Raw genomic sequence first — 51,685 nt, 5'->3', positions numbered from 1 at the left:
CCAGCCTGCTTAGGCACGAAGTAGTACATCATTCCCAGGAAGCCTGCCGTCAGGAAGAAGCCCACAGCGTTGTGCCCGTACCACCACTGGATCATGGCGTCGACAGCACCGGAGTAGGCCGAATAAGACTTGGACATGCTCACTGGAATCGCGGCGCTATTGACAATGTGAAGCACCGCAATGGTCACGATAAACGCGCCGTAGAACCAGTTCGCCACATAAATATGCGACATCTTCCGACGCATGATCGTGCCGAAAAAGAGTACCGCATAGGCCACCCAAACTACGGCGATAAGCACATCTATTGGCCATTCAAGCTCGGCATACTCCTTAGCGGAGGTAAGCCCCATGGGAAGCGTAATCGCTGCCAGCAAGATGACCAGCTGCCACCCCCAGAAGACGAATGCCGCGAGGCGGTCCGACAGTAGCGCCGTTTGACAGGTGCGCTGCACCACAAACAGCGAAGACCCCATCAGCGCACAGCCACCAAACGCAAATATAACCGCGTTAGTATGCAGGGGTCGCAATCGCCCAAAACTGAGCCAGGGCGTGTCGAAGTTGAGTTGCGGCCAAACCAATTGCGCTGCGATGAGAACGCCGACGGTCATTCCGACGATGCCCCATATCACAGTCATAATGGTGAATTGCCGCACCACTTTGTAGTTGTAAGTTGGATGTTCTTGCGAAGATGTCATGACAGTTCACGAACCTCAGGTGGACTATGCGCGAACCGGCAACAAGCGCCGTTCGGGCAGACATGATGGAGGTGGGTATTGTCCCAGCAGGTGGGGGCCGCAATGCTGACCCAGATCAACAGAAAGCTAAACAGGCCTGCGACACTATGCCGCAGAAAATTTACCTTCCTACCGACTAATTTATGCCGCTAATCAGTGAACACCGGTGTCATTCCCATATCCCAGAGAATAACCACCGCGCCCATTAGCGCCATAAATATCACCATACAGATTGCGACTACCGCCGAGGCGTACAAAAAGCCGCGCTCTTCAGGAATTCCCATCGCCAGCGGAATACCTAAATACAGCAGGTATACAGACCAACCCAAGGCCAGAATACCCAGGGTCAGATCAAACCAGAAAAGAGGAAAGAAACCGCAAAGCCCCGCAATGAACAGCGGAGTTGCCGTGTATCCAGATAAGACGATGCCCTTGAGCACCGACGAGGAAGCGCCATAGGTCTCGGACATCCAGTGAACGAAATAACCGATCACCGCCAACGAGCCCAACATCGCAAAATAGAAGGCAATGACAATCTGCAGAGCACTCGCCTGCGTCAGGCGCACCACCTCGCCATCGCCCACCGTCCAACCCACTTGGCTGGCACCGTAGTACCACGCAACGCATGGCCCGATGGCAAGAATGATGGGGTACAGCAGCTTGGCAGCCAAACCCTCATCGCCGGCATCGGCAACCATACGCCACTGCTTACGGGGACTGAACAAAAAACCTAGGGGATTGCTAATTATTGCACTCACGGCCTACTCACTCTTTCCGGGGAGATTTATTGAAAGTTTACCGCCCAACGGACGGATCCGGTTGATCTGAGTCAAGCCTGTGCCACTACGGCACAATGACAGCCACAATTACGGCTGAAGGTTTGCAGCTGCCTTAAGGCCTTCGACATCGAGATCGCTAATTTCCTTATTGTCGATTCGAATTAAGTCTTGTTTTGCAAAACGGCTGAGAACGCGGCTTACGGTCTCGACGGTGAGCCCCAGAAAGCTGGCAATATCCGCACGCGACATCGGCAATCTAAAAGCGGATGCCGACAATTTACGGCGCGCCTGGCGAGCAGAGATGCTCACTAACAGCGATGCAACACGCTCGTCAGCCGTATTTTTGCTGAGCAAGGTAATGTGTCGCTGATCATCAACGATCTCGCTACTCAACAGCTTAAAAAAGTGTCGTTGAAGATTGGGCAACTGGCCGCTGAGATCTTCGATCTGCGAAAAAGGAATTTCACAAATCGCCGACACCTCTAATGAAACAGCGGAACTCGCGTAGCGGTTTTGACCAATACCATCCAAGCCAACAACTTCACCCGGAAAATAAAAACCGGTGACCTGCTCCTCTCCAGCATCGGTAATGCTATATGTTTTTACAGCACCAGAGCGCACGGCAAATACAGACGTAAACGCATCACCTTCTCTGAAAATATGACGGCTCTTTGGCAGGGGGCGACCGCGCTGCACAATATTGTCCAGCTTTACAATTTCATCGCTTTCCAAAGCCAGCGGCAAGCAGATGCCACTCAGTCGACAATTGTTACAGCTAACAGCAGGGTTGTGTGGGCAGGCTTTGGGGGCTTCCGCGCGTCGCATGTGGTCTCCTTACACATGTCGGGGGGTGATTACTGCCGCCATTGAACGCCTTATCTCCGGGTGGGTCAAGTCTACTTTCGGCGTAGTCGCGATAAAGTTACTACACAATAAAATAGCGCGCCAAAAGCCTGTAAACCGCTACAAGGTTTTGGAATACGCTCCGCGGTGCAGAGACAAACTTTCATCAAATAACATGCAAACATTTCGCAAAACCGCCCGCCCAGCTTCCGTTATTTTTATCCCCTCACCACTGAGTAACAACACGCCTGAATTGTGAGATTCTTCTAGCGACGGCAGGACGTCAGCAAACTTTTCTCTAAAGCTGACCTGATAGCGACCGTGCAACTCCTTAAAGTCCAGCTTTAAGTTACAGGCCAACTGCATAATAACGTAGCGACGAAGCATATCTTCTGCTGAAAGCTCTAACCCGCGAGTCACCGGCAATCGCCCGGCTTCAATCTCGGCGTAGTAGGCTTCGAGATCCTTCTCATTCTGCGCATAGCAGCGTCCCAAAGAGCTTATCGCCGACACCCCCATTCCGAGTACATCGGGTGAATGGCAGGTCGAATAGCCCTGGAAATTTCGCTGCAGACGACCCTGCTGCTGATAAATGGCCAGCTCGTCATTGGGCTTAACAAAATGATCCATACCAATATGCAAATACCCCGCAGCTTGCAATCGCTGACTCGCCAGAGCAAAAATTTTCAGTTTCTCTTCGCTATCCGGCATTGGGTATCTATCCATCGACTTTTGCCATTTAAAACGCTGTGGCATATGGGCATAATGGTAGATGGCAATTCTATCTGGCGACATCGCAATTAACGCGTCCAGCGTCGCTTTAAAACTTTCCTCGGTCTGTAGTGGCAGGCCGTATATTAAATCTGCACTCACCGATCTAAATTTAAAACGCCGCGCCAATGACACCAGCTCGGCGATCATATCTTCACTCTGTACGCGATTAATGGCCTGCTGCACATCGGGGTTCGTATCTTGCACACCAAAGCTGACACGGTTAAAACCCAAGCCTTTAAGCAAGGCCAAATAATCCTCATCGACGCAACGCGGATCCAACTCGATGGAAAATTCCCGGTCGTCACTGTCATCGAGATTGAAGTGACTGGCAAGTTGATGCACGAGCTCGGTCATTTCCGCTTTGTCTAGGTAATTGGGTGTTCCACCCCCGAGGTGAAGCTGACTTACACGGCGGGACACACCCACATGCCGCGACAGGAGCTGTAGCTCTCTGTTTAAGTGGTCCAGATAACGACGACTTGCTCGCGGGTCTTTGGTAATAATTTTATTGCATGCACAGTAGTAGCAGAGGCTTCGACAAAACGGAATGTGCACATATAAGGACAGCGGCGATGGGCTATTTCTTGCATCGTCAAGAAAGCGCACATAATCGCGATCGGTAAACGCTTCGCTAAAGTTCAGTGCCGTAGGGTACGACGTGTAGCGCGGCCCCTGTACTGCATAGCGGCGCACCATATCAGTGGCGTTATCAAATTCTCTTGCGATCGCAGTCGGCATGTATATTCCCTTCAATACTACTGTTTGAATGCACCAGAGTAAGACGCGTGCTCAGGCTTAAATGTCGATAGATAATCATCTCGCTCGTGCTGACCAACCGGCCCGATGACGGCATCTATCTCGCGCTCAATCGCCTGCCAATCAGCGTCGCCAAACAACTCTCCAGCCATCTGAAAGATGCCTCGCTCTTCATGAATGTGCGATATCTGACGACTGTGATAATGCTTACTTAAGCGAATAATTGCCGGCCGCACGGGCTTTTCACTCAGCCGTAATTCAGAAAATATCAACGACAGCTGATCACTAAGGGCCTCCAGCATGCCGTGGTCTCGCAACACATTTTCCACGGCATAGTGATTCACTCCGGGCTTGGTGAGTAGCTGCCTGAAAATGATATCTTCAACAGGGTGGTGCCATACTTCGGGGTAAATCTGGATGTAATCCAGGCAACGCATCATTGCGTCGACATCAGCCGGCGCATCATGTAAGCCAAAGTAGCTCTCAATCTGATGATTGAGGTCATACAGCATTCGCTGCATGCGCTGATGATCCGTTTCCAACTGCAAAAAAATGGGATGCATGGCCCGCTCCATATTATTCTAGCCAAGGCATCATAATATGCGGCAACGCCATTCCCATTGACCTGAATCAACAGCAATGAGGGAGATCAGCTTATCGGCGCGACAAGCTCACAGAAAAGCGGAAAAAAGCCGGGCGGTGATACCCGGCGAGGGTGATTCTAGGACTGTTTGGGGCCACCATTTTCACCGGGCCAGCGAGAGCCACCGATGGTGTCGGCAAAGGGCATAAAGCCCTCGGGGTCCAGCGGGCCTTCGAGCGTGATGCGGCGGTCGAGGAAAATCGGCGTCCACAGCCATGTCTCTGCTTCCGTTCGCATAGGCAGTTTGCTGGCCAGAGGGTCCCAAGGGCTGTCATTTAGCGTGACCTGGCCCTGCAATTTCTCGATATGCGCCGTGCCGTATTTTGCGTAAACACGCACAACGTGAGGTGGGAAGTCCCAGCTGGGGTTTTCCATATCCACACCGCGCAGGTGCTTTATCCACCACTCATTCGTTTCGTGCTCCGGGGGAATCTCGCCCTCACCGGTCACCTGCCCCTTAAACTCCAGAAAGGTATATCCGCGGTGGCTCACCTTTGCTGATACATAGTCCATCAAGCGGAAGTACTGGGTCTCTCCGTAATACTTCGGCTGCCCCCAGCGCTCGTGACTACCGTAAATTGCCGCCTCCTGATCAATGGCAATACCCAGAGTGTACTCACCTTCAATGCCATTGTAGTTAGCGTCAACATTCACCACGCAACCATACTCGGGCTCATTTAATACCGGGAAGTTATAAATGGTAATGGTCACGCCCGGTTCTTTACCTGGCTCAATACCGGGCGGTAAAAGTTTCGCTATCGCCTCAGCGTCCGTTTTATAGCGAATTTTTAGCATCGGCCAGTTGAGAATATCGCCGGGCTTACCCATAGGGGCGTTGGAGTCAGTCATGGTAGTTATTCCTCGTTATTATGGTTTTGGGACGGGTTGAGCACCGCGATCTACGCCGCGTAAAATTGCTCAAACCACTTACGGTATTTTGCGATCGGGCCGTCGCCATCACACAGCGTGGGGTGCTCCAGATACACTTTGTTTTCCCAGATAGGGATATCCTGACCGACTTGGCGAACGATCTCGTCGCGGAAGGCATTGGCGTATAGGGTGTGCTCACCACTCTGCTGTTTAGGCATAGAGAAGTTAAAGCGCATGTGAATGTTCTGGTCGTCGATAGGTGTGATGGTGCCCATCATGACAATATCGAACATGCGAGAGAATTTTTGGTAGGTTTGTCCCGGGCCAAATGAATAGGTTTCCAGGCGCCCCTGGTCATAGTTCTCGCCACTCAGGTCTACATTACCCTCTTCATCGATGGCGTGCTGTAGACTGTCCATCAGCGTGCTGCGTTTGTAACCGTCGATGGTGACGTGACCATCCGGCATTTCCGGAGACTCATGAACGGTCACAAAATGCGCGATGTCCACGGCATTTTCACCGGTCTCCTGAATGATCGAGTTAATCTGCCAATCGAAGACATCCATCTCCGTCCACTCGTCGGAGTGCAGCTCGGCGTGGCGCTCAACTTCCCACAGCGGCGCCACCCCTTGGGGGTGATACCAGGCCCAAATCATTTGATTCAGCTCCACCACAGGGTAGTTGCCAATTGCCTGCTTGCCGTCGACTTTAGGCGGCATATTTTTCGCGTAGGGCACCTTGGTACAAAAGCCCTCGCCATTAAATTCCCAGGCGTGGAAGGGACAAGCGATGCTCTCCCCCTTTACCTGACCACCGTGCCCCAGGTGGGCACCCAAGTGCGGGCAGTGGGCGTCTAGCAATACTGCCTCACCCGATTCCGTGCGAAACAGCACCAGGTCCCGGCCGAAATACTTCAGCGGCTTCACATCCTTAGGGGCGAGCTCTTTGCTGTACTCAATGGCAAACCAGCCGCATGGGATGGGCTTCTTATATCTATTATTCATTCTCCCTCCTGACCCTTCTCTCAAAAAGGTAACCGTGATGTAAAAAAAGTATACGGTTTCCCTATTTCGGTCAAGCGAGAGCAGCGGAGAAATGATTACTGATTGGTAAGGCGGGAAAAGAAAAGTGCTGACATCGGTCTACCGATGCCAGCACAGCGGCGCTTTCAGGCAAGCATGCTGCTTTTTATAAAGGCGAGTAATTGACGATAACGGGTTTCTGAATCGTAATTTTCATCGTGCACCCAGTTCAGCGTGATGGCATTGAACATGCCCACGGTCATTTCCGCACAGAAAGCCGGACTCAGCTCCGGCTTTAAGGCCTGGCGATTGTGCTCATACAAACGCAGGAAGCTACTGTTAATAAAGGCCAGCTGCCCCGCGCCCTGGCTAATATTCGCCGACATTGCGCCGACTGAATAGGCGATCAGCTCACGTTCGATACCGCCCGCCAACTGCTCGCGATTGATAAACACCTCAATGATGTGACCGAGCTGTTGCTCAAAAGATTTACCGCTGGCCAGCACATCGTCAATCAATTGATCGGTGCGTTGCAGCAACTCCTCCTGACACAGCTCCACCATTAAGTCGTGTTTGGTCGCGTAGTAGTTGTAAAAGGTTTTCTTGGCGATATCCACGCAATCACAGATCGCATCGATGGTCAGCCCGTCTACCCCATGGCGGCCGATCAAGCGCAATGTCTCTTTACGAATGGTCTCGCGCACGGCCTTTTTTTTGCGCTCTCGCCGACCAAGCTGACTCGCTGGCACCGATGATTCTCCCATCTCTGTCAAAGCGTCGAATGGTAGCGTAAGCCGGTCCGTCAAGCGAATGCCTCCTACAGTACGTTGGGCGGCGTTGGCGTTACGCCATTGAGAATGCCCTGGGTGCGCTCAATAAAGGCAGCCCGGGACTTCTCCGACATTGGGGTAATCCAAAACTTGTCTTCGCGCAGCCCGTTGAGCGCAAACGCAGCAACTTCTTCCGGCTCGGTGGTTTTCAACTCCATATCGTATTGCGCCATGATCGCCTTCATATCATCGACCGAGTGAATACCAGAATCGGGTTTATTCGGGTCGACGGGCAAATCCTCAGGACGATTGCGTTCAGAGTTAAAGATGCCGGTATTCACCACATGTGGGCCGGGAAACAGGGCATTGACCTTCACCGGCGATTGCTGGGCCTGCAACTGAAAATGCAGGTTTTCCGTAATCGCCTGCGCCGCTGCCTTGGTCGCGGTGTAGATCGGCGTATCCGGTAACATTAAGAACGCGCCATTCCCCGAGCCAGTCACCACAAAGTGTGCCTCTTCGCCCTGCTCCACCAAGCGGGGAACAAAGGCGTTAATGGTGTTAATCAAGCCCCAGGTATTTACCCGGAAGCCCCACTCCCAATCATTGGCACTGTACTCCCACATATTGCCGCCTTCGCCCGTCCCCACACCGGCGTTGGCAAAAACGAGGTGCACCCCGGAAAAGTGGGTAAACGCCGCCTCGGCAAGAGCAGCCATCGACTCTGGCTGCGTAACATCGGCGCGTTGCGCCAAACACTGGGCTCCGCGCTCCTCCAATTCCGCTTTGCAGCGCTGCAAGGCATTTTCTTCGATGTCGGCAATCACCAACTTGGCTCCCTCATCGGCAAGCGCGAGCGCCAATGCGCGCCCCACACCACTGGCCCCGCCGGTGATTACCGCTACCTTGTCTGTAAAGTTTTGCATTACCACTCCTTATTGTTATCGCCGCGACGCGCGGTAAATTAAAAATAATGTCACTTGAGAATAAAAATACACGGTAGTATATTTTTTCGCAAACACCGATATTTTTGCGAGCCGTTGCGGCGGTGCAAAACAATAAAGATAAGGAGTGTACGCAATGCAAACCACAGAACAGCGCGAGCTGCCCCCGATCGAATCTGTCTTCAATCCCAATTCCATGGAATATGCCTTGGACCCCGGCCCCCAGTGCAAGGCACTTTCCGAGCGCGGTCGCTTGGTGTGGTATGCCCCCTGGATGTGCTGGATTATGACCCGCATGCCCGACATTATGGATTGCTGGAAGAATGAGTACCTGAGCTCAGACTTTTACGACTGGGAGTTTGCGCCGCCACGGCCACTGGAAGAAAACTGGAATAACTTCGAGCGCGCCCTGGTGGGCCACAGCCTGCTGGCTGACCCGGACCACCACCGCCTTATTCGCAAAATCACTTCCCCGGCGTTCTCTCGCAATGTTGTTGATAACATCAACCGACGCATCGAGCCCGATATCGTCCGCCTTTTCGAGGGCTTAAAAGACGCCGATGAATTCGACTACATTGAAGATGTCGCGCGGCACATCCCCTTTATCTCCATCACTCGCATGGTGGGTATTCCTGAAAAATACTGGCCCCAGATTAAGCAAACGGTGCTGACCTTTACCGAGACCTGGAACCCGACTATTTCCGACGAGCGCCGGGAAAAAGCCCAGCAAGACAGCAACCTGGCCATCGATATCTTGCTGGAAGTGATCGCCGAGCGCCGCCTGTCACCCGTAGGCGAAGAGGACTTCCTCAGCGCGCTGCTGCAAGTGGAAGCGGAAAACGAAGACTTCGACGAGTGGGATATCGTTACCCTGATCCTGGCATTGATTGGTGCCGGCGCCGACACTACGTTGATGGCGCAGCAGTGGTCGGCCTATGCCTTTCTGAAGAACCCAGAACAGATCCCCCTGGCATTGGAGTCTACCGCCACCTTCTCTAACGCCTTTAGCGAAATTATGCGCTGGGCAGGCAACTCGAAAATGGGCTTTGCCCGCTACGTTCCGGAAGACCGTGAACTGCTTGGACAACAGGTGAAGAAAGGGCAAATGGTGTTAATGATGCCCCACCTAAAAGATCACGACCCCGATTTTTTCGACGACCCCTACCGCCTGGATGTACGCCGCGAGTTCAATCCAGACGTACTCTTTGGTTATGGCCCTCGCTATTGCATCGGTGCCGCGCTGGCAAAACATCAGCTGTACTTGAGTATGCGCGAGTTTTTCCGCCAGTTCCCCAACGCCACACTGGCAGAGGAGCCCGAGCGCGACCTGGAGGACCACAACTCCATTAGCTTTAAATCCCTGCGGGTAAAAACCAACCGCTAAGCCTCTGCGGTGGTGCCAAAGTGGCGCCACCGCAACGCGCCCGCTATTCTGGCCACTACAAACAAAAAACAGCAATGTGTGGTAGCCAAAACCAATGACCCCAGTCCGCGCTAATCATGTCGGCATAGCCCTCCTCCCGCTATGCCTGGTAATCGGCCTGCTTGGTCTCAATGTCTATCTCTATGGCGATGCCGGCATAGAAGGCCCCAACCAACTGGCACTGCTGCTGGGGGGCGGTGTCGCGGCCGTTATCGGCCTGCACCGCGGCCGCTCCTGGCAAACCCTGCAAGACGGCATGCTAAAAGTGATCGGCGTTGCGATCATCCCCATCTTAATGCTGTTTATGATTGGCGCGCTGTCCAGCACCTGGACGGTCGCCGGTATTGTACCGACGCTTATCTACTATGGATTGCAGCTGGCCGACCCCAGCTGGTTTTATGCTGCCGCGGCAATTGTCTGCGCCATTGTGTCAACGGCCATTGGCAGTTCCTGGACCACGGCGGCCACCATCGGCATTGCCATGATGGCAACCGGGGTGGGACTCGGCATGAGTGAAGCCATCACCGCAGGCGCCGTCATCTCTGGCGCCTATTTTGGCGACAAGCTCTCTCCCCTTTCCGATACCACCAACCTGGCCGCAGGTGTGTGCAATGTCGAGTTGTTCAGTCACGTGCGCTACCTTGCGCTCACCACACTGCCGTCGTTTGCCATTGCCCTGCTCATTTTTGTTGGGCTGGGTATACACCACAGCAGTGGAAGGGAGGTTGCCGAAACGCAAGCGATTCTGAATGCCTTGAACACCAGCATGACCCTGTCGGGCTGGCTATTGCTTGCGCCACTGCTCGTCGTTGTCATGATCGTAAAACGCGTTCCGGCGCTGCCCGTGATGTTTATTGCAACGCTCATCGGCACAGTGATCTCCGCCTATGTGCAGCCGGAATTGGTCTATCAAATTGGTGGCGAGCGTTCGGCAAGCGGGCTGTACAAGGGGCTGGTGCAAACCATTGTAGGTAGTAGCGAGATCATCACCGGTCACAGCTTTAGCGATACCTTGCTGGCCAGCAGCGGCATGGCAGGCATGCTCAATACAATATGGCTTATTTTAAGCGCTGTGGTTTTCGGTGGCATGATGGAAGCCTCGGGCTTACTCGGCGACATTACAAGCGGACTAAAAAGACTGGCGCGCAGCCGGACGTCGCTCGTGGCAACGACGGCTGGCAGCTGTGGGGTGCTCAATCTCACGGCGGCCGAGCAGTATCTGACCATTCTTATTGGCGGGCGAATGTACGGCGACATGTACGCCCAGCAGGGGCTGAGTCAGCGCAACCTCAGCCGCACGCTGGAAGATGCCGGAACCGCGACCTCAGTACTGGTTCCCTGGAACACCTGCGGCGCATTTCATGCCACCGCCCTCGGCGTTGCAACGCTCAGCTACCTGCCCTTCTGCTTTTTTAATTTGATCAGCCCCTTTATGTCGATGCTGTATATGCGCTTCAATATTGCCATAGAAGAGACTTAGTCGCAGCGCGTGTAACTTAGGCAGCGCTCTCCCAGCCACTGCCAATACACGGTAAATATACAGCCCCTTGGCAAGGCCAAGCCCAGCGCGGAGCGCGGCTTGAACTGGAGCGTGCGCCGCTCCGGATCGACTGCGATAACACGCACTTCGGAAAAGTCGATGTAGCGCTGCAAGCGAGGGAACAGCGCTTTGTACAAGCTCTCTTTGGCAGAAAACAGCAGCGTTAACGCGCGATCGCGAGGCAACATAGAGAGCCGCTGCCATTCCTTGTCATCACCCACCAAGCGCCACAATTCGTCAATAGCATCGCTGGCGACTAATGGCTCAATATCGATCCCCAAATGCCCTCCACGTCCGACCACGCACAGCGCGCTGTCGTCGCAGTGGCTGATGGAGCCGGTAATCCCCTGCGGCCATATGACCTCGCCGGTATCTCGCCTTGCCGGGCTGTGATTCTCTACGTTTTCTATACCCAGCGCATAACAAGCAGCATAACGACCGGCAAGGAATTGCGCCTGGCGCGCGGCGGACACCCGCGCCAAAGAGGCTGGCAAAGCAATGCCCCAAGACGCCAACAGGTCCGGGGTATAACGGCTTTGTTTAAAACGACAATGCACCGCGTTAACTGCCAATTCGGGCATTGGCAGCAGCGAAACCTGCTCGATAAATCCACCTTCGGGCAGGGGTGATGACAAGCTCAGCGTGTCCGCGCCACTATTGCGCAAGGCTGGGCTCGGCAAGGTCGCGATCAACAGCGGGGCTTGGCTCACTGACGGGGGTCAGGTAGCCCCATTTGGACAACTGCGCGATGGCCGCCGCCACGCCATCCTCGGCGCGAATTTGCGCGCCCACCGTGGCTGCGCGCTGACGCAGCGCCGCGTCGGTTGCCGACTCAATGGCCTGCTCAACATCCGCGACATCCAAGCTCTTGCGATCCAGTGAACAGGTGGCTACCCCAAGTTGCTGCAAGCGCCACGACCAAAATGGCTGATCGCCAAAAAACGGCATAATTATCGACGGAATCCCCGCCCTTGCCGCTGCCGCCGTCGTACCCGCCCCGCCGTGGTGAATGGCCGCCGCCACTCGCGGAAACAGCCAGTCGTGCGGCGCCGATGTCAGGCAGTACACATTGTCGTCGTCGACATCTGCCAAGCCTCCCCAACCGGTGGCAAAAATGGCGCGACGGCCACTATTTCGCAACGCCTGTAAAAACACCTCACTGAGCGCCGCACTGTCATCACCGAGCATACTGCCAAAGCCGACATAAATGGGTTTGTCCCCGGCGGCTAAAAAGGCTTCCAGTGATTCCGGCGCCTGCCACGTCTGAGCTTCGTCGAGAAACCAATTACCCGCTACCCGCACCGACTCCGGCCAATAACGCGATGGCGGAATAATGCTCGGGCTAAACCCATACAACACATGGTGAGTCCGACGCCGCCGGTAAAACGGCCCATACCAGGGTAGCGGCGCCAAATCGAGTTTTTGACGAACCTGACGGTAGGCCGGGCTGAGCATCTGCCACGTCAGCACGCGACAGGCGTGATACAAGCCTTGATTTACCATACCGGGGCGCGGGCGGCGCGGCGGTGGCAACATCATCGGCGGAATATCAGGACACGGTGTCACCGGTTGCAAGTGGGTCTCGACCACCGGAATGTCATAGCGCTCGCCAATGGCGGCGGCCAGCGATGCCACCATGCCACAGCCCAACAATAAGTCAGCCCCGTTCGCCGCCTGCGTGGCCTGTGTGACCCAGTCTGCAGACATTGCCAACAACTCCCGCCGCGCGGTGCGCAGAAGCGCAACGGGGTTCAGGCCGCGCTGAAGCACTTCCGGGTCCTTGGCCATCAACTCCAAAAAGTCAGCGGTCAGCGGCGCGTAATCGAGGCCATGACGACGCACCAACTGTTCACAGCTGTCGCCTGTGACAATGCATACTTGATGCCCCTGCGCCTGCAAACCCAAGCCTAGCGCGACAAAAGGGCGGACATCTCCCTGGGTGCCGATGGAGAAGATCGCGATTTTCATGCTTATCAACCTGCCAGCGCGCGTGCAACGAAGGGTCCAATTACTGCCAGCGGTTCCGCGTCCAGCATTTGCTGGTGATGGCATTCCACCGGATAAATATTGAGACCCGCGACGGCGTCCTGCCAGGCATCGGGGCGGTGGTGCAGCTCCTGTGACGTGGCCGTTTGCACCGCTTGGAAAAAGTGCAACTCCACATCTACAGGCCGCGGCTGGAAGTTCTGCAGCAGCTGCAGGTTATTGCTAATCACCGCACTGACATCGTCAATTAAGGCGCTTTGTTTACCCTGCAACTGTTTGACAAATTCCAGGTTAAGCACGTCGTATTCCCGGCACAGCAGTTCACTCAGCTCCTCCATGGTATCGGGCAGCTCGCCCTCCACGGCGATGTCGAGAAATTCCAAGATGCTGCGTACCTGACCGGCCTTGTCGTCACGCTGCTGCGACACGAAGGGGTAGGAATCCAAAGCGCCAAGGAAGCTCACTGACTCGTCCAATTCACGCAGCTGACGCGCCATTTCCTGAGCGATAACGCCGCCCATCGACCAGCCCAATATACGGTAGGGGCCCTGTGGCTGGCGGTCCCGCATCAATGCAATATAGTCTGCGGCAATTTCCTCGATGCTCGCAGGAAGCTCCTGCCCGCCAGAGAGGCCACGCGACTGAATGCCAAACAAGGCCGTTCCGTCAGGCAGGTATTGATTTAGCCCCGCAAAGCCCCAGCTCAGGCCGAGTACTGGGTGAATACAAAATAGCGCATCACCCTCGCCACGCGCGGCTAAAGGGTTGAGGGCTTGCACACCTGCCAGGGGATCTATTTGATCACCGCGCTCCAGCTGCTCCGCCAATTCAGCGATCGTCGTCGCCTCAAAGATGGCCGCCAGGGGTACGTCTTTACCCACGACATCACGCAGACGCGATACCATGCGCGCCGCGGTAATCGAGTCAGCACCGAGGTCGAAAAAGCTATCGTGGATACCGATACGCGGCAGTTTGAAGATCTCACACCACAGCTCTGCCAGCTGCGTTTCCAGCGCGTTACGCGGCGCCGTGTATTCGCTAACAAGTTGCCACTGAGGCTCCGGCAAGGCTTTGCGGTCCAGCTTGCCATTCACATTCAGCGGGAAATCATCCAGCACCTGATAGTGAGAGGGCAGCATGTATTCCGGGAGGCTGCGCTCGATCTGCTGGCGCAATGTGGCGGCCTCCAACGCGGTGTGCCCGGCATCGAAGCCCTCCTCACCGAGCAGGAACGCCACCAGCTTTGGTACGCCAGCCGGGTCGTTACGCAACACCACTGCCGCACGACGCACACCCCGACAGCGGATCAACTGCGATTCAATTTCTTCAGTCTCTACACGAAAGCCGCGAATTTTAATCTGGAAGTCGTTGCGCCCCAGGTATTCCAGTGCACCGTCGTCACGCCAGCGCGCAAGGTCACCGGTTTTATACAACAAGCCCTCACCGTGGGGATTAGCAATAAAACGTTCGGCGGTTAAGTCGGGACGTTTGTGGTACCCCAGCGCGAGGCCCTCGCCGCCGATATACAATTCCCCGGCTGCGCCATTTGGCAACAACTGAAGATCGTCGCCCAGCACATAGACCTGCGTATTCCAAATTGGACGACCAATGGCCGGCGTGCCGCCCTCCAGCTTGTCCAGGGTCATCATCGTGGACCAAATCGTTGTCTCTGTCGGGCCGTATAAGTTGATAATCGGCGCTCCGAGCTTACGCATTTTGCGCGCCAGCTCCATCGGCAGCGCCTCACCGCCCACCAGCGGTTGAACACCCGTAAAGGCCTCGGCATTATCTTCAAGCAGCGCCTGCCAGTGCGAAGGCGTCGCTTGAATATGCGTGATCGCCTGCTCGTTCACCAGCGCGGCCAGCGCCGCCGGGTCTCTGGCGATGTCGCGGGTAGCGACATGGACTTGAGCACCGGCAAGCAGTGGCAAAAACATCTCTAGCACAGCTATATCAAACGACACGGTCGTTAGCGCCAACATCCGCTGCTCGGGCTGAAGTGCCAAGGCATCCTGCATGGCCAGCAAAAAATTCATCAAGCTGCGATGGCCAATCACCACGCCCTTGGGGCGCCCCGTCGAACCGGAGGTGTAAATGATGTACGCCGGGCTGTTCGCGCCAATATCGGCAAGGGGCACATCGTCGCCGGGAAAGGCGTTTAAGTTGAGCTCTTCCCACAGCAGCGTTTGTATTTCACAGTCAGGCAACTTTTCGGCGGTCTCAACGCTGCTGAGCAGCAAGCTGGGCTTGGCGTCGTCCAATATCATGGCCAGGCGCTCAGCGGGGGTTTCCGGATCCAGCGGTAAATACGCCGCTCCGCATTTCATAATGGCCAACAGCGTCATCGGCATTGCCGCGGTGCGCGGCAGGGACACGGCCACCAACTTACCCGGCCCCACGCCCAATACATTCAATGCCCGGGCCAATTGATTGACCTGTTGCCCGAACGCTGAATAACTCAGCGTTTGCCCGGCGTCAGATACCGCGGTGTGGCTTGGGAAAGCGGCGACACTTTTGTCAAACAAGGCTGGCAAGTGGCTGTCCGGCAACGGCTGCTTGGTATCGTTCCAGGCCTGCAGCTGCAGGTGCCGCTCCTGCTCGGAGAGCAGGTCAAAGTCACCGATCGCGCCCTCAGGGGCGGCAATCATCGCTTCGATTAATCGCGCCAATCGATCGCGGTGCTCATCGAGCTCTCGCTGACTATAGAGCGCGGGGTTAGCGTCAATCACCACATTCATGCCCTGCTTGGCACCGCGATCAAACACAAACACTGTCATGTCTTCTACGGTGCCATTCGACAGGTTGTGTGCACTGCACTCGTGGCCACCGAAGCCCAGATCGTAATCAAAGGGTTCAATATTCACCCCCATCCAGGAGATCTGCTGCCCCTGTGCAAGCAGGCCGAGATCACGCCGCAGCTCCTCATAGCGATACTGTTGGTGGCGAAGCGCATTCCTTACGGTTTTCGCTGTTTGCCCAAGTAGGTCGACGAGGCTGGCATCGTCGGCCATCGCCAGGCGAATCGCCACGGCGTTGGCCATCATTGCCGGGATGCTGCGCAGCGTGCGGTTTGCTCGTGCCGTAACCGGCATACCGAAGACCAAGTCCTGCTGCCCCGTCATGCGGTAGGTGTAAACCGCGAGCATGGCAATTAATAACTGCGGTACTGAGCCGCCATATTGCTGGGCGATGTCGCGAATTTTCGCAGAGTGCTCTAGCGACAGGGTAATACCACTGCGCCGCAGGCCACCACTGCGCTGGGCATTGCGACGCGACAGCGAAATTGCATCGGGCAGGCCACTCAGTTGTTGCTTCCAGTAGTCTCGGTCACGCTCAAAACGTGCAGATTCGCGATAGAGCTTTTCCTGCTCCAACTGGGTTACCAAGGGTAAAAATGGCGACTCACCTGGCTCCTCGCCACTGAGCAGCGCATTATAAATTTCCGCCATTCGGCGCGCGATCAGACCGCCACCAAAACCGTCAATGGTGATGTGGTGGCAGCGGTGGTACCAAAAAAACCGTTCATCCTCGACCTTGATTAGCGCGCTGAACCACAGTGCATCGTCTGCGAGGTCTGCGGGGCGGCGCAACTCATCGTTCATCCACCGCAGTGCACGCTGCTCGGCGTCGGCATGGCTACTGAAGTCGACAACCGGCAACTCTCCCATATAGGCCTCTGCCACCAATTGGCGAGGTCCATCGGCGGTTTCAATAATCTGTACTCGCGTTGACTCCGCCTCTTGGGTCAAGATGGAAGTCGCCCGGAGAAATACCGCGGCATCAATATGGCCGCGGATATCGACATACTCGGCAAGTTTATATACCGCATCGGCGGGGCCGATCTTTTCGCCCATCCACATACCGCGCTGCGCTGTTGCAATTGGCAACAGTTGGGGAACCTGCGTCAGAGGCCTGACGGGTGAGGCTGGCAACTCAAGTGCGCCGCCTGTCGCAACTTTACCCCGGCTTATATGCAGCTCGGCTTCAAGGTCCTTTCTCAGGTACGGGTCTCGCGAATTTTGCGAGCGGGGTAACTTTTCCATCTTCTTCGTCTCTCTGGCTAGGTATCGCACTAAACAGGAAACCTACCGACGAATCGGAAGCAGCCCCTGCTTAATTTTTTCATTTTTATTTCGGCTGTTAAGCAGCCGCATTTTTATATGTGTAAATCGCTAAGACACACAGAGATGATAAGGACATCACTAAACGACCAGCGTGACTTAAGTCACACCTAAGAACATGGGGATAAGAATTTTTACTTATATTTCAATACCTTGCAGCACACTGATACACGAGTGTGACATAGTCAATTCGCGCCTAATGTGTCATAGTGTTTTTTTGAGCAATAAAACACTTGCCATACAGTCGCTTACAAATAGCTATAGGGGTTTATGCGTATATGAGTAAATAACGCCCTGCCGATGGCGCATATTTTTTGTCAATGAGGGGAAATATCTGCGGGAGAATAAGGCCTGTTTCCAGGCCTTGAGGGAATGACGGGGGCACCCCTTATCAAGCGGCGCCCAGTTCTCGCTCCACTAACCTATCCAGATGCTCGGCGTAATCGCGCAAAACCGGATTAACGGGCCGCCCGGCAGTGACCGCTCGCATACTTTCAGCGCTGGCGCTGCGCGACACGGCCAGTAACGGCGCTAGACTCGCCATCACGGCGTCGGGGCTCTCTCGCAACGCGGAATAATCCACCTCGACCGTCTGGTCGCTCGGCATTGCCGCCAACTCGCGGCGGTAGGCCGCCACTTGCTTGGCCACCGTTCGCGCCAGCAGCGGCCTTGCCAGGCGGGCAATGGCACGGCGGCCAATCAGCTTGCGTAGTCCCCGCAGTCCGAGCCATACGATATAACCGGCGCGATAACTTCGGCGCCCGTCACCACGGTCCAACAGCATTTCAAGATAGTGTTGAGGCCCCTCTAAATAGGAAAGCAGCGCGTTTAGCATGCTATTGAGCACCGCGATAGGCTCACGGCTGATGTAAATAAACCTCGCCTCGGGGAATCGCTCCGCCATCCAGCGCGCATTGCCGGTGTCCCAGGGGTTCTTAAGCAAGACCGCCTCACTACCGGCATGCACGGTCAACAGCTTTCGGCACATTTCCTCAAAAAACGCGGCGCTGTGCTCGTTGAGCTTAAAACTGCCGAAGCGGCGTCTGAGCAGGTAGCCGTACTCTTCAACTTCCTCGGCGGAAACGGGCACCGAGTCTATATTGCGGTCTTTAATCCCCAGCGCGGCGAAGCAGGCATTCAAGCGCTGTGCATCTTGTTTCGCACCGCCCTGCTGATGGTTGCGAAGCAGACGGTCATAGTAAAAAAAATCGTAAAGGGTTAACTGTGCCAGAGGAAAGGCCCTCGCCACACTGTCGTAGAGAAAGGTAGTGCCGGAACGGTGCAAGCCCATAATAAAAATGGGCTTCACCTTTTTCTCAGCAAGATCAGCTTTCAGTGGTGCATCTTCATCGCGTACTGGGAAATGGGGGTCAACGGGATAACGCATGTGGAGTCTCTCGGGCTATAAAACAGCGCTGTTTCACGCTTTGGGCGGCAATGTATAAGAATAGCGGTAAGAAAATCCAAGAACGGATAGACGTTTTTGGGCGCCAACAACAAAAAGCGGGCTTTTTTACCCGCTATAACACACAGAAATAGTGGCGAGAAGCAGCTCTTATAATTCAGCGCTGCGGCGAAGAAGGTGATAGTAAATACGAACCGCCTCAACATAACTGGCAATAGAGACGCGCTCATCGGTACCGTGAATACCCTTCATTTCTTTCGGGCCAACCTCTACTCCGATAAAACGATAACTGTTTTCCGACACCTCCTCGAAATGTCGCGCATCAGTCGCCGCCACCACTAATCGCGGTGCGACTATGGTGCCTGGGCTCACTTGTCGGACGAGATCGGCAAGTACGTTGAAGCCTGCCGAGTCGGGTGAGGCCACCGCAGAGGGGTTGTTCCCGAAGCCGCCGTAGGTCTCAATGCGAATGCGAGGGTCATCAATGATCTCCGCCACCTTCTGCTGCACACCGTCAATCGTATCGCCCGGCAGAATGCGGAAGTTCACCACCGCATAGGCAACAATCGGCAGAACATTGTCCCGCACACTACCCTGCAACATGGTAACGGCCGTTGTTGTGCGCATCCCGGCGTTGATCGGCGCTTGACTGCTCAGTACTTTTTCCAGAAGCGGCTCAAACAACCAGTTATTCGCAAACAGCAAGCGTTGGTAAAAAGGTACGCTGTCACCCAAATAACGAATAAAGTCCACCGTATATTGCATATCAGCAGGTAGCGGATTGGCTTCAAGGCGCGCCACTGCCGCCGCAACAACGCCTGCCGCACTTTGCTGAGGCGGCACGGAGGAGTGGCCACCACCACCGTCGGCACTGAGTTTCAAACTGACATAGCCCTTTTCCGCCGGGCCGATCAATGCGACGCGCTCCGCGACACCGGGTAGCATGTCCTTGGCGATCACCCCGCCTTCATCTAGTAAGAAGGCCAGCGACTCGCCACGCTCAGCCAACAGTGCCGCCATGGCTTGCGCGCCCTTACCACCCACCTCTTCGTCGTGACCAAACCCCAAATAAACCGTGCGCGGCGGAACAAAACCCTCTTCAAGCAAACGCTCGGTGGCTTCTAAAATACCGATCACACTGGCTTTGTCGTCGATTGCTCCCCGCCCCCAAATGTAACCATCGGCGATGGTCCCCGCGAAGGGAGGATAGCTCCACTGATCTTCGGTACCCGGTATCACGGGTACCACGTCTTGGTGGGCGATCAGCATAATGGGTTTTAAGGCTTCACTGTTGCCCGACCAGCGAAACAGCAAGGTACCGCCGGGCAGGCGCTGGTGGGGAATTTGTGCAAACACCTTGGGGAAGCGCTGTTTTAAATAGGCCTGAAAGTCTTCAAATGCCTGCTGGTCTACGGCATCAGCATCGATATTCGAAATGGTGGGAAAACGCAGCGCTCCGGCAAGCCCCGCTGCCAACTCCGCCTCTGACCAATCAACGTCAGCCAAGATTTCGCTCGCCTCAAATTGTGGTGGCGCGAATTGCAGTGTGCGAATTACCAGCACCGCTGTCAGTAGCAGCACTGCACCAAGCAACATGCCAAATATACGCTTCATAGTTCCTCGTCCATTTCTCGTGGCCGGCTGTCGGCCGCGTCCATCTTTACCAACGCAAATGCCCGTAAATGCCCTAACCATCCACGGGCCTGGCAGCATTACAGTTTATTGAAATTGGTAGCTAAACTCTACGCCCACCTCTCGCGGCGTTCCGGGAACGCGATTGGCAACCCCGATCACGCTGGTTACTGCGATCCCGCCAACAAAGTATGGGTCATCTTTTAGGTTATTCACGTAGGCCGATACGCCCATCTGTTCATTGATCTGCCAACGCGCCCTGGCATTGAAAAGCTCGTACTGGCCGATGGTCGAGCTCGCGTAGTCACCGCTGAGGTAATCCGTACCGATGAATATTTCATCGGAATAGTAGTACTGCAGCTGTGGAATAATCAGACCAATCGGCGAGTGCCAATCATATTGCACGACAACGCCGCGAACATTTTGCGGCACCTGGGGAAAGGCCTCGCCGCTGCGGTCAACAATCGCAAAACCATCAGCGGTATTGGTACCCAGGTCATAGTCAATAAAGTCGCCGTCGGTATACCCGGCATTGGCATTGATGGTGAAATCACCCAGCAGGGCGGTAATCTCAAATTCAAACCCGTCGACCACGGCCTCGCCCGCATTGCCGGTAAACTGCACCACTTCTGTTTGAGTGGTGCCGCGCTCATAAAGCGCGACCTGTAGATCGGTATAATCCATCTGGAACACCGCTACATTGAAACGCAGGCGGCTATCCAAGGCGTCTAATTTAAAACCAATCTCTTTGTTGACGACAATCTCAGGCTCAAACTGCTTGATCGACGAATCGGTCTGCGTCGAGCGCACATCCAAACCACCCGACTTAAAGCCCTTGCTCACAGTGGCATAGGCGATAAAGCTGTCGAGATTCAAGGACTCAAGCAGTTCATCATCAGCCAGGTAATTGAGCGTGACCGCTGGCGTAAATTCCGAGAAGCGCGTATCACCGCGCAGCGGCGCCGCATACAGCAGAGGAACCGAGGGCGCCTCATAGGCAAAATACTGCGTCAGCGGTACCGGCGAAAAAATACCGTCCATCACATGGGTGACAGGCAGCAATATCGCGGGGTTGCTGCCAATCTGGGCATTGAGCCGACTCGCGTATTCATCGTAGTCCGGCGTGCCTTGAATTTGCACCGTACTGCGCTCTTCTTCGGTATAGCGCAAACCCAATGTCAGCTGCAGGGTCTCGGTCATATCCCATGTTCCCTGCGCAAACACTGCCGCAGTGGTGTTTTCGTAGTCGGCCAAGGCAACGGCGTTGGCCTGCACGGGCAACACCAGGGCATTGGGAAGCGGAATGCCCAGATCAACCGCAGCGCCCGGCCCTACCGCCACCAAGCCGTTGTCGCCCACCTCGGTGCCATCAATGCTATTTTCCAAGCTCTCCTCGGCGTAGAACACACCAAAGGTGTAGTTCAAGGTATTGTCCCAGGCGGTGCCGTTGAATTTCACCTCCTGACTGAATTGCTCGCGCACAGCATCGCCGACCGACGGATCATCGGAGCCATTGAGTACCTGATAACCGGCATCAGGGCCAACCGCCACTGCACGAATCGCCGTGCCATCAGAGTCGCCACTAATTCGGATATTGTCCTGCATCGCGTAGCTGGTAATGCTCTCTACATCTATTCCCGCAACCGAGCCCCGCAAGGTGAGTGCCAGCATATGGTTGTCGATCGCATAGACCGCATCCTCCGCGGTTTGACTGACCTTAAAGGTTTTCGCCAATTCAGAGCTCTCGTTACAGGCGGCCTGTAAATCCGAACCATCAGCCCCTCGGTAAATGCCCTGCGCAAGAATGGCACTGCTGTTTTGAAAAACGCAGTTGTAGGGTGAGCCGCGCTCATCGATGCGACTTAAAAAGCCGAAGACGTCGACTTCGAACTCATCGTTGACATACCAAATCAGCCGCGATGACACCGCCATGCGGTCCTGATCAAACAGCGCATAGTCAGCGGCGACATTATCGATTGAGCCATCGCTGCGCTTGGCATTCACCGCGACACGCATAGCGATGCTGTCGCTGAGCGGTAGGTTGGCATCGAGCTTGGCACTTTTCTGCCCGTAATTCCCCGCGCCAAGTTTTGCGCCAAATTCAAAGCCGTCGGTAAACGGTTTTTTCGAATCAACCAGTATGGCGCCACCAATATTGTTCTTGCCGAACAGCGTACCCTGAGGGCCGCGCAATACCTGTATCGACGCCACATCAACCGCATCGAGCAGCTGGGCATCAGAGCGCGGCACGTAGACCCCGTTCAAATACATGCCCACCCCCGGGTCCAGCACGGGATTACCCGAGCGCTGGCCAATGCCGCGAATAAAGACCGCCGGCGCTTTGTAGTTGGTCTGCGAGAACTGCAGACTGGGCGCCAGTGTTTCCACGTCTTCAATATCGCTGATACCCATTTGCTCAAGCATATCCGAGCCCAACGCCGATACCGCCAGCGGGGTATCCTGCAGGCTCTCTTCGCGCCGCCGAGCGGTGACCACTACCTCTTCCAGCATGGCGCGATTTTCAGTTTGCGCAAAACTCGGCGCGACGCACAACGTCGATAGCGCAGACATCGCCAGCGGGAACAACACAGCTTTGTTCGTTTTCATTTACAGCTCTCCAGCACTCCATGGAACATGGTTATCTTTTTTTATTATTGGCAAACCCTGCGTGGCAAATCCCGTGCCATCGCCTATGCAACCGCTTCTACGTTCACCGGCACACCGTTCAGCGCCGCATTTCCCGACAGGCTGTCAATAAACTGCTCGTCAGTGAGGTCGTTCACACTCACCCCGGCATTGGCCTCTGCGCGGCGCCAGGCCGTGCCACTGCGGTGATGGCCCCAACCGTGTGGAATGCTAACCACACCGGGCATCACCTCGTCGCTGACTGATGCCGGTAACTCAACACTGCCAACCCGCGAACTGACTCGCACGGTGTCATCGTCGGCAATATTCAAGCGCCGGGCATCATCGGGGTGAACCAATACCGTGCAGCGCGACTTCCCTTTCACTAAGCGCTGGCTGTTATGCAACCAAGAATTATTGCTGCGCACATCCCGGCGGCCGATAAGTAAGAATGCTGCCGCGCGCTGTTGCTCGAAGAAGCGTTGCTCAACACGGGGCAGGTCAGCCAGGAAAAACGCCGCGCTCAAGTGAATACGCTTATCTTTATGATAAAGCCCCTTCGGCAACTGCTGCTGCAGCGGCCCCAGATCAATACCGTGTGGCGCGGATTTCAGTTTAGACAGCGTCAATCCCTTAAAGGGATGCAAACCGGCGCCGTAGGGGCCCCGGCGCAATAGGAAGGCCAACAGGCCGCTTGGCCCGAGGCGTTGTTCAACGCGGCGGCTCAGCCGTTCCTTCATCGAGCGGGGCGGTGCGAGGCGGTCCCGCAGGCCCAACAAAATTTGCCAATCGTGGCGGGCTTCAGCACCGGGAGGGAATAATGCTGGCGCGTAGCGAACATTGTTGCGCACCGCCAACAGATTGAAAATCACATCGAAATGCTCGCGCTCAAGCGGGCTGACCGGCGGCAAAATAAAATCGGCATGACGGCTACTTTCATTCAGATAGAAGTCTACCGACACCAGTAAGTCCAAGCTGGCAAAAGCCTTATCTAACTGGTCGCCATTGGGCGTGGACAGTACCGGGTTTCCCGCGATCAGCACCATGCCTTTGATCTGGCCTTCACCGGGGGTGGTAATTTCCTCTGCCAGCGTGGAGACCGGCAGCTCGCCATTAAATTCTGGTAGCTGGCGAACCCGGCTGTGAAAGCGCCCCATGTTTCCGCGCCCGGTCTGGGGCAAAATGTCGGCTGCGGGCGTGGTGAACATCAAGCCGCCGGGGCTATCGAGCGTACCGGTAAGCACGTTGAACAGCATAATCAAGTACTGACACAGCGCGCCAAACTCCTGCACCGATACGCCCATGCGCCCATACAACACCGGCGCCTCGGCCGCACAAAACTCGTCCACCAGTCTGCGAATATCGGCGGCACTGATGCCAATATGTTCCGCCACCCGCTCGGGAGTGTAGGCATCAAAATGCGGTTTGAGCGCCACTGGGTCGCTATCGAGCAAACTGCGATAGTGGCCGGACGTCACCTGCGCTGAGGCAAACAAGTGATTCAACATCGCCAAGAGCAGCAGTACATCGCTACCGGGGCGTATAAAGTGATGCTCATTAGCCAGCTCTGCCGTTTGACTTCGCCGCGGGTCAATCACCACCACTTTGCCGCGCTGCCTTACCTGCTTTAACCGACCGCGCACGTCCGCCACACTCATAATGCTGCCGTTCGACGCCAGCGGGTTACCGCCCATAATGACAAAATAATCACTGCGATCGATGTCGGGAACAGGGATGCGCAATTGATGCCCGAACAGTTTCCAGGCGACCATATGGTGGGGCAGTTGGTCTACCGACGTCGCCGAAAATTTATTGCGCGTTTTTAGCGCGCGCAAAAAACCGCCGTTGAGCAGGGTTCCACCCAGATTATGCACATTTGGGTTGCCCAAATAGACCCCAAGTGCATCCTTCCCATGCTCCTCTTGGAGACTGCGCATATGCTCGGCAACTTTATCCAGCGCCTCCTCCCACTCCAGCTCATGCCACTGGCCATCGCGCTTTTCCATTGGCTTGCGCAGACGATCGGGATCCTCATACAGGTCTTTTAGAGCCAGCGCTTTGGGGCAGATATGGCCGCGACTAAAAGGGTCGTTTTCATCCCCTTTTATCGCGATAATCTGCTCCTCTTCCAGCGTTATCGCCACACCGCACATGGCTTCACAGAGGTTACAGGTTCGATAAAACGTACCGGATCGCGGCATAACAGGCCTCTCTTGCACACGCTTATTATTATCTGCGCGCCATCGCGCACAATGTATTCAGTGAATACACTCTAGCAGCAAGCGCCGTAAACTGCACTCACAGGCCACCCAGCGATAGCTGCTGTTGCATAACACGGTCGCGAGAGGACCAGCCCAGCGCGAATTGGTAGTCACCGGCCGCCATGGCCCAGTCTTTGGCGCTGTCATCCCAATAGCTCAGATCCCGTGAGCTAAGCTGATAGCGCAGGCTTGCTGACTCGCCCGGTGCCAACCAATGCTTGGAGAAGTCTTTTAGCGCCCACGGCGGCTGCTCAATACCAGCAGCCGGGCTTGGCAGGCCAACATATAGCTGCGGCACCACCCAACCGGCGCGGTCGCCGATATTGCTCGCCCGCGCCGTTACCACGACCCCACCCTCGTCGCGGATAACTCGCAAGTCCGTCAACGAATACTCGCTATATGACAAACCGTAGCCGAAGGGGTAGGCGGGCTCACGCGATTGCTGATCAAACCAACGATAGCCGATAAAAACGCCTTCACTATGCTCCGCTTGATTGGCAAGGCCCGGGTAGCGCCGAGGGTCTCCGGCAACAGGGTTGTCCAGCTCCTCCTCCGGAAAGCTCAGCGGCAGGCGGCCGCCCGGGTCGGTATCGCCAAACAGCAGCCGGGCAATGGCACTACCGCCCTCCTGCCCTGGGTACCAGACCTGCAATAGCGCGTTAACCTGCTCGCGCCACGGCGTGAGCACCGCTCCTGAATTTTGTAACACCACCACGGAATCGCGATTTGCGGCCGCCACCGCAGTGATTAATGCATCCTGGTTGTCGTGAGACACCGGCAGCAACGGCGCGCCTAACAGCAGCGGCACAAACAGTTGATCAAGTACCTCGCGTATTGGCGAACTGGCAAATACCGGATCTGTCAGCTGATCCAATAAGGTGGGGGCTCCCCCTTGGAGGTTGTTTAGCAATAGGGAGTCAGGCGCATCGGCGAGTGTGCAGTCGAGTGCCAAACAAAAACGGTCGCTGCCCTCGGTTGCCAAATTGCTGGCAAACACCAATGCGACATCTGCCTCGGCGGCGCCCGCTACTGCGGCAGCGATATCACTACCGTCATAGTAAGAGACCGCTACGTCGTCGCCCGCCCGCTCCGTTAACGCCTCGAGTGGCGTTTTAAAACGAAATGGCGTCACGAAAGAGGAACCGCCCCCGCTCGGGCGCGTTTGCGCCGACGCACCGATCACCGCGATGCGGCGAACATCGTCGCTCAACGGCAACACCCCTTCGTTGCGCAGCAGCACCGCCCCTTGCTCGGCAACATCTTGCGCCAATACCGCATGGGCCGCCTGGTCGATATTGTCGTCGTTGCGCTGATAACGGGGGCGGTCAAAAAAACCGACGCTGAACAAGCGCCGAAATATCTGCGTAAGATTGTCGTTCAGAACCTGCTCAGGCACCGCGCCAGACTGCACAGCCGCCTGCAACAAAGGCTGGGAGAAAAATACGCCGTAGGGCATTTCGATCATGGGCGAGGCATTTGCGGTTTGCACCGTATCTTTCTGGGCAAAGAAGTAATCGGTGACTAAAAAGCCGTCAAAACCCCATTCATCGCGTAATACGCTTTTCAACAAGTACTCTGAAGAACACGCTGGAGCACCGTTCACGTAGTTATAGGCGCACATTACCGAAGCAACATTCGCTTCCTTCACCGCGGCTTCGTAGGGCGGCATATACAACTCGCGCATACTGCGCTCATCCACCACTGCATTCACTACCGAGCGGCCACCCACCACCGCAGCGACGGGCGGCACACTAACGATGCCTTCCTGGGTGTTCATCAAATAGTGTTTGATATTGGCCATTACGCCCTGGGCTTGGCTGCCTTTTACCCACTCGACAACCATTCGTGTTGCCAGCAGGGGATCCTCACCAAAGGTTTCGAAGCTGCGCCCCGCCAGCGGGTTGCGCACTAAATCGGCCACCGGCGCATGCACGAGATCATTACCCTTGTTACGCACTTCATTGGCGATCGCTGCACCAGTTTCATGCGCCAGCGCCGGGTTAAAACTTGCCGCCAAGGCCAGTGGTATCGGCATCGCCGTGGCCGGACTTCCGCGCACACCAACCGGGCCGTCGCTCATTCTCAGCGGCGGGATGCCTAAGGCATCGATACCATTAACGATGCCGACATAGGGGTCGCCACTGGCCGAGGCCTGGGGATCGTCGCCCGCGAGGTAATCGATTTTTTGCTCCAGGCTCATTGCAGACACCAACAATTCCGCGCGCTGCGCGGCTGATAGCGAGGCGTCACACCACGGTCGTTCACTAAGCTCGCCGCAATGTTGGCTTATTGGGCCTGGCGTTATTGTTTCAGAGGGTGAAGAACTGCCCCCGCAAGCAACTAACAGCGCGCTCACAGCGGCGAGAATTACTAGCCCGTTAACGGGGAAGCCACACTTCCTGGAAACACTATGCTTCATGGGAACACCACCTGGCTGTCGCCCGCCGGCATACTCAATACAAGCTCGCCGTTACGCACCTGCCAGCGACTGCCCTCAACCTCAACGCTCTGGCCATCATCCAGACCGGTGAGGCGAAGCTGGTAGGGACTATCGCTACTGAGCACAAGACGTTTATCGTCGCGCTCAGCAATACCTGCCTCGCGCAAATTGATCGTTAGCGCTGCCACCTGAACCAGGCTGGCCCGCAGCTCTCCGGTCGCCGCCTCTGCACTCCCTCGCTGCCACAACTGACTGTCGCGCACGGCTGGGCTCAAGGTCGTCGCATCGGGAAAAATCAACTCGCCTACGCTGGGCTCCAAAGAAATACTGGGCTCGGGTAAGGCGCCGGACTGGGCGCGAATTTCGGCAAACTCGGCGCCTGCAACGGCCTCAAGTTCTTCCAACCACCACGCCCCAGTAGGCCCGATGCCCCAATCGGCATTCACCTTATCTGGCTCCCAGCGATAAACCAGCTCACCGGGAGCAGCGCGACGCTGACCCTCTGATGCCTGCCAGTCCACCATCCACTGTGCGGCTTTTTCAAAGGCAGAGTAGCCGGCATCTTTCAGGGTCCAGACAATATGGTCCTCCACTAAGTAGTGGTCGAAGACATAGCGATAGCCGAAGTCGCGCATGCCGTCTGCCGTGGCGCGCGCATCCGGAAAGGGCACAAGTTGGTCAAAGGTGCCGTGGGCCTGGTAGTACCCGTTCCATTTCAGGTTCTCCATCAACTCCGGCCCCTTGGGCTCGACGCAGCCGTTATTATCCAGCGAGCACGGCAACAGATTAGCGTTGGCATGGGAGCCGGCAAGGATCACCCCGCCAAAAAACACCTCAGGGTATTTCACCATGAGATTGATCGAGCCAATCGCACCCATCGAGTAGCCGGTGGTAAACACGGCTTCGCTGTCGATATTGAAATGCGCCGCCACATCGCGCCACACCTCCCAGAAATCCAGCTCTGCGGCGGTCTCATAGTAACCGGCTGAACCGCGGCCCAGCGGCGTGACACACACCGACTGGCGAAGATTTTCGCAGGCCGCTAACAAGTAGTTCGGGACGCTGGCACTGTATTGGTTGTGGTTCTGCGTAAAGCTGTGCAGCAACCAGGTAAACAGGCTCGGCGACTCAGAAGATGGCGAGTAACTGCTGGGAATATAAATCCCGTAGGGCTGAACAGCATCGTAGTAACCGGGGTCGGCAACCACCCCCGCCTCGCTGCGATCAACCCCCGCCGCGAAGTTGCCATCCCCGAGCTCGGTACCCGCTACCGAGGACAGATACCAGCGATTACTGTAGCCATAGTGCAGCGGCTCGGGCTCCGTCTCGCCCATTCGCGCCCAGTCAATTTGCTGGGAAAAGGCGGAAACATCGCCCGTGTTCAGCGCCGTCGACTGACTTTCATCAAACCAGAAATTAAATAACGCCGGCTCATCGTCGTAGTCGCGAAAAGCCAGGTTAAATACCGGCGGCTGATGAGGTAGGCTGCGAAAGCCCGCGTTATCGTTAAGGAAGCCACCTTCGCCATTGTTGATGCCCGAGGCAACGTACAGCGTCCACGGCTGATCCGTCGCCAAGCTGCTCTGCGGCAGCGCCGCAATAAACGATCGCGATGCCATATCCACAGTGACCGGCCCCACAAACTGCGGGCCACTGCCATCTTTATAATCAATAAAGGCCCCATTCGCCGATAACATCAGTAGGGCATCGACCCCGGGGCTGCGCAGGCCTGTAATACCCGGCCACTCTTCACTGCCCCCTTCCTGGTTGTCGATGGCAAAGGCCGCCACCGGCACGCTGTGGTCAATGAGCGTTTGCCAATCCACCCGGAAAAATAATTCGCCATTTTTTCGTCCCAGCGCGACAACGAATAAATCGGCGCCGTTACCCGCCATGTTTGCCGCAGGGTAATGCAGGCTGCCGCCGGTGGGCGTGCCAATGCGATAGAACGGCACATTGGGGCCCTTGGCACCATTGGCGTCGTAAATAAAGTCGGTCCAGTAATAGGCGCCGTGGGCATAGCGGCCCGTGCCGGACGTTCGCGGCGCGCCCTCTTCAAAGGGCCAGCTTGCCGGTGAGTGGAGCTGGGGTATGTCGCCAAACGCCGCCGCGGGCGCGCCACTGGGCACGGCACCGCGCGCCAGGGCTGCATCTAGCTCTGGCGAGGCGGTATTGGATGATGAGGAAGATTGCCCACCGCAAGCGGTTAGGCCGAATAGCAGTGCAGCAAGCACCGACAACTGAGCGCGCATACGCAAAACCTTTTGTTACATTATTGTTATTAATGTGATCTTACGCTGCTCAGCCTGCCGCCAGCAAAACCCAAATGGATGAGTCGCTTAGCTGCTGATGTGCCCCTGCTGCGGTCGCAGCACAATGTCCTCGGTAACGACATTGCGATCCATCGCGTAGAGGTGCCAGAACGCGCGCGCAACATCTTCAGCGGGCATCAGGGCCTGCTCGGCGATACCGCTATTTTCCCACGACGGCGACCAGGTCGGCCCCGGCGAAACACTGCATACACGAATGTTTTTACCGCGCACCTCTTCACGCAAGGCCTTGGCAAACCCCAGTACGCCATGTTTGGCTGCACAGTAAGCGGACACGCCAGCGTAGCCTTCCAGCCCTGCGGTAGAGGCCATATTAAAAATATCACCGCTTTCACGCTCAAGCATCGCCGGCAAAAATTGGCGGCACATCAAAAAGACACTGCGTAAATTACTGGCGATGATCCGGTCAAAGTCCTCTACGGCCATGTCCGCTACCGGCTCTCCGTGCCAGCTGCCCGCATTATTAATCAGCACATCGACGGCGCCCATATCGCGCTGCAGTTGCTGACCAAGACGCTGCACAGCCGCCGCATCGCTCACGTCACAAGGGTAGATTTCAACCCTTGCGGAACCGCTACACTGTGCGGCAACCTGTTCCAGTTTGTCGGCATTGCGCGCCACTAATGCCAACCGCATAGCGGGGTTCTGGCGGCTAAACTCCCGGGCAATTGCTGCGCCTATACCCTGGGAGGCACCGCTTATCAGCAGCACTGGCGACTTGTTCTCAGAAACGCTTCCTGTCATGTTATTTCCTGTTTGGCAGTCCTGCCGAGCGCATTTGCCCCCAAGCAGCAGGCCACGAATGATCGACAATATTGTTAATAACAAAGCTATCAAACTCTTCATCTTAATGGCGGGCTTTTTTGTCGCCAATGCATTAATTGCTGAGTTTATTGGCGTTAAGATTTTCTCGCTGGAGCACAGCCTTGGGATTGAACCACTGTCGCTGAGCCTGTTCGGCGTCGACAACCTCTCCTTCAATTTAACCGCCGGGGTGCTGCTGTGGCCCTTTGTGTTTGTACTCACCGACCTGATCAACGAATACTACGGGCAACGCGGCGTGAAGCTGCTCTCCTACCTCACCGTCGGCCTGATTCTATACGCCTTTGCAATGTTCTACGTGGGCATTGAGCTCACCCCTGCCGACTTTTGGCCCCAGTCTCATATCAGCCCTGCACTGCCCAGCGCGGAGCAGCAGGCAATTGCCAGCAAGGTCTCCGATTATGACTACGCCTACCGGCTGGTTTTCGGCCAAGGGCTGTGGATCATTATCGGCTCATTGGTGGCATTTCTTATCGGCCAAATTATCGACGTCGCGGTATTTCACCGTATCAAAGCCAGTACCGGCGAGCGCTTGATCTGGCTGCGCGCGACGGGCTCCACGCTAGTTAGCCAGTTTATCGACAGCTTTGTTGTGTTGTTTGTTGCCTTTTATCTCGGCGCCGATTGGGGGCTATCGCTGGTGCTCGCCATTGGCGTCGTGAACTACCTGTACAAATTTACCATGGCCATTGCGCTCACCCCGGTAATTTATGCGGCGCACTACACCATCGACCGCTACCTGGGTGAGCCCCTCGCCACAGAAATGAAAATCGCCGCACAGCGACAAAATTAAACCGCAAACTTTAAATTACTGTTAGATAGATGACAGTGACAACATACTATTGCACACTAGGGTATCGACGAGTTCTTATTGCTTAGAATTTGTCCACTGCGATCGCAGTGCGCCAGGAAGGCAAAACCATCACAACCCGGGTAATACGTATGAACGCCAAGCTCTCTATCACGCTTCTCGCCGCCGTGCTGCTCGCCGCATGTGGCGGCTCAAGCTCATCATCGAGTAACAACAATAACAACACCAGCCAACGCGGTATTCCCGAAACCCGCTTTGCCATGGCCAACGGCTGCTACTCTCTGCAATCCAATGCGACCAAGCAATACGCCGCTCTCAGCGACAGCACCTTGCGCATGGACAGCGCGAAAACCAGCGCCGAACGCTTCTATATGAGGCCGGCAACTCTCGGCAAATACTTGCTCTATACCAGCGACGAGCGCTTTATTACTGCCAGCGGCGGCAATATCACCGCCGCGACGGAGCCCAGCGACGACGCCATCTGGACCATTGAGCGCGATGCCAGCGCCAAAACCTTTAGCCTGCAAAGCCACAGCGGACAAACACTGAGCGTTGCTGCCGATGGCGCGCTAAGCACAGGCGACGCCGGCGGCGCAGCCAGCCAATTCCTGTTTGCCCCCACAGCAGGTTGCAGTGGCTATCCGGAAATGCCCACCTCGGTGGCTGGCGAAACCTTCAAAGGTCGCGGTATTGACCAACCCGCTATCGGCTTTGCCGACATCCACAATCACATGGGCATGAGCAGCGAGCTGTCCTACGCCGGTGACGTTGGTCCCTCTGCTGGCGGCGTACTCTACGGGGAGGCCTTCCATCGCTTTGGCGTTACTCACGCACTCGAAGACTGCGAAGAACTCCACGGCCCCAACGGTATTCGCGGTCCCGACCTCATCCTGGAAACCGGCGCATCGCCCAACCATGAAACGCAGGGCTGGCCGACCTTTGTCGACTGGCCGCGCAACAAGTCCCTGTCTCATACCGTGCTGTATTACCGCTGGGTGGAGCGCGCCTGGCTGGCCGGATTGCGTTTGATGGTCAACCACGGCACCAATATTGCTGGTTTGTGCACCGTGGGCTCTATTTATTCACTGACGCCCGATGCCGACTGCAACGATATGAGCATCGCCATCAAACAAATCAAATACATGTATGAAATTCAGGACTACGTCGACGCCCAGCACGGCGGCCCTGGTAAAGGGTGGTACCGCATAGTTACCAGCCCCCAGCAGGCACGCGAGGTCATTAACGAGGGTAAGTTAGCAGTGGTACTGGGAATGGAGGCCGCACAGGTCTTCGACTGCGGCATGACCATGATCGCGGGCAATATCGAAATTCCCAAGTGTGATGAAGCACAGATCGACGCCAAGCTACAGGAGCTGTGGGATCTTGGCGTGCGCCATCTCTACGCCTACCACGATATCGACACAGCGCTGGGCGGCACCGGCCTGTTCAGCGACATTATGAACTTCCTCAATTTGTTGGATACCGGCTCTTTCTGGAAAACCTCTGAGTGCCGCGACTACCCCAGCGAAGAACCCACCGTGCGCGATCCCGGCCTCGCCATTGCAACCGCGCTGCCCGGCAGCGGCAATGACCCGCTATCCAGCATGGTGCTCGATATCACCGGCGGCGCATTGCCAATCTACCCCGAGGGACTTCGCTGCAACGCCCGCACAGTAACCGAGCTGGGTAACTATGCGCTCAACGCAATGATGGATCGCGGCATGGTGATGGATATCGACCACGCCGCCTACCACAGCAAGGATATTATGCTCGACCTTGCGGAACAGCGAACGCCCGCCTACCCGATGGTATCGTCACACGACGCCCACGGCGGCCTGACCAGTGATCAGGCCGCGCGCATCCTTAAAAATGGCGGCGTAATCTACCCCTACAAGGGCAATGGTGTTAAGCACAAAGAGTTTATGGAAAAGCTGAAATTCTGGCGCGAAAAAGCCGGTGTAAGCGACTCCCTGATGGCACTGGGTTATGGCGCTGACGGCAACGGCTTTGGCGGCCACGCCGGACCACGCGGCGGCGACTCCGAACCAGTGCAATATCCCTTTGTACTGTTCCAGGGTGACGACTGGGGGCCACAGTTCCAAGGCGCCGAGCCCGTCACCGTGCAAATGCTGACCATTCCCGAAAGCGGCAAGTACTGGCATATCGATGAAGTGGGCATGGCCCATTACGGCCTTGTTGCCGACTACGTTGAAGAGGTCCGACTCGAGGGCGGTCAAGAAGCTATCGATGCCCTGTTCAACTCGGCGGAGGCCTATCTACAAACTTGGGAGCGCTCATACAATCCGCGCAATGCGCAGTAGGCTGCCACCATGCGCACAGTTGCATTAGTTCTAAGTAGTGCGGTGGTGCTGGTGGCGCTGTGGTGGGGGCTGAAACCCACCACCTCAGCACCGAGCGAACCACAGTTGCGACAGTATTCACTGGCGTTCAGTGGCCAACAGTACCAAGGCCCAGCAACGCTCACCGCTTATGCCGGCGACACGTTGCGATTGAACGTCGTCAGCGACAGCGATGATGCCATGCACGTACACGGCTACGAAAAACACCTGGTGCTGCCAGCCGGCGAACTGACCACACTGGAGTTCACCGCCGATAGCACCGGTCGTTTTATGCTTGAGCTACATGGTAACGACCTGCAGTTTGGCACCTTGGAAGTGTACCCTCGGCAGTGAAACTTCGACTCGCAATGGCTTCCGCCGCCAGTGTGGGCAGCACCGCCGTGCACGCCCACTCCTTCGCCCAGCCCTACCAGTTACCCATGCCCTATTGGATGTACATCTACGGGGCAATGGCAGCGCTGGCACTTTCCTTTGTTGTGCTGGCGTTTTTCCTGAGAGAAACCCCCAACGCTCAGCAACCGCGACACCTGCTGCTTGGCCAGCTCAAGATGCCGTGGCTGCAGCGGCTGTTTCAGACCGCTATGTTTGCCAGCATCGTGTTGGCCATTGTTGCCGGCCTCATCGGTAATCAGGACAGCTATCGCAATATCAACATGACCTACTTCTGGATCGTGTTTGCTCTGGGCGGCTGCTATTTGAGCACGCTGGTGGGTGGCTGGTACGACGCCGTAAACCCCTGGAAGGTGTCTGTAGAAGTGCTGTCAAAACGCTGGCCCGTTTTTGGCAGCGGCTACATCGCCTACCCAAAGCGCCTCGCCTACTGGCCGGCACTGGCCCAGTACATGGTGTTTATCATTATCGAGCTGTTCGGCGATACACGGCCGTTTTCACTGTCAGTCATTCTGCTCGCGTACACGGCCTTAACCCTGCTGGGTAGCTGGCTGGTCGGGAGTCGCCAGTGGTTTTACTACGCCGACCTGTTCTCAGTGCTATTTCGTGTGATCGGCCATATGGCACCGCTGCAAAAAAATGCTGAACAGCGTTGGGTGCTGCAGTGGCCGTTTGCCGGCTTAATCGGCCAGCGCGCCACGCACCCGAGTTTGCTGATCTTTATTCTGTTTATGCTGTCGTCCACCGCCTTCGACGGATTAAAAGAAACGCAGCTGTGGTTCAACCTATTCTGGAAAGACCCTTGGAATATTCTCACTCCGCTGCTCGGCGAGCACCCAATCTACGCCTACCCCTATTTGCGGCCCTGGTTCATCGCGTACGAAGTATTTTGGCTGCTGCTGTCACCACTGCTGTATTTGGGCTTGTTTCTCGGCTTTTTATGGCTGGGCAAAACGCTCAGCCGCAGCGACCTCCCACTTACTGAGCTTACCGCCCGGTTCAGCTATAGCCTGCTGCCCATCGCGCTGGTCTATCACATCACCCACTACTATACCTTGCTGCTGAATCAGGGAGTGAAAATTCGCGGGCTGATCTCCGACCCCTTTGGCTGGGGCTGGAACATTTTTGGCAATGCCATTACTGGCCGCCTGCCCATCATTCCCGATATGGGCGTGGTCTGGGATAGCCAGGTTTGGCTGATACTGATCGGTCACGTCGCCAGTGTTTGGTTGGCTCACGTCGAAGCCCTGCGCTGCTTCAATAGCCGCCGCCAGGCCACACTCAGTCAATTCCCGATGCTGGCACTGATGATTGTATTTACCGGCTTCGGCCTATGGATTCTGGCGCAACCCCTTAAGGGCTAAACACTGCGGAAATAATGCGCCAAATCGCCCCGGGCGTTCGACCTCGCGCGCTGAAAGGCTTATAGTGCGCGGCTCTCTGCTCATCGATTTACGCACTGCCACGTGCAGGCTCAGGATACTCTGTTGATCTCTACTGCAAACATCACCATGCAATTTGGTGCCAAGCCGCTGTTTGAAAACATCTCAGTGAAGTTTGGCAACGGCAACCGCTACGGGCTTATTGGCGCGAATGGCTGCGGCAAATCCACGTTTATGAAAATCCTCGACGGCAGCCTCAAGCCCACCTCTGGCAATGTGTCGTTAGATCCGAACGAACGCATCGGCAAGCTGCACCAAGACCAGTTCGCCTTCGAGCAGTATTCAGTGATCGATACCGTGATCATGGGTCACACCGAGCTTTGGGAAGTGAAACAAGAGCGCGACCGCATTTATTCGCAGAGCGAAATGTCGGAAGAAGACGGAATGAAAGTCGCCGAGCTGGAAACCCGTTTCATGGAAATGGATGGTTACAGCGCCGAGAGTCGCGCCGGTGAAATTTTGCTGGGCGCGGGCATCGACCAAAGCCTGCACTTCGGCCCAATGAGTGAAGTCGCCCCCGGCTGGAAATTGCGGGTATTGCTGGCGCAAGCCCTGTTCTCCGAGCCCGATATTCTGCTGCTGGACGAGCCCACCAACAACCTCGATATCAACACCATTCGCTGGCTGGAAGAGCTACTGAATGAGCGCAAGAGCACGATGGTGATCATTTCCCACGACCGGCATTTTCTCAATGCCGTTTGCACGCACATGGCGGATATCGACTATGGCGAGCTGCGCGTCTACCCCGGCAACTACGACGACTTTATGATGGCGGCGACCGCGGCGCGCGAGCGCTTACAAGCCCAGAATGCGAAGAAGTCTGCACAAATTGCCGAACTTCAGCAATTTGTAAGCCGCTTCTCGGCTAATGCCTCCAAGGCTAAGCAGGCGACCTCCCGCGCTAAGCAAATTGAAAAAATCCAACTGGATGAAATCAAAGCCTCCAGCAGGGTCTCGCCCTATATCCGCTTCAAGCAGGAGAAGAAGCTGCACCGCCAAGCGCTGACGCTTGAGAGCGTTGGCCACGGCTTCGATGACAAGCTATTTAGCGACGCCAGCATGATTATTGAAGCGGGCACTCGCCTGGCAGTCATCGGTGAGAACGGCGCCGGTAAAACGACTTTTTTGCGCTGCTTAATGAAGGAGTTAGCCGCCAACGAAGGCAACATTAAGTGGGCCGAAAATGCCAGCCTGGGCTACTGCCCTCAGGACAGCAGCAATGACTTTGACAACGACCTCAATCTGTTCGACTGGATGGCGCAGTGGCAAAAGCCCAGTCACGACGACCAGATTGTGCGCGCAACGCTTGGGCGCTTACTGTTCTCTTCCGACGACTTCAAAAAGCAGGTTAAGGTCTGTTCAGGCGGTGAGAAGAACCGCCTGCTGTTTGGCAAGCTGATGATGATGGACTGCAATGTTCTGATTATGGACGAGCCGACTAACCACTTGGATATGGAGTCGATTGAAGCCCTGAACCTGGCGCTGGAATACTTTGAAGGCACACTAATCTTTGCCAGCCACGACCGCGAATTCGTATCGTCGCTGGCCACCCGTGTTGTCGAAATCAAAGACCAGAAGCTCAACGACTTCCATGGTAGCTACGAGGAGTACTTGGCCAGTCAGCAGCTCATCGGCTGAGCGAGGACGAGTGCCTACCTCGCCGCGCAGTCCAGCAGTGATGCCATCACTTTGCGGGGCTGCGCGGGTAACATAAACACCTCGTCGAGCAAGCGCTCGTTAATCACCGCCGCAGCACCGCCCTGGGCGACGAGCCGGCCATTGCTTAACACCCAAACCTGGTCAGCAAAGCGGTGCGCCAGCACCAAGTCATGAATCACACAGGCAATAGCAAAGCCGCGATCTCGCAGCGACTCAAGTAAAGCCATCAGCGCAAATTGGTGGTTCAGATCCAAGGCATTGAGCGGCTCATCGAGAAACAGATAAGCGGGGTCACCTGCCTTTAATGATGGCAGCAACTGCAACAGCACCCGCGCTATCTGTACCCGCTGACGCTCGCCGCCAGACAGGGACAAATACTGGCGATTAATAAGCTCAGCGGCCGAAAAGTATTGCAGGCAGTGTTCGATATCCTCGTCGTTGGCAGCGAGTAAACTCCCCATTGCCACAACATCCCTGACCGTGAACGGAAAGAGCAAGCTTTGCTCCTGGGTCAACACTGCCCTGCGCCGCGCTAAAGACGCTGCACTATAAGTGGATAATAATTGCCCATCTAAACTCACTGTTCCGGTATCCGGCTGTTCACCACCGGCTAACAAATGCAGCAACGACGATTTACCCGCGCCGTTGGGGCCAACAATGGCCAGCAGTGTTCCCGGCGCTAACTCGCCGCTGACATCATGAAGGATTTTTTTGCCTTTTTGCGCCCACCCCAGTCCTTCTGCCAGCAAACTCATAGCCGCCTTCCCTGAGACAGTAGCAAATACAGGAAATACGGTGCGCCAAGCAGGCTGGTAATAACGCCCACAGGCAGCTCCGCAGGCGCAACCACTGTCCTCGCCAGCGTGTCGGCAGCCAATAGCAACAATGCACCTAGCAGGGCACTGCCCGGCAATAGCCATCGATGTTGAGGGCCGATAAGCATACGAAGCAGGTGTGGCACCAATAGACCAACAAAACCGATAACGCCGCTCACTGCCACACAACTGCCAACAATTAATGCCGCCAGTATGACGGTGCGACGCTGTAACTGGCGGGGGTCAATGCCCAGGTATTCGGCGCTGCGATCACCCAACTGCAAAACATCCAATTGCCGAGCACTTCGTGTTAGCAGCAACAAGGCGGGGATCAGTACACTGCAACACACGGCGATTTGCGTCCACAGCGCGCCGCCCAGGCTACCCATTGTCCAGAAGCTGAGGCTGCGCAATTGCTGGTCATCGCTCAAATACGTGAGAAACCCGATAGCCGCCCCACAAAGGGCGTTTATCGCCAACCCCGCCAGCAGCAGCGCCGCAACACCGCCGCCGCTGCGACGAGCAAAAAGAAATATAACGATGCAGCAAATCAAACCGCCGCAAAATGCGGCGATGCTTATGCTGTACAGGCCCAGCAAACCCCAGCTGGATGGAATGGCAATTAAACTGATGGCCACGGCGAGCGCCGCACCGTTGGCAATGCCCAGCAGTCCGGGGTCAGCAAGCGGGTTGCGAAACAAGCCCTGCATCGCCGCGCCCGATGCGCCGAGCCCTGCCCCAACGATGGCCGCCAAACACAAGCGCGGTAGCCGGATATGCCAGAGTATGGCGGCCTCTGGATTCTGCCACGCCCGCCACTGCCAGTGCTGCCACTCGACACTGGCCGCACCGACAAAAGCAGCCAGCATCAACGCCGCCAATAAACAGGCCATTAATAAGCCCAGCACGCGATACGCCGCATTTGGATGACGCGTTTCAGTAATCGCGCTGGGCATCATTTTCGGATTCGCCGTGTAGTGCATTAAACAGTGTGGTGGCGGCGTCAGCCGTGCGCGGACCAAAACCCAGCAACAACAATGCATCCATGCTGAGAATGCGCCGCGACTCAGCGGCCGGTGTTAACGCCATCCCAGGCTGGCGCAACAAGCCGTCGACACCGCCAAACTGCTCCAGTCCCTGGTCAGTCACCACAATCCAGTCTGGCGCCGCATTCACTAACGCCTCTGCTGTCATGGGTTTGTAAGCGCGTATCGCGTCGGCAACATTCCGCCCGCCCATCAGTTGAATCATGCTGTCGGCAGCGGTATTGCGCCCCGCTATCATCGGTGCGCCACCACCGTGATTCATCACAAACAGCACCCCAGGGCGATGCGATAACCGCTGACGCCGCTCGGCAAGCGCGGCGAAATCCGCTTTGAGCGCTGCAATAATGTCATCGCCGGCGGCCACGGTTCCCAGCAACGACGCTAGCCGGCGAATCTTGTCATACAACTGCTCAGGTGTCGGCGTTGCCTCCACTAGCTCCAGTTGCTGACCAGCAGCCAGGATCTGTTGCTTTACTGCAGGCGGGCCAATGTCGGCATTCGCGATGATACGATCTGCCGACACCGACAATACGCCCTCGGCGGACAGGGCGCGAAGGTAACCCAGCTGGAGTAGCTGACGCACCTTCGGCGGGTAAACGCTGGAGCTATCTACTGCCACCACGCGATCACCGGCGCCGAGCGCAAACACAATTTCTGTTACATCTCCGCCCAAGGTGACCAGGCGCTCACTCGCGTTACCCAGACTGGAGAGCAACGCCGCGCCAAAGGCCAGTGCCACGGCGCGCTTATTTATTCTCATTAAACATTTCCCTTTGGTGTAATAATTGAACGCGCTCGACCTGCGCTTTTTGCAGGGCATCGAGCAGGCTGACCAAGGCCTGTAATGGCGCCTGCTGGTCACCGGCGATGAGCAAGGTGGCATCCGCACTCGCCTGATAACGCGCCAGAAGTTTGGGCATCAGTTCAGCGGTGGTGGAATAGCGGCGCTCGTCCAATACATAAACGCCTGTCGCATCCACGCTTAACTGCAGCAGGGTATCGGGCATCGGCGACGACTCGCTGCCCTGGGCCTCCACCAGTGCTACCGGCATTGGCGCAACAGCGGCGCCGGCAGTAAGTAAGAAAAACAACAGCAGAATGAAGAGAATATCCATCAACGGCATCAGCTCCATCGCTGCGGGCTCTGCAGAGTCAGGCAGTTTGATCATGCAAGCTCCACGCGCAGTGTCGGCGCTGCCACTTTGGCTCCAGCCATGTCCAGAGATCGCTGATTGAGTTTTGCGGCCCAGTTCTGCAGTACCACTCGGCAAACACTGTTTTGCAACGCGGCCAGCACGGCGGCAAGCAGTGCGATAGACAAACCCACAGCGGTCGTTGTTAGCGCCTGCCACAGGCCATCGGCAAGCAGTGCGGGATTCACCGCGCCGCGGTGTTCACTAAGGCGGTGAAACGCGGCCATCACACCGATGATGGTGCCCAGCATTCCCAGCAGCGGGCTTACCGTGGCCAGGCCACGCAATACGTTTTGACCGCGCAACCACTGCGTGGAGAGCATTTGTAAATGCAGGGCCAGCACTTCATCGCGCAACGCTTTGTCACACTCGCGGTTACTGTCTAGCAAATTCAGGGCATCACTATAGGTTTGTTGCCGATGCCAAACTGCCCACACCGCAAAACACAGGCGCTCTCCCGCTACAGCGAACAACAGTAAGGCGCAGCAGATTAACGGCCACGCGAGTACGCCGAGAGTATCAATGGAAAACATTGCCATCATCAATCAGCCAAGGTCTGCAACAACTCGCGCCACAGCGGCAATTCGGGTTGACCGGGTTTGCGGCGCCCAAAGAATGTGACGATCAGTTCACCGCCCGCGCCATAGACCTCCAACGCGGAGACCACACCATCGACGGTGGGCTTGCGAGTAAGCCAGCACGCGGCGACCGCATCTTCCTTAAGGTGAAGGTTGAAACGTGGATCCAATACGTTAAACCACCCCGGTGTCGCGCGCAGATTAGTAACCGGGCCACTGTGAATCTGAATGCAGGCGCGGTTGCCTACAAACACCATAATTTCACATTGGCTATCGCGCGCCGCTTCAAGCAGACGACGGGGAGATTCTGTGCTGAGCGGCTTCGCAAGATCGTCGCTGACCAAGCGCAAGGCCTGCTCACGCTGCACCTTGTAGGTCGCGAGTAAGGCGTGAAAATCGTGGGTGTCTTTCAGCGCCCGCCACGCGCTCTCGAGTCCCTGAATATCAATGTCACTGTCAGCGAGAGGCGGCGACGGCTCGGGGTAGGCCTCCAACGCCAGCTCTTCAACCTGAGGGCAGTCAGAAAATTTGCTGACCAGGGCTCGATACGCGGCGGCGTCCGAAGCGTCGGTCAAATAGATTTTGTGGGCCGCGGTTCCCGAACGATCAAAAAACTGCAGACTGTGACGGCCAGATTCCTCGACCGCGAAAATACTCGACCAATGGTGCATGAATAGTCGCAGGTCAATCGCTTCGTTTACAGCAAGGCCCATGCTGCCGTTGAAACCGATTTTTTGGTAGCAGCCTTTGCGTTCATGCACACAGTGTTCATTACGGGTCAGGGCCATTACCTCGCCCAGTGTTTTTACCTCTTTCAGTATCGCCTTCGCATCATTGCGTAAACGTGTGACGCCAAGGCCAATACGACTGGCGACCAACTCCGCCTCTGACACTCCCAGCGATTCAGCGGCATTGCGCGCACGAAGTGTTTTCCCTTGTTGCTGCAGTGCTTCGTAGCGCTGCAGCAAACTCTGGCCGTCCTTTACTAAGGTATCCATACACCCTCCATATCAATTGAGTAAAAATTCGATGGGTACTCGCATCCACTGTCCCTGCATGGGGCCTGGGGCAAAGCGCCACCGAGATACCGCGGCAAGCGCGGCCTTATCCAGCAAACCAAAACCAGAAGACTCAGCCACCTTCACATCGCGCAGCGCACCACCACTGTCGATCAACACATGCAGAACCACCATGCCCTGCATACCCAGCTCAACGGCACGGCGCGGATAGCGCGGCGCTCGTCGCTCAACCACCTCAGCGTCGGCCAACGCGGTGGGCGTCGACGCCTGATTTTGGGTTTGCTGTTGCGCGGCAACGGCATCGGCTACCTCGCTTTCCTGCGGTGAGGCTTGTGATATTGGTTCGAGCTGCCGAGTTTGTTGGGCCTCACGTCGGGTGCGCCGCGGTGCCGGTGGCGATCGATGGCGGGCCGGCTGTGCAGACGATTTTTCTCGCGGGGGCGCAGCGAGCGCGTGTTGAACCGGCGGCGACGCCAGCGATGGTGGCTCGTTTGCTGTTGCGTTATCCGCCGTGTTTTCTGATACCGGCTGAAATGATGGTGACACCAGATTTACACCCACGGGAACAGCGACGGAAACCGGCGCCGTGTCGGGTAACAATGCCGGCGCAAGTACGTGCATTAGCCACAATGCAGCATGTGCGCCGGCGGCACTTAGCCCCTGGCACACCCGCGCTGGGTAGGTGCCCGACGACACTACCATTGATAACTCACTCTCGCCGTTAGGTTACGCTCCGGCGCGGCAGTGAGCGCAACGGGCCGTTGATAGGTCTCGTCGGTAAGGTTGTTAACGCCGAGATCAACCGTCAGCGAATCCACCGGTGACCAGCGAGCATAAACATCGTGAACCTGGTAGCTATCGCGACGCAGCTCGTCCTGTGGCACCTTGCTGGTGGAGTCCGCAAAGCGACTACGCAGACCGATCTCGGTGTTAATCGCAGCGACCTCGTAGGCCAGACTGATCGCGGCGGTACGCGGCTGATTGCTAACCAGATACTCGTCGGTTCGGCTGTTCTTACCCGTGCTATATGCCACACTCAAACCCAGTTGCCAGGGCCCAAGTCGATAGTCGGCAGTGGCATCCCAACCCCGAATAACCGCATCAGAAATATTGCGAGATTGTGTTGTGCCGCAACAGGGTTGACCGGAAAACGGCGGAACGAAGTTCACCTCCAGGTCGATGTAGTCTTCGGCATCAACATTGAAGTAAGCCGCTTTAACATTCAGGGCATCCCCCGCTCGCCATACATTTTGAAAGCTCAAGCCCATCCCCAGCTCTGCGGTCAAATTGGTTTCCGGCTTTAGGTCTGGGTTAGGCACAAAGCGGTTACAACCGCCCGCTCCGGGAATGTTTAAGCAGAAGTGATTTCCCGTCGCGTAAATTTCGGTCATCGTCGGCGCGCGAAATGCCCCGGTATAATTGGCAAACAGCAGCAGCCAGTCCTTTGGCGCAAGGCTGACACCAAACCTTGGCGACCACTTGGACGCATCAATTGAGCTCGCCGGATCCGGATCACTCGCACTGCCTGGCAGAGGAAATGGCAACGGCCAGCCCGCGCCTCCCGATACGGCCCCCTCGCCCTGACGTTTGGAGCGGTAGCGGTCGTAGCGAGCACCGGCGAGCAGCAACCACTGCCCCGCCGCATTCTGCCACTGCCACTCTTGCTGGGCGTACACGGCGGCAAAGTCCGCCTTGGCGTCGGGGATACCGTTGGCTTCACCGTTTGCGGAATCTGAACCGCGCTGCTCCTCTCGATAGGCCTCAATGCCATACACCGTGACGCTGTCACCCGACTGCCACAGCTGTTTGTTTTCCAACTTCACACCATCGGTGATCAATTGACGTCGACGCTCGTCACCCTGCGCACCCATGCCGGTAGCGACGGTCAGAGTTTCTTCCAGGTCCGTGTCTACGCGATAGATCTGAGCGTCGAGATTAACGCCCTCGTGGTCTGGGTTCTCATAGCGATAACCGAGGCGCCACAAGGTCGAGTCAATGCGCTTATCCACCAGCTCCTCACTGTGATCGTCGCCAACTCCCAGCTGGGGATTGTTAGGCTCTTCGGCGTCGCCGCGATAGTGCTGGGCACTGAGTTTCAAGCTGTGAAAATCTGCCAGTGTTATGCCCAGCTTGAACAAGCCGCTGAGCACCTCATCATCGGCCGGCAGTGTGCTGCCGTCGGAAAGATCGATGTCACCCGACTCGCGTCGGCTCACTGACAGCAAGCCATCCATGGCGGCGGTGCGACCAAATACACTGGCAGTTTGGCTGCGTTCGTTGTCGACAGACTGATACCCCGCCGCCAGCTGACCGCCGACCTGCTCGCCCGCCGCCAGCAAATCCGCCGCGTCGACCGTTTCCATCGCCACCACACCGCCGAGCCCGCCGGAGCCATAGAGCATGGAACTCGCTCCGCGTATCACCTCCACCCGCCGCAACAGCGCGGGGTCGACAAAGAAGGCACCATCGTGCCCGGATTCAAAACGCTGGCGAACGCCGTCGAGCAACACCAGTACGCCGTCGCTGTCGTAACCGCGCATCACCAGTGTTTGGCCATTGCGGCGCGCACTGCCCGCAACCTCTACCGACGCGAGGCTATCGAAAATATCGGCCACTCGTGAGGCAGAGGCATGCTCAGCCGAGCGCGCATCAACAACGTTGCTCATCAGCGGCAAGCGATGGCTGTCGCGCGCTGAGCGGGTGGCGTACACAGTTAATTTATCGGTGCTAAGCAGCGCCTTATCGGCGGGCTCACCTTGGCTGTCGGCGAGCACAGGAAGAATAGTAAGACTGCCTGCCAGCAGCCCCAGTCGCGCAATTCGCATAGTTGCTCCAAATACGATGGCGTTGCTGGCGACGTGCTGGCTGGCCTAACTTTGAGATGAAATTACTTGGTTAAAATCAATTTTCCCTGACGAGTAATTCGCAGTTGATATTGCTCGCCGGCGTGCAAAATACGCAACGGGCCTTCCTTGCAAAGCAACTGCGAACTCTGCACAACGTTGTCACGAATCGTGACATAGCGCTGGCTTGAGCGGCGATCCGGTTCCACATCAAACTCCCCAAACGTTAATGCGAACAATTATCATTTAATTTTTAGGTGGCGTCAACTCCCCAACCGCGCCCTTGCCTTTTATTTTGGCCGGGCTATGCTGTCAGCTCACTCATCGACTTCCCGGCAACCATGAAACGCAAGCTCAAGACCTGCACAACACCACTCAAATTTCTCTCCTAAGCCGGGGAGTTAGTTCGCTCTCCGGCATGAAGGCAAACACCTTGTTTTCACCACTGGAGGGTCGACATGTCTTCTCGCGAGACTACCCAAACTATCAAGCGCAACATCGCCGACAAACGTGAATCGCTGTTCCCTGCACAACGCTTATCCGGGCTTCTGTCCGACACGCCAATTTTCAGCCAGCCCGCTGAGTTACTGGCAATATTGTGCCGGCTCGAGCAAGCATCTGTGGGAGATAACCGGGTACAACTGGGTGATCACGTTCTACTTGAATGCGGCGAATTTAGCGAATTACTGTGCGTCAAATTGGTGTTACCAAAAGACGTGACACTCAGGCACTACCACCTTTCTGTGTTTTCGCCGCTGGGCAGGGCCGTTTACCAACAGCCACTCGGCGCAGAGCTGTCCATCAAGATGGCCCGCCGCTCGGTAACGTTCCGACTGCTGCATTTCTACCGCTAATCATCGATGGAGGGAAACCCGTTATGGAGCGTTTATCGCGTCGCACGCTTTTTTATTCATACATGAATGCGATCAGCATCGCTCGCAACGCGGCGCAGCATGGCGCTGGATCGTGGGAGAATAAACATGGCCAAAGAAAAGCCGAAAAAAGCCGCCCAAAAATCGCTGAAGGATAAACGCCGCGAGAAGCGCGAAAAACGCAGAAACAGCGATTAACTCAGCCATTCGGCGCCGCCCCGCGGCGCCGTTATTAAAGCCGATACTTCAGGCTAACATCTAACTGACGCGGCGCAATTGCCTTTCCAAAATGCGCGCCACTGAGTGTAGGAATATCGCCGCTGCCTTCCAGCGCATGTTTGTCACCGGCATTGCGCAAAAATGCCTGCAATGACCACTGCTCGTCGTCATCAGCGACGCGCAGGCGCAGATTATAGGTGCCAAACTCGCTTTGAAAATCTATCGGATCCTGGTCGGCCTGCAGGTACTTATCGTCTTCATATAGCACGTCGACGCCAAACAGCACGTTCACCGGCCATTCACCGAGGTCATGGAAATAATTCACGCTGAAATTTGCTTTCCACAACGGCGCATTCGCCAGCGGTCGCCCGGTTAGGTCACAAGGCGTGTCTTCACCAGCGGGACAAGGGCCATTTTCATAGTCGGTAAAACTGGCATCAAGATAGGCGACGGCGAGGTTGCCTGAAATACCCCAGGGCGTCACGAAGGCCGACTCCAACTCGGCACCTTTGGAGATTGCCCCCGCTGCATTGGAGATGCGACTGACATTGCCTTCAAATATAGTAAGTTGAAGGTCTTCAAATTCCGTGTAAAACGTGGCGAAGTTGAGCGAGGCTGCGCCGCCAAAGAAACGAGCTTTCGCCCCTAGCTCATAGGTCAGCGAGGACTCAGGTTCTACTTCGGTTATTTCAGCGCGCACCGCAGAACCACTGTAGCCACCGCTTTTAAACCCCGCCGCCGCGCTGCCATAAAACGTAATATCGTCGCCCGGAATCCAACTGAGCGACAACTTGGGGCTAACATCTTCATCGATGCGTTTATCGATAAGGCGATATTCCTCAGCGGTGACCAGCTGAGTAAAGATGGGGCCATCGATGTCCGTGCCGGCGGTGAACATTTGCAGCTGTTGGTCGACGTCTTTCTCTTCACGCGACACGCGAATACCACCGGTTAGCGTCCACTCCGGCGAAAAATGCCAACTCGCCTGCGCATAAGCCGCCGTACTGAGGTTTTCCTGGTAGCCGTCAATCAACAGTCTCTCTCCCGGCCCACCGCCAATCACTGAGGCCAAAATGGGGTCGAGACTCGCCAGCAGTCCACTGGTTGCCGATAGTCCTGTCAACAAATCTTCAGGATTCGGCGCGGCATCGATAATCACGCGAATACGGGTATCGCTGGTGGCGGCGTAAATACCCGCCACGTAATCAAACTTACCATCAAACATGCCCAGCGGAGAGACAATGCGCAGCTCGCTGCTCAGCTGCTCATAATCCTCAGCGTTCAAAAAATACAGCAGAGGAATGGGTGAAAAATCCAAGTCGCTATTGGATTCCTCTGCGATGGTGGTCAGCGAATTTATCCAGGCAAATTCATGCCCCCACAGCTGGGCGTTGAACCGGATATCGTATTTATTGCCATTTTGGTAAGTCTCAGCGGGATAGTCTTGCGAGCTCAACTCATTGGAAGGGTCCAACTCAACACGCGGGTCATAGAACTGCATCAGCTGAAACTGCTCGGGCGTTGCGGTCTGCACCTGAAAACTACCGAGACGAAACTCCTGATTGGTATCGGCCGCGGCGAAGGTAACATCCAGCCAGTCGGCAATATCCCAGCGCAGCTGCACGCGACCAATACGCGCATCGACACTGCCCTCATCGCGATCCAGGGTGGTGTTGTACACGGCGCCGTCGCGCTGGTTAATCAAGCCAGAGGCGCGTAATGCCAGCCTGTCGTTAATAGGAATGTTCGCGGTTACGCTGTATTTATCGAGGTCTTCTTCGCCCGTTACCAGCTCACCTGAGAATTCCAACTCCTGGCTGGGCTGGTTGGAGCGAATACTGATCGCACCTGAGATCGTATTTTTACCAAATAGTGTGCCCTGAGGGCCTCGCAGAATTTCCACTGAGGCCACATCGAGAAAGGCCGCATCAAGAAACGCCAAGCGGCCGAGGTAGACCCCATCCAAAAACAGGCCTGCCGACTGTTCAAAGCCTTTATCAAAGGGCGAGCCCAAGCCCCGCACCTGCAGGCTGGTAAAAGGCGCATGACTAAAAACACTGAGATTAGGCGTGAAGTTGGAGATGTCTTCCATATTGCCGATATTGGCATCTGCCATCATTTCCGCCGACATCGCCACCACCGATATAGGTACTTCTTGGAGGCTTTCTTCACGTTTTTGCGCGGTAATAACGATCTCTTCGAGCACCGGTGAGCGCGCCATCAAGTCTGTGCTCAACAGACAAAATACACTAGCAAGCAATCGCTTCTTCATCATTTATCCACTGGCCTCAGTCTTATCGCGCTGGCGGGCGCATCACCAATACCGGTGTATTGGCTTTGTATTGTTCGTAGTCCACTTGACCACCCCACTTATCGTCGGCGCGTTTCTCAAGCAGCGGTACGCCGCTAATACGCGTGAGCAGCACCACGACAAACAACGGCGAAATCATCGTCACCCACTGCCAGCCCTGCAGACTGGGAATCGCCACAATCGCGACGCCCAGCCAGAGCACAATCTCGCCGAAGTAATTGGGGTGGCGCGACCACCGCCACAGGCCAATATTTATGAATTTGCCGGCGTTCTCTTCTTGCTGGTTAAAACGGGTTTTCTGCGCGTCGGCGATCGCTTCTATCGACAAGCCCGCCAACCACACCAAACCACCAGCAATCGCCCAACTATCGATGTCAGGCGCTCGCGAGCTGGTGATCGCCGCGAGGGCTGCCGCCAGAGTGACGAACACCCAAAGTCCCTGCAGCGTCCAGGTCACCAAGAAGCGAGACCAAATAGGTTTAATTTCATCGAAGCGGCCATCTTTACCCGCACGTTTTACCCTGCGAAATAAGAAAGGCCCGAGGCGCAATGCCCAAATGAATACCATTGCACTGAGCAGTATCGACCGGGGAGCGGCCTCTGCCAATGAGGCCGACGACGCCAGCAGCGCAAGCGTAATAACAGCCAGGTAGGTAAGACTGCCGGTAAGGTCGTAGTAGTGCTCGGTTTGGAAAATATACGATGGAACAAAAATCAGCCACTGCACGAAAAACGCCAACCCCGCGCAGGCCAACATCAGCGGAACACCGGCAACCTCCAGGCCACCATCGCCGCCAGCAAGGGCAATTGCCACGGCAATTAGCACCGACACCAGGATCACCGCCAGCGCAATTAATTTCTTCTTCATGGAGCATCTCCTTCAGCTATCCACCGGCTGAGCACCAGACGTTAACTACATGCATACTTCTATGATGAACGATTAAGCTGCCTGCTCCTGGCAGTGACTACGCTGCCAAATGACGCTGCCGAAACATCGCGGTTCAATGGGATATTGAGCAGCTTACCCGTGGGCACAGGCGCACACCGAGCGACCAATTCTCCTGACACCTCGACTTTTATTCTTCGTCATTATTTCTGAAGCAAGGCTCGCACATCATTTGCCAGCGAACCGGCAAATGCAAGTAAGTTACTCAATGCAAGATGCGTGCATTAGGTAAGCCAGCCAAAGAAGTACTACGTACGCAGCGATAAAATGGATGCGTCGCGCCTAGGGAATAAGCCGATAAAGAGACAGCGCATTGCCGTAGGGCAAAGGGTTAGGAATGAGTAAGCCTTTCTCACTGACGAGTATGTCTGTCGGCTCAAAAAGCGGTGGGCGACCTAGGCGTAACTGGCTGGGGCTATCAAAGCTGAGAGGCTCGCTGCGACTAAGCAAGTCGCCGTCCTGACTGACCAGCGCGACAGCGCCCTCACTGAAAAAACTGAGCAACAGTGCATCGCCTGCGACACTCAAGTCGTCGGGAATCCTGGTGAACTGAAACAGCTCTTCCGGCTCGCCGGCGGAGCCATCAGCGGCAATGTCTACCCGCAGTAGCACACCGAGTGCTGGCGGCAGTAGTCGGCTTGCCGTAATAAACAAACTGCGCCCGACACTCGCAATACCATTGGGTTGATAGCCTGTTAGCGAGAGCCAGTCGCTCTGTTCAACAACCTGCATGGCATCGCTGGCGGAAAACCGAACCCTAACCACCTTGGGGTCAGGCAGCGTCAAACCCAGTTCAAGCGGCCCGTTAACAACATATAGCTCCCCACTCGGCCCGGCAGCCAAGCCATTGGGCATAGTCAGACCGAGCGGATGGATAAGAGAAAATTCAGGGGATTCGGTAAGCCGCGCGGCCCACAATCCGCCGTCGTCGAATACGTTGACATAGAGCGTGTTGCCACGCTGGGCCATACCACCAAAACCACTGCCACCGGCTGTACCCACCGAACGAGGCAGCGCGCGAAACTCACCAGACTCTTTTACCACTTCATAGATATTGGCGTTACCCGTGACAAACAAACGGCCAGCGTCGGTAAAAAACACATTCTCCGCGCCGGGAATCTCCAATATACGCTGCTTGCTGCGGCATTGTGCCGTGACACAGCTCGGCGTGAACGTCGTGTTTGCGCTGCCACCGCCAGTGCTACTGTCATTACAGGCGGTCATCATTAGCAAACTTAACAGCAAGAGTGCATTTTTCATGCGGTCAGCTCCCCTTCCGTTTCCTGCGCAGCTGGGCTGCTGGCAGCAAATTGCACATCCTGTTGCTCGGCAAGCATCTCGCAACTGCCGCACTGCACCTCAATTTTCAGGGCCTGCCCACAGGATTTATGCGTTAGCGCCAGAACCTCGCCCTGTGGCCGCCAGTCCACCGCCCACTGCCGCAAGGCAATGATGATTGGATACAACGACAAGCCTTTTTTGCTCAGTTGGTACTCATAGCGCGGCGGATTGGTCTGGTAACTTTTGCGCTCAAACACATTCACTGCAGACAACAGGTTGAGGCGGTCCGTTAATATATTCGATGCAATACCCAACTGCTTCAGAAAACCGTCGTAGCGGCGCGTGCCGAAAAACGCACAAATCAGTATGAGTAAGGTCCAGCGATCGCCGATCAGATCACTAATCCCCGCCATGGCCAGATCCTCTTCACCGGTAGACTGAGAAACCCGCACACGCCGTTGACCGCTGAGCGACTTAATCGCGGCGATTTGTTGCTCGGTATCTCGCGCCACGGTGGGCAAAGCCATTGAGCCCAGGGTTATTGGCTCATGGCAGTGTCCGCACACAGCAACGGGGTGCATCGGCTGCCCACAATGCGTATGCAGCAATGTGTAAGGCAGGGCATCGCGATACGCAGCCCCGCCCCACTCCAACTCCCATTGCCATGCCAATAGTGAAACGGGAAACAACGCCCGGCCTTTCTCGCTGAGGCGGTATTCAAAGCGGCTGGAGCCCTCGCCGTAGGCGTGCTTTTGCAGCACACCCTCTGCAACAAGGGCATTGAGCCGGCGACTCAGGGTCGCTCGGCTGGCTCCGGTGTGACGCCGAAACTCTTCAAACCGCTGACGCCCCAAAAAGGCATCGCGCAGGATCAACAACGACCAACGGTCGCCGATCACATCCAAACCCTGCGCAATACTGCTATTAACAACTAAGTGATTGATATTCATAGATTCTCTATACCCGAGAAGCAGCAGTATAGGGCCAAAGCCACCGTCGCAACAGTCGAAAGCATTGACAGCACAAATTTCAGTATCATAATGCAACTCACTGTATCGATTGATTTGGCAAGCCCAACAAGGAATACCGCTGTGACGATAAGCTATAAAAACACCGTCAAACACACGCTCAAACCGAGCCTACACCCCTACCTCAACGGTGCCTGGACACCCAACTTTGA

At 56.0% G+C, this 51,685-nt stretch carries 41 protein-coding genes (1 of these 41 running past the window's edge); 9 read left to right on the top strand and 32 right to left on the bottom strand.

What is annotated here, in order from left to right; translation table 11 throughout:
• From ABNS66_RS07205 to ABNS66_RS07165, 9 genes are all read right to left on the bottom strand, one after another.
• Positions 1 to 695, bottom strand: a 695-nt coding sequence (locus ABNS66_RS07205; protein WP_348655293.1) for a cbb3-type cytochrome c oxidase subunit I, incomplete at its 3' end; no start/stop codon positions are given.
• Positions 696 to 883: 188 nt separating this feature from the next.
• On the bottom strand, positions 884 to 1,492 hold the full coding sequence (locus ABNS66_RS07200; RefSeq protein ID WP_286694508.1) for a Yip1 family protein: 609 nt from the start codon (positions 1,490 to 1,492) through the stop codon (positions 884 to 886).
• A gap of 108 nt (positions 1,493 to 1,600) precedes the next feature.
• The gene (gene fnr / locus ABNS66_RS07195; RefSeq protein ID WP_286694507.1) at positions 1,601 to 2,338 is read right to left on the bottom strand and encodes a fumarate/nitrate reduction transcriptional regulator Fnr; all 738 of its coding nucleotides are present in this window, start codon (positions 2,336 to 2,338) and stop codon (positions 1,601 to 1,603) included.
• 138 nt (positions 2,339 to 2,476) lie between these two features.
• On the bottom strand, positions 2,477 to 3,868 hold the full coding sequence (gene hemN, locus ABNS66_RS07190) for an oxygen-independent coproporphyrinogen III oxidase (RefSeq protein ID WP_286839256.1): 1,392 nt from the start codon (positions 3,866 to 3,868) through the stop codon (positions 2,477 to 2,479).
• Positions 3,869 to 3,885: 17 nt separating this feature from the next.
• A complete protein-coding gene (locus ABNS66_RS07185) occupies positions 3,886 to 4,449 on the bottom strand; it encodes a hypothetical protein (RefSeq protein WP_286839257.1) in 564 nt (187 codons plus the stop codon).
• Positions 4,450 to 4,607: 158 nt separating this feature from the next.
• Positions 4,608 to 5,378, bottom strand: a complete 771-nt coding sequence (locus ABNS66_RS07180) for an acetoacetate decarboxylase family protein (protein WP_286839259.1) — start codon at positions 5,376 to 5,378, stop codon at positions 4,608 to 4,610.
• 50 nt (positions 5,379 to 5,428) lie between these two features.
• Positions 5,429 to 6,403 (bottom strand): Rieske 2Fe-2S domain-containing protein, encoded by a 975-nt coding sequence (locus ABNS66_RS07175; protein WP_204995277.1) that lies wholly within the window; start codon positions 6,401 to 6,403, stop codon positions 5,429 to 5,431.
• A gap of 164 nt (positions 6,404 to 6,567) precedes the next feature.
• Positions 6,568 to 7,170: a TetR family transcriptional regulator gene (locus ABNS66_RS07170; protein WP_286836814.1), complete on the bottom strand. Its 603-nt coding sequence runs from the start codon at positions 7,168 to 7,170 to the stop codon at positions 6,568 to 6,570.
• A 68-nt stretch (positions 7,171 to 7,238) separates the two neighbouring features.
• The gene (locus ABNS66_RS07165) at positions 7,239 to 8,117 is read right to left on the bottom strand and encodes an SDR family NAD(P)-dependent oxidoreductase (protein ID WP_204995276.1); all 879 of its coding nucleotides are present in this window, start codon (positions 8,115 to 8,117) and stop codon (positions 7,239 to 7,241) included.
• A gap of 154 nt (positions 8,118 to 8,271) precedes the next feature.
• Here ABNS66_RS07165 and ABNS66_RS07160 point away from each other — a divergent pair, with 154 nt between their 5' ends.
• Positions 8,272 to 9,519: a cytochrome P450 gene (locus tag ABNS66_RS07160; RefSeq protein ID WP_286836812.1), complete on the top strand. Its 1,248-nt coding sequence runs from the start codon at positions 8,272 to 8,274 to the stop codon at positions 9,517 to 9,519.
• A gap of 94 nt (positions 9,520 to 9,613) precedes the next feature.
• Positions 9,614 to 11,038, top strand: a complete 1,425-nt coding sequence (gene nhaC, locus ABNS66_RS07155; RefSeq protein ID WP_286836810.1) for a Na+/H+ antiporter NhaC — start codon at positions 9,614 to 9,616, stop codon at positions 11,036 to 11,038.
• Here nhaC and ABNS66_RS07150 read toward each other — a convergent pair.
• The 10 genes from ABNS66_RS07150 to ABNS66_RS07105 form a co-directional block, all read right to left on the bottom strand.
• Positions 11,035 to 11,808, bottom strand: a complete 774-nt coding sequence (locus tag ABNS66_RS07150) for a 4'-phosphopantetheinyl transferase superfamily protein (protein WP_286836808.1) — start codon at positions 11,806 to 11,808, stop codon at positions 11,035 to 11,037. The genes nhaC and ABNS66_RS07150 overlap by 4 nt on opposite strands.
• Complete coding sequence (locus ABNS66_RS07145; protein WP_286836806.1) at positions 11,753 to 13,066, bottom strand: glycosyltransferase; 1,314 nt, start codon at positions 13,064 to 13,066, stop codon at positions 11,753 to 11,755. The genes ABNS66_RS07150 and ABNS66_RS07145 overlap by 56 nt, the downstream gene beginning before the upstream one ends.
• Positions 13,067 to 13,071: 5 nt before the next feature.
• Positions 13,072 to 17,127, bottom strand: coding sequence for an amino acid adenylation domain-containing protein (locus tag ABNS66_RS07140; RefSeq protein WP_286836804.1), 4,056 nt, complete (start codon positions 17,125 to 17,127; stop codon positions 13,072 to 13,074).
• Positions 17,128 to 17,596: 469 nt separating this feature from the next.
• Positions 17,597 to 18,592, bottom strand: a complete 996-nt coding sequence (locus ABNS66_RS07135; RefSeq protein WP_204995270.1) for a sulfotransferase — start codon at positions 18,590 to 18,592, stop codon at positions 17,597 to 17,599.
• Between the two features lie 168 nt (positions 18,593 to 18,760).
• Positions 18,761 to 20,224, bottom strand: a complete 1,464-nt coding sequence (locus ABNS66_RS07130; protein ID WP_286836802.1) for a M20 family peptidase — start codon at positions 20,222 to 20,224, stop codon at positions 18,761 to 18,763.
• Positions 20,225 to 20,329: 105 nt separating this feature from the next.
• On the bottom strand, positions 20,330 to 22,849 hold the full coding sequence (locus ABNS66_RS07125) for a TonB-dependent receptor (protein ID WP_286836800.1): 2,520 nt from the start codon (positions 22,847 to 22,849) through the stop codon (positions 20,330 to 20,332).
• Between the two features lie 83 nt (positions 22,850 to 22,932).
• Positions 22,933 to 25,068: a molybdopterin oxidoreductase family protein gene (locus ABNS66_RS07120; RefSeq protein ID WP_286836798.1), complete on the bottom strand. Its 2,136-nt coding sequence runs from the start codon at positions 25,066 to 25,068 to the stop codon at positions 22,933 to 22,935.
• A gap of 97 nt (positions 25,069 to 25,165) precedes the next feature.
• Complete coding sequence (locus tag ABNS66_RS07115) at positions 25,166 to 27,328, bottom strand: glycoside hydrolase family 3 C-terminal domain-containing protein (RefSeq protein WP_286836797.1); 2,163 nt, start codon at positions 27,326 to 27,328, stop codon at positions 25,166 to 25,168.
• Positions 27,329 to 27,543: 215 nt separating this feature from the next.
• The gene (locus tag ABNS66_RS07110) at positions 27,544 to 29,820 is read right to left on the bottom strand and encodes a hypothetical protein (protein ID WP_286836795.1); all 2,277 of its coding nucleotides are present in this window, start codon (positions 29,818 to 29,820) and stop codon (positions 27,544 to 27,546) included.
• Between the two features lie 87 nt (positions 29,821 to 29,907).
• Positions 29,908 to 30,642 carry an SDR family oxidoreductase gene (locus tag ABNS66_RS07105; protein ID WP_286836793.1) on the bottom strand — a complete coding sequence of 245 codons (735 nt, stop codon included), beginning with the start codon at positions 30,640 to 30,642 and terminating at the stop codon, positions 29,908 to 29,910.
• Between the two features lie 58 nt (positions 30,643 to 30,700).
• On the opposite strand from ABNS66_RS07105, the gene ABNS66_RS07100 reads away from it, so the two are divergent.
• The 5 genes from ABNS66_RS07100 (at position 30,701) to ABNS66_RS07080 (ending at position 37,361) form a co-directional block, all read left to right on the top strand.
• Positions 30,701 to 31,513 carry a queuosine precursor transporter gene (locus ABNS66_RS07100; protein WP_286836791.1) on the top strand — a complete coding sequence of 271 codons (813 nt, stop codon included), beginning with the start codon at positions 30,701 to 30,703 and terminating at the stop codon, positions 31,511 to 31,513.
• A 149-nt stretch (positions 31,514 to 31,662) separates the two neighbouring features.
• Positions 31,663 to 33,852 (top strand): peptidase M19, encoded by a 2,190-nt coding sequence (locus ABNS66_RS07095; RefSeq protein ID WP_204995262.1) that lies wholly within the window; start codon positions 31,663 to 31,665, stop codon positions 33,850 to 33,852.
• Positions 33,853 to 33,861: 9 nt separating this feature from the next.
• Complete coding sequence (locus ABNS66_RS07090) at positions 33,862 to 34,224, top strand: hypothetical protein (protein WP_286694489.1); 363 nt, start codon at positions 33,862 to 33,864, stop codon at positions 34,222 to 34,224.
• Positions 34,221 to 35,645, top strand: coding sequence for a hypothetical protein (locus ABNS66_RS07085; RefSeq protein ID WP_286836788.1), 1,425 nt, complete (start codon positions 34,221 to 34,223; stop codon positions 35,643 to 35,645). Before ABNS66_RS07090 ends, ABNS66_RS07085 begins: the two co-directional genes overlap by 4 nt.
• Positions 35,646 to 35,768: 123 nt before the next feature.
• A complete protein-coding gene (locus tag ABNS66_RS07080) occupies positions 35,769 to 37,361 on the top strand; it encodes an ABC-F family ATPase (protein ID WP_286836786.1) in 1,593 nt (530 codons plus the stop codon).
• Between the two features lie 14 nt (positions 37,362 to 37,375).
• On the opposite strand, the gene ABNS66_RS07075 is transcribed toward ABNS66_RS07080, so the two are convergent.
• From ABNS66_RS07075 to hemP, 9 genes are all read right to left on the bottom strand, one after another.
• Positions 37,376 to 38,137, bottom strand: a complete 762-nt coding sequence (locus ABNS66_RS07075) for an ATP-binding cassette domain-containing protein (RefSeq protein ID WP_286836784.1) — start codon at positions 38,135 to 38,137, stop codon at positions 37,376 to 37,378.
• The gene (locus tag ABNS66_RS07070) at positions 38,134 to 39,156 is read right to left on the bottom strand and encodes an iron ABC transporter permease (RefSeq protein WP_286836782.1); all 1,023 of its coding nucleotides are present in this window, start codon (positions 39,154 to 39,156) and stop codon (positions 38,134 to 38,136) included. The genes ABNS66_RS07075 and ABNS66_RS07070 overlap by 4 nt, the downstream gene beginning before the upstream one ends.
• The gene (locus ABNS66_RS07065; RefSeq protein WP_348655292.1) at positions 39,134 to 40,003 is read right to left on the bottom strand and encodes an ABC transporter substrate-binding protein; all 870 of its coding nucleotides are present in this window, start codon (positions 40,001 to 40,003) and stop codon (positions 39,134 to 39,136) included. The genes ABNS66_RS07070 and ABNS66_RS07065 overlap by 23 nt, the downstream gene beginning before the upstream one ends.
• The gene (locus ABNS66_RS07060; RefSeq protein WP_286836778.1) at positions 39,990 to 40,412 is read right to left on the bottom strand and encodes a biopolymer transporter ExbD; all 423 of its coding nucleotides are present in this window, start codon (positions 40,410 to 40,412) and stop codon (positions 39,990 to 39,992) included. The genes ABNS66_RS07065 and ABNS66_RS07060 overlap by 14 nt, the downstream gene beginning before the upstream one ends.
• Complete coding sequence (locus ABNS66_RS07055) at positions 40,409 to 40,969, bottom strand: MotA/TolQ/ExbB proton channel family protein (protein WP_286836776.1); 561 nt, start codon at positions 40,967 to 40,969, stop codon at positions 40,409 to 40,411. The genes ABNS66_RS07060 and ABNS66_RS07055 overlap by 4 nt, the downstream gene beginning before the upstream one ends.
• 8 nt (positions 40,970 to 40,977) lie before the next feature.
• Positions 40,978 to 42,012 carry a ChuX/HutX family heme-like substrate-binding protein gene (locus tag ABNS66_RS07050; RefSeq protein ID WP_286836774.1) on the bottom strand — a complete coding sequence of 345 codons (1,035 nt, stop codon included), beginning with the start codon at positions 42,010 to 42,012 and terminating at the stop codon, positions 40,978 to 40,980.
• A gap of 12 nt (positions 42,013 to 42,024) precedes the next feature.
• A complete protein-coding gene (locus ABNS66_RS07045; protein WP_286836772.1) occupies positions 42,025 to 42,735 on the bottom strand; it encodes an energy transducer TonB in 711 nt (236 codons plus the stop codon).
• Positions 42,729 to 44,858, bottom strand: coding sequence for a TonB-dependent hemoglobin/transferrin/lactoferrin family receptor (locus ABNS66_RS07040; RefSeq protein WP_286836770.1), 2,130 nt, complete (start codon positions 44,856 to 44,858; stop codon positions 42,729 to 42,731). The genes ABNS66_RS07045 and ABNS66_RS07040 overlap by 7 nt, the downstream gene beginning before the upstream one ends.
• A 62-nt stretch (positions 44,859 to 44,920) precedes the next feature.
• A complete protein-coding gene (gene hemP / locus ABNS66_RS07035) occupies positions 44,921 to 45,085 on the bottom strand; it encodes a hemin uptake protein HemP (protein ID WP_084498074.1) in 165 nt (54 codons plus the stop codon).
• 249 nt (positions 45,086 to 45,334) lie between these two features.
• On the opposite strand from hemP, the gene ABNS66_RS07030 reads away from it, so the two are divergent.
• Positions 45,335 to 45,730, top strand: a complete 396-nt coding sequence (locus ABNS66_RS07030; protein ID WP_286836768.1) for a GreA/GreB family elongation factor — start codon at positions 45,335 to 45,337, stop codon at positions 45,728 to 45,730.
• Positions 45,731 to 45,980: 250 nt separating this feature from the next.
• On the opposite strand, the gene ABNS66_RS07025 is transcribed toward ABNS66_RS07030, so the two are convergent.
• From ABNS66_RS07025 to ABNS66_RS07010, 4 genes are all read right to left on the bottom strand, one after another.
• Positions 45,981 to 48,239, bottom strand: coding sequence for a TonB-dependent receptor (locus ABNS66_RS07025; protein ID WP_348655291.1), 2,259 nt, complete (start codon positions 48,237 to 48,239; stop codon positions 45,981 to 45,983).
• Between the two features lie 22 nt (positions 48,240 to 48,261).
• Positions 48,262 to 49,146, bottom strand: a complete 885-nt coding sequence (locus tag ABNS66_RS07020; protein WP_286836764.1) for a DUF1295 domain-containing protein — start codon at positions 49,144 to 49,146, stop codon at positions 48,262 to 48,264.
• 360 nt (positions 49,147 to 49,506) lie between these two features.
• Positions 49,507 to 50,484, bottom strand: a complete 978-nt coding sequence (locus tag ABNS66_RS07015; RefSeq protein WP_286836762.1) for a hypothetical protein — start codon at positions 50,482 to 50,484, stop codon at positions 49,507 to 49,509.
• Positions 50,481 to 51,455, bottom strand: coding sequence for a helix-turn-helix domain-containing protein (locus ABNS66_RS07010; protein WP_286836761.1), 975 nt, complete (start codon positions 51,453 to 51,455; stop codon positions 50,481 to 50,483). Before ABNS66_RS07010 ends, ABNS66_RS07015 begins: the two co-directional genes overlap by 4 nt.
• A gap of 141 nt (positions 51,456 to 51,596) precedes the next feature.
• Here ABNS66_RS07010 and ABNS66_RS07005 point away from each other — a divergent pair, with 141 nt between their 5' ends.
• On the top strand, positions 51,597 to 51,685 hold the start of the coding sequence (locus tag ABNS66_RS07005; RefSeq protein ID WP_286836759.1) for a carotenoid oxygenase family protein. The gene runs 1,384 nt beyond the window's last position; the window shows 89 of its 1,473 coding nt (coding positions 1-89); it begins with the start codon at positions 51,597 to 51,599; its stop codon lies off the right edge, out of view.

Source organism: uncultured Spongiibacter sp., from assembly GCF_964011655.1.
Taxonomy (GTDB): Bacteria; Pseudomonadota; Gammaproteobacteria; order Pseudomonadales; family Spongiibacteraceae; genus Spongiibacter; species Spongiibacter marinus.
The sequence above is the reverse complement of the archived record's forward strand: the minus strand, read 5'-3'. Positions and strand labels throughout refer to the sequence as shown.

Coding starts and splice junctions, on each gene's coding strand:
- ABNS66_RS07110 (WP_286836795.1), bottom strand. CDS start 29,820: ATGCGCGCTCAGTTGTCGGTGCTTGCTGCACTGCTATTCGGCCTAACC.
- ABNS66_RS07175 (WP_204995277.1), bottom strand. CDS start 6,403: ATGAATAATAGATATAAGAAGCCCATCCCATGCGGCTGGTTTGCCATT.
- nhaC (WP_286836810.1), top strand. CDS start 9,614: ATGACCCCAGTCCGCGCTAATCATGTCGGCATAGCCCTCCTCCCGCTA.
- ABNS66_RS07040 (WP_286836770.1), bottom strand. CDS start 44,858: ATGCGAATTGCGCGACTGGGGCTGCTGGCAGGCAGTCTTACTATTCTT.
- ABNS66_RS07165 (WP_204995276.1), bottom strand. CDS start 8,117: ATGCAAAACTTTACAGACAAGGTAGCGGTAATCACCGGCGGGGCCAGT.
- ABNS66_RS07045 (WP_286836772.1), bottom strand. CDS start 42,735: ATGGTAGTGTCGTCGGGCACCTACCCAGCGCGGGTGTGCCAGGGGCTA.
- ABNS66_RS07135 (WP_204995270.1), bottom strand. CDS start 18,592: ATGCGTTATCCCGTTGACCCCCATTTCCCAGTACGCGATGAAGATGCA.
- ABNS66_RS07015 (WP_286836762.1), bottom strand. CDS start 50,484: ATGAAAAATGCACTCTTGCTGTTAAGTTTGCTAATGATGACCGCCTGT.
- ABNS66_RS07020 (WP_286836764.1), bottom strand. CDS start 49,146: ATGAAGAAGAAATTAATTGCGCTGGCGGTGATCCTGGTGTCGGTGCTA.
- ABNS66_RS07180 (WP_286839259.1), bottom strand. CDS start 5,378: ATGACTGACTCCAACGCCCCTATGGGTAAGCCCGGCGATATTCTCAAC.
- ABNS66_RS07075 (WP_286836784.1), bottom strand. CDS start 38,137: ATGAGTTTGCTGGCAGAAGGACTGGGGTGGGCGCAAAAAGGCAAAAAA.
- ABNS66_RS07050 (WP_286836774.1), bottom strand. CDS start 42,012: ATGGATACCTTAGTAAAGGACGGCCAGAGTTTGCTGCAGCGCTACGAA.
- ABNS66_RS07065 (WP_348655292.1), bottom strand. CDS start 40,003: ATGAGAATAAATAAGCGCGCCGTGGCACTGGCCTTTGGCGCGGCGTTG.
- ABNS66_RS07095 (WP_204995262.1), top strand. CDS start 31,663: ATGAACGCCAAGCTCTCTATCACGCTTCTCGCCGCCGTGCTGCTCGCC.
- ABNS66_RS07125 (WP_286836800.1), bottom strand. CDS start 22,849: ATGAAAACGAACAAAGCTGTGTTGTTCCCGCTGGCGATGTCTGCGCTA.
- ABNS66_RS07115 (WP_286836797.1), bottom strand. CDS start 27,328: ATGAGCCTGGAGCAAAAAATCGATTACCTCGCGGGCGACGATCCCCAG.
- ABNS66_RS07100 (WP_286836791.1), top strand. CDS start 30,701: ATGATCGACAATATTGTTAATAACAAAGCTATCAAACTCTTCATCTTA.
- ABNS66_RS07055 (WP_286836776.1), bottom strand. CDS start 40,969: ATGTTTTCCATTGATACTCTCGGCGTACTCGCGTGGCCGTTAATCTGC.
- ABNS66_RS07140 (WP_286836804.1), bottom strand. CDS start 17,127: ATGGAAAAGTTACCCCGCTCGCAAAATTCGCGAGACCCGTACCTGAGA.
- ABNS66_RS07145 (WP_286836806.1), bottom strand. CDS start 13,066: ATGAAAATCGCGATCTTCTCCATCGGCACCCAGGGAGATGTCCGCCCT.
- ABNS66_RS07090 (WP_286694489.1), top strand. CDS start 33,862: ATGCGCACAGTTGCATTAGTTCTAAGTAGTGCGGTGGTGCTGGTGGCG.
- ABNS66_RS07130 (WP_286836802.1), bottom strand. CDS start 20,224: ATGAAGCGTATATTTGGCATGTTGCTTGGTGCAGTGCTGCTACTGACA.
- ABNS66_RS07060 (WP_286836778.1), bottom strand. CDS start 40,412: ATGATCAAACTGCCTGACTCTGCAGAGCCCGCAGCGATGGAGCTGATG.
- ABNS66_RS07030 (WP_286836768.1), top strand. CDS start 45,335: ATGTCTTCTCGCGAGACTACCCAAACTATCAAGCGCAACATCGCCGAC.
- ABNS66_RS07105 (WP_286836793.1), bottom strand. CDS start 30,642: ATGACAGGAAGCGTTTCTGAGAACAAGTCGCCAGTGCTGCTGATAAGC.
- hemN (WP_286839256.1), bottom strand. CDS start 3,868: ATGCCGACTGCGATCGCAAGAGAATTTGATAACGCCACTGATATGGTG.
- ABNS66_RS07010 (WP_286836761.1), bottom strand. CDS start 51,455: ATGAATATCAATCACTTAGTTGTTAATAGCAGTATTGCGCAGGGTTTG.
- fnr (WP_286694507.1), bottom strand. CDS start 2,338: ATGCGACGCGCGGAAGCCCCCAAAGCCTGCCCACACAACCCTGCTGTT.
- ABNS66_RS07070 (WP_286836782.1), bottom strand. CDS start 39,156: ATGATGCCCAGCGCGATTACTGAAACGCGTCATCCAAATGCGGCGTAT.
- ABNS66_RS07025 (WP_348655291.1), bottom strand. CDS start 48,239: ATGAAGAAGCGATTGCTTGCTAGTGTATTTTGTCTGTTGAGCACAGAC.
- ABNS66_RS07160 (WP_286836812.1), top strand. CDS start 8,272: ATGCAAACCACAGAACAGCGCGAGCTGCCCCCGATCGAATCTGTCTTC.
- ABNS66_RS07120 (WP_286836798.1), bottom strand. CDS start 25,068: ATGCCGCGATCCGGTACGTTTTATCGAACCTGTAACCTCTGTGAAGCC.
- ABNS66_RS07185 (WP_286839257.1), bottom strand. CDS start 4,449: ATGCATCCCATTTTTTTGCAGTTGGAAACGGATCATCAGCGCATGCAG.